Origin of the sequence: Umezawaea endophytica, from assembly GCF_025061645.1 — a bacterium.
GTDB classification, from domain to species: domain Bacteria; phylum Actinomycetota; class Actinomycetes; order Mycobacteriales; family Pseudonocardiaceae; genus Umezawaea; species Umezawaea endophytica.
In genome coordinates this window covers 1-43,333 of record NZ_JANYMP010000050.1, presented here as the reverse complement: position 1 = coordinate 43,333, position 43,333 = coordinate 1, and the positions used below count along the sequence as shown (strand labels likewise).

Annotated in this window: 37 protein-coding genes, 1 tRNA gene and 1 pseudogene; 22 read left to right on the top strand and 17 right to left on the bottom strand. The window is 69.3% G+C overall.

Features of this window, described 5'->3' with window-relative positions; all coding sequences use genetic code 11:
* Positions 1-113 precede the first annotated feature (113 nt).
* Positions 114-2,072, top strand: a complete 1,959-nt coding sequence (locus NZH93_RS48100) for an acyl-CoA dehydrogenase family protein (protein ID WP_259630087.1) — start codon at positions 114-116, stop codon at positions 2,070-2,072.
* A gap of 211 nt (positions 2,073-2,283) precedes the next feature.
* On the opposite strand, the gene NZH93_RS48095 is transcribed toward NZH93_RS48100, so the two are convergent.
* Positions 2,284-3,486, bottom strand: coding sequence for an ROK family transcriptional regulator (locus NZH93_RS48095; RefSeq protein ID WP_259630086.1), 1,203 nt, complete (start codon positions 3,484-3,486; stop codon positions 2,284-2,286).
* 190 nt (positions 3,487-3,676) lie between these two features.
* Here NZH93_RS48095 and NZH93_RS48090 point away from each other — a divergent pair, with 190 nt between their 5' ends.
* The gene (locus NZH93_RS48090) at positions 3,677-7,960 is read left to right on the top strand and encodes a GH92 family glycosyl hydrolase (protein WP_372507038.1); all 4,284 of its coding nucleotides are present in this window, start codon (positions 3,677-3,679) and stop codon (positions 7,958-7,960) included.
* Between the two features lie 56 nt (positions 7,961-8,016).
* Here the strand turns inward: NZH93_RS48090 and NZH93_RS48085 are convergent, their stop codons facing one another.
* Positions 8,017-8,940, bottom strand: coding sequence for a cation diffusion facilitator family transporter (locus NZH93_RS48085; protein ID WP_259630084.1), 924 nt, complete (start codon positions 8,938-8,940; stop codon positions 8,017-8,019).
* 44 nt (positions 8,941-8,984) lie between these two features.
* A complete protein-coding gene (locus NZH93_RS48080) occupies positions 8,985-10,595 on the bottom strand; it encodes an SDR family oxidoreductase (protein WP_259630083.1) in 1,611 nt (536 codons plus the stop codon).
* A 65-nt stretch (positions 10,596-10,660) separates the two neighbouring features.
* On the opposite strand from NZH93_RS48080, the gene NZH93_RS48075 reads away from it, so the two are divergent.
* The 4 genes from NZH93_RS48075 to NZH93_RS48060 all read left to right on the top strand — a co-directional run bounded on the left by NZH93_RS48075 (position 10,661) and on the right by NZH93_RS48060 (position 12,265).
* A tRNA-Arg gene (locus NZH93_RS48075) sits at positions 10,661-10,735 on the top strand.
* A 164-nt stretch (positions 10,736-10,899) separates the two neighbouring features.
* Positions 10,900-11,316: a hypothetical protein gene (locus tag NZH93_RS48070; protein ID WP_259630082.1), complete on the top strand. Its 417-nt coding sequence runs from the start codon at positions 10,900-10,902 to the stop codon at positions 11,314-11,316.
* A gap of 203 nt (positions 11,317-11,519) precedes the next feature.
* Entirely contained in the window at positions 11,520-11,669 is a 150-nt protein-coding gene (locus tag NZH93_RS48065; protein WP_259630081.1) for a hypothetical protein, read from the top strand.
* Positions 11,666-12,265 (top strand): hypothetical protein, encoded by a 600-nt coding sequence (locus tag NZH93_RS48060; protein ID WP_259630080.1) that lies wholly within the window; start codon positions 11,666-11,668, stop codon positions 12,263-12,265. Before NZH93_RS48065 ends, NZH93_RS48060 begins: the two co-directional genes overlap by 4 nt.
* Here NZH93_RS48060 and NZH93_RS48055 read toward each other — a convergent pair.
* Positions 12,258-13,310: a hypothetical protein gene (locus NZH93_RS48055; protein WP_259630079.1), complete on the bottom strand. Its 1,053-nt coding sequence runs from the start codon at positions 13,308-13,310 to the stop codon at positions 12,258-12,260. The two genes, NZH93_RS48060 and NZH93_RS48055, sit on opposite strands and share 8 nt — an antisense overlap.
* Complete coding sequence (locus tag NZH93_RS48050) at positions 13,307-14,392, bottom strand: helix-turn-helix domain-containing protein (protein ID WP_259630078.1); 1,086 nt, start codon at positions 14,390-14,392, stop codon at positions 13,307-13,309. The genes NZH93_RS48055 and NZH93_RS48050 overlap by 4 nt, the downstream gene beginning before the upstream one ends.
* 527 nt (positions 14,393-14,919) lie before the next feature.
* Here NZH93_RS48050 and NZH93_RS48045 point away from each other — a divergent pair.
* From NZH93_RS48045 to NZH93_RS48030, 4 genes are all read left to right on the top strand, one after another.
* Complete coding sequence (locus tag NZH93_RS48045; RefSeq protein ID WP_259630077.1) at positions 14,920-16,794, top strand: restriction endonuclease; 1,875 nt, start codon at positions 14,920-14,922, stop codon at positions 16,792-16,794.
* A complete protein-coding gene (locus NZH93_RS48040) occupies positions 16,791-17,012 on the top strand; it encodes a winged helix DNA-binding protein (RefSeq protein ID WP_259630076.1) in 222 nt (73 codons plus the stop codon). Before NZH93_RS48045 ends, NZH93_RS48040 begins: the two co-directional genes overlap by 4 nt.
* An 84-nt stretch (positions 17,013-17,096) precedes the next feature.
* Positions 17,097-17,336: an alpha/beta fold hydrolase gene (locus NZH93_RS48035; protein ID WP_259630075.1), complete on the top strand. Its 240-nt coding sequence runs from the start codon at positions 17,097-17,099 to the stop codon at positions 17,334-17,336.
* 243 nt (positions 17,337-17,579) lie between these two features.
* Positions 17,580-18,404, top strand: a complete 825-nt coding sequence (locus NZH93_RS48030; RefSeq protein ID WP_259630074.1) for an alpha/beta fold hydrolase — start codon at positions 17,580-17,582, stop codon at positions 18,402-18,404.
* Between the two features lie 51 nt (positions 18,405-18,455).
* Here the strand turns inward: NZH93_RS48030 and NZH93_RS48025 are convergent, their stop codons facing one another.
* A complete protein-coding gene (locus NZH93_RS48025; RefSeq protein ID WP_505011386.1) occupies positions 18,456-19,322 on the bottom strand; it encodes a DUF72 domain-containing protein in 867 nt (288 codons plus the stop codon).
* A 156-nt stretch (positions 19,323-19,478) separates the two neighbouring features.
* Between NZH93_RS48025 and NZH93_RS48020 the strand changes: the two genes are divergently transcribed.
* Positions 19,479-20,489 carry a S66 peptidase family protein gene (locus NZH93_RS48020; protein WP_259630072.1) on the top strand — a complete coding sequence of 337 codons (1,011 nt, stop codon included), beginning with the start codon at positions 19,479-19,481 and terminating at the stop codon, positions 20,487-20,489.
* 67 nt (positions 20,490-20,556) lie between these two features.
* Here NZH93_RS48020 and NZH93_RS48015 read toward each other — a convergent pair whose 3' ends face one another.
* Positions 20,557-21,432: a helix-turn-helix transcriptional regulator gene (locus NZH93_RS48015; protein WP_259630071.1), complete on the bottom strand. Its 876-nt coding sequence runs from the start codon at positions 21,430-21,432 to the stop codon at positions 20,557-20,559.
* 137 nt (positions 21,433-21,569) lie between these two features.
* Between NZH93_RS48015 and NZH93_RS48010 the strand changes: the two genes are divergently transcribed.
* The 3 genes from NZH93_RS48010 to NZH93_RS48000 all read left to right on the top strand — a co-directional run bounded on the left by NZH93_RS48010 (position 21,570) and on the right by NZH93_RS48000 (position 24,195).
* A complete protein-coding gene (locus NZH93_RS48010; protein WP_259630070.1) occupies positions 21,570-21,914 on the top strand; it encodes an EthD domain-containing protein in 345 nt (114 codons plus the stop codon).
* A gap of 149 nt (positions 21,915-22,063) precedes the next feature.
* Complete coding sequence (locus NZH93_RS48005; RefSeq protein WP_308214313.1) at positions 22,064-22,747, top strand: response regulator transcription factor; 684 nt, start codon at positions 22,064-22,066, stop codon at positions 22,745-22,747.
* Complete coding sequence (locus NZH93_RS48000) at positions 22,744-24,195, top strand: HAMP domain-containing sensor histidine kinase (protein ID WP_259630068.1); 1,452 nt, start codon at positions 22,744-22,746, stop codon at positions 24,193-24,195. Before NZH93_RS48005 ends, NZH93_RS48000 begins: the two co-directional genes overlap by 4 nt.
* Positions 24,196-24,274: 79 nt before the next feature.
* Here NZH93_RS48000 and NZH93_RS47995 read toward each other — a convergent pair whose 3' ends face one another.
* Positions 24,275-26,425 (bottom strand): MMPL family transporter, encoded by a 2,151-nt coding sequence (locus NZH93_RS47995; RefSeq protein WP_259630067.1) that lies wholly within the window; start codon positions 26,423-26,425, stop codon positions 24,275-24,277.
* A gap of 308 nt (positions 26,426-26,733) precedes the next feature.
* On the opposite strand from NZH93_RS47995, the gene NZH93_RS47990 reads away from it, so the two are divergent.
* Positions 26,734-27,954: a monooxygenase gene (locus NZH93_RS47990; RefSeq protein ID WP_259630066.1), complete on the top strand. Its 1,221-nt coding sequence runs from the start codon at positions 26,734-26,736 to the stop codon at positions 27,952-27,954.
* A 77-nt stretch (positions 27,955-28,031) separates the two neighbouring features.
* Positions 28,032-28,457 carry a Rieske (2Fe-2S) protein gene (locus NZH93_RS47985; protein WP_259630065.1) on the top strand — a complete coding sequence of 142 codons (426 nt, stop codon included), beginning with the start codon at positions 28,032-28,034 and terminating at the stop codon, positions 28,455-28,457.
* A 72-nt stretch (positions 28,458-28,529) separates the two neighbouring features.
* Here NZH93_RS47985 and NZH93_RS47980 read toward each other — a convergent pair whose 3' ends face one another.
* Positions 28,530-29,195, bottom strand: coding sequence for a response regulator (locus NZH93_RS47980; protein ID WP_259630064.1), 666 nt, complete (start codon positions 29,193-29,195; stop codon positions 28,530-28,532).
* Between the two features lie 345 nt (positions 29,196-29,540).
* On the opposite strand from NZH93_RS47980, the gene NZH93_RS47975 reads away from it, so the two are divergent.
* Positions 29,541-30,677, top strand: coding sequence for a serine hydrolase domain-containing protein (locus tag NZH93_RS47975; RefSeq protein WP_259630063.1), 1,137 nt, complete (start codon positions 29,541-29,543; stop codon positions 30,675-30,677).
* On the opposite strand, the gene NZH93_RS47970 is transcribed toward NZH93_RS47975, so the two are convergent.
* From NZH93_RS47970 to NZH93_RS47945, 6 genes and pseudogenes are all read right to left on the bottom strand, one after another.
* A complete protein-coding gene (locus NZH93_RS47970; RefSeq protein ID WP_259630062.1) occupies positions 30,625-32,724 on the bottom strand; it encodes an MMPL family transporter in 2,100 nt (699 codons plus the stop codon). The genes NZH93_RS47975 and NZH93_RS47970 overlap by 53 nt on opposite strands.
* Before the next feature lie 121 nt (positions 32,725-32,845).
* Positions 32,846-33,118, bottom strand: a complete 273-nt coding sequence (locus tag NZH93_RS47965) for a hypothetical protein (RefSeq protein WP_259630061.1) — start codon at positions 33,116-33,118, stop codon at positions 32,846-32,848.
* Entirely contained in the window at positions 33,118-33,453 is a 336-nt protein-coding gene (locus tag NZH93_RS47960) for an ArsR/SmtB family transcription factor (RefSeq protein WP_259630060.1), read from the bottom strand. The genes NZH93_RS47965 and NZH93_RS47960 overlap by 1 nt, the downstream gene beginning before the upstream one ends.
* 147 nt (positions 33,454-33,600) lie before the next feature.
* Positions 33,601-34,419, bottom strand: a complete 819-nt coding sequence (locus tag NZH93_RS47955) for an alpha/beta fold hydrolase (RefSeq protein ID WP_259630059.1) — start codon at positions 34,417-34,419, stop codon at positions 33,601-33,603.
* Positions 34,420-34,432: 13 nt separating this feature from the next.
* Positions 34,433-35,194 (bottom strand): ABC transporter permease subunit, encoded by a 762-nt coding sequence (locus NZH93_RS47950; protein ID WP_259630058.1) that lies wholly within the window; start codon positions 35,192-35,194, stop codon positions 34,433-34,435.
* 49 nt (positions 35,195-35,243) lie between these two features.
* Positions 35,244-35,900 (bottom strand): annotated as a pseudogene (locus NZH93_RS47945) (ABC transporter ATP-binding protein); the annotation flags it as partial.
* A 143-nt stretch (positions 35,901-36,043) separates the two neighbouring features.
* On the opposite strand from NZH93_RS47945, the gene NZH93_RS51155 reads away from it, so the two are divergent.
* A complete protein-coding gene (locus tag NZH93_RS51155) occupies positions 36,044-37,132 on the top strand; it encodes a sensor histidine kinase (RefSeq protein WP_259630057.1) in 1,089 nt (362 codons plus the stop codon).
* Positions 37,129-37,785 carry a response regulator gene (locus NZH93_RS47935; protein ID WP_259630056.1) on the top strand — a complete coding sequence of 219 codons (657 nt, stop codon included), beginning with the start codon at positions 37,129-37,131 and terminating at the stop codon, positions 37,783-37,785. The genes NZH93_RS51155 and NZH93_RS47935 overlap by 4 nt, the downstream gene beginning before the upstream one ends.
* Positions 37,786-37,789: 4 nt before the next feature.
* Here NZH93_RS47935 and NZH93_RS47930 read toward each other — a convergent pair whose 3' ends face one another.
* Positions 37,790-38,293: a GNAT family N-acetyltransferase gene (locus NZH93_RS47930; RefSeq protein WP_259630055.1), complete on the bottom strand. Its 504-nt coding sequence runs from the start codon at positions 38,291-38,293 to the stop codon at positions 37,790-37,792.
* A gap of 276 nt (positions 38,294-38,569) precedes the next feature.
* Between NZH93_RS47930 and NZH93_RS47925 the strand changes: the two genes are divergently transcribed.
* The 3 genes from NZH93_RS47925 to NZH93_RS47915 all read left to right on the top strand — a co-directional run bounded on the left by NZH93_RS47925 (position 38,570) and on the right by NZH93_RS47915 (position 43,003).
* Positions 38,570-39,577 carry a hypothetical protein gene (locus tag NZH93_RS47925; RefSeq protein ID WP_259630054.1) on the top strand — a complete coding sequence of 336 codons (1,008 nt, stop codon included), beginning with the start codon at positions 38,570-38,572 and terminating at the stop codon, positions 39,575-39,577.
* A gap of 66 nt (positions 39,578-39,643) precedes the next feature.
* Complete coding sequence (locus NZH93_RS47920; RefSeq protein ID WP_259630053.1) at positions 39,644-40,423, top strand: ArsR/SmtB family transcription factor; 780 nt, start codon at positions 39,644-39,646, stop codon at positions 40,421-40,423.
* Positions 40,424-41,014: 591 nt separating this feature from the next.
* Positions 41,015-43,003: a putative bifunctional diguanylate cyclase/phosphodiesterase gene (locus NZH93_RS47915; RefSeq protein WP_259630052.1), complete on the top strand. Its 1,989-nt coding sequence runs from the start codon at positions 41,015-41,017 to the stop codon at positions 43,001-43,003.
* Here NZH93_RS47915 and NZH93_RS47910 read toward each other — a convergent pair.
* Entirely contained in the window at positions 43,000-43,239 is a 240-nt protein-coding gene (locus tag NZH93_RS47910) for a hypothetical protein (RefSeq protein ID WP_259630051.1), read from the bottom strand. The two genes, NZH93_RS47915 and NZH93_RS47910, sit on opposite strands and share 4 nt — an antisense overlap.
* Positions 43,240-43,333 lie beyond the last annotated feature (94 nt).

Genomic DNA, 43,333 nt, shown 5'->3' with positions numbered 1-43,333 from the left:
CGCAACCGCCCTTCACCCACTCGCGCCCCCACCCCCCTCGATCGGCTGATCGGACGCACCTACCCACCGGTAGTACCGTCAGGAGTTCACCTTCGGCTCCTAGGAGGTCAGCAATGACCGCAGTGGACCCCGAACACCCCACCCCCGACCAGCCCCCCTCCAACCACCCCACCCCCAACGAACCCCCCAACCACCCCATCACCGAACAAGCAGCCCGCCACGTAGCCGAACAGGCCCGCGAATCCACCTGGCGCCGCCCCAGCTTCGGCAAGGAACTCTTCCTGGGCCACTTCCGCCTGGACCTGATCCACCCCCACCCCACCGGCACCCCCGATGGCAGACGATCAGGCGAAGACTTCCTCAAGCTCCTCAAGGACTTCTGCGAAACCCACCTCGACCCCACCCGGATCGAACGCGAAGCCCGCATCCCGGACGAGGTCTACTCAGGCCTCAAGCGCATAGGCGCGTTCGGCATGAAGATCAAACCCGAGTACGGCGGCCTGGGCCTTTCCCAGGTCTACTACAACAAAGCCCTCATGCTCGCCGGCTCCGCCTCCCCAGCCATAGGCGCCCTCCTCTCGGCACACCAATCCATCGGTGTCCCCCAACCCCTCGCTCTCTTCGGCACCGAAGCCCAAAAACAAACCTTCCTCCCCCGCTGCGCCGCGGGCGCCATCAGCGCCTTCCTCCTCACCGAACCCGACGTGGGCAGCGACCCAGCCCGCCTCGGAACCACAGCCACCCCAACGGAAACCGGCGACGCCTACCTCCTGAACGGCGTCAAGCTCTGGACCACCAACGGCGTGGTGGCAGAACTCCTGGTCGTCATGGCCGCCGTACCCGACAAGGGCATCACCGCGTTCGTCGTGGAAGCCGACTCCCCCGGCATCACCGTGGAGAACCGCAACGCCTTCATGGGCCTGCGCGGCCTGGAGAACGGCGTCACCCGGTTCCACCAGGTCCGAGTCCCGGCCGAGAACCGAATCGGCAAGGAGGGCGCGGGCCTCAAGATCGCCCTGACGACCCTGAACACCGGCCGCCTCTCCCTACCCGCCATCTGCGCGGGCGCGGCCAAGTGGTCCGTCAAGATCGCCCGCGAGTGGGCGACGGAACGGGTCCAGTGGGGCCTCCCGGTGGGCAAGCACGAGGCGGTGGGCGGCAAGGTCGCCTTCATCGCCGCCACCGCGTACGCGCTGGAAGCCGTGGTCGACCTCAGCAGCGAACTGGCCGACGCGGGCGCCAACGACATCCGCATCGAAGCCGCGCTGGCGAAGCTGTACGGCTCGGAGATGGCCTGGCTGGCGGCGGACGAACTGGTGCAGATCCGCGGCGGCCGGGGCTACGAGACCGCCGAATCCCTGGCCGCGCGCGGCGAGAAGGGCATCCCCGCCGAACAGGCCCTGCGGGACCTGCGGATCAACCGCATCTTCGAGGGTTCCACCGAGATCATGCACCTGATCATCGCGAGGGAGGCGGTCGACGCCCACCTCTCCGTGGCGGGCGACATCATCGACCCGGACGCGGACCGGGGCCGCAAGGCCAAGGCGGCGGCGAAAGCAGGCGGCTTCTACGCCAAGTGGTTGCCGACGCTGGTCGTCGGCAAGGGCCAGGTGCCCGGATCGTTCGCCGAGTTCGGTCCACTCGCGACACACCTGCGGTTCGTCGAGCGGTCGAGCCGCAAGCTGGCGCGGCACACGTTCTACGCGATGTCCCGCTGGCAGGGGAAGATGGAGCGCAAGCAGCGCTTCCTCGGCCGGGTCGTGGACATCGGGGCCGAGCTGTTCGCGATCAGCGCGACGTGCGTGCGGGCCAAGGCGGACGGCGGCAACGCGGCGGAACTGGCGGACGCGTTCGCCCGGCAGGCGCGGGTCCGCGTGGACGAGCTGTTCGACCGGTTGTGGACCAACACCGACGACTCCGACGTGGTGCTGACGAAGAAGGTCATGGCGGGCGAGTTCTCCTGGCTGGAGGACGGGGTGCTGGACCCGTCCACCCCAGGGGCGTGGATCGCGGACTCGGGGCACCACGAGTCGAGGTCGGCCGACGTGCACCGGACGACGCCGGGCGGGTGACCGTTACACGGGACAGGCGGTTGGTCAAGGCGCGGCGCCTGTCCCGTGCGGTCGTGAGGAGCTACGTCCCCCGCATCTCCTCACGACTCCCCGGTGCAACGGAATCAACTTCCACCCTCCAGGAGGAGGTGCCGGTAACGCTAAGCCACATTTGGGGTGATGTGCCTAGAACAATCGGGTGAATCCCAAGGTGGCGCCAACTTGTTTAACCTCAGAGAGTGATCGCTTCGCGCTGGTCGAAGACCAGATCGCGAGCCGCCGTGAGGCCGACGGCGAGCGCTCCGCTGAGCACGGCACCGTCCCCCAGCTCCCCCGCGACGATCCGCGGCACGAGCGGGGTCGTGCGGCGCAGCGCCAGTTCCATCGGCTCCTGGAGCAGTTCGATGTTGGTGCCGACACCCCCGCTGAGCACGACCAGCTCCGGGTCCAGCACCGCGCTCACCGACGCCACGAGGTACGCCAGCCGCTCAGCCTCGTCGTGCACGACCTCCAGCGCGCGCGAGTCACCGGACTTCGCCAGCACGAACACGTCCCGCGCGCTGCGCACCTGCGTCAGCCCGATGGCCTTCGCCCGGTCCACGACCGAGTGCGCCGCCGCCGCGCCCTCGAACTGGCCCCGCACGTGCGGGTCCTCCTTGGATTCCGGGTAGGGCAGGTAGCCGACCTCGCCCGCCGCCCCGTGGGCGCCGCGGAACAGCCTGCCGTCGATCACGATGCCCATGCCGATCCCGGTGCCGACGGTGACCGTGACGAAGACCCCGACGCCCTTGGCGACGCCGTACTCCCGCTCGCCGACCGCGGCGAGGTTCGCGTCGTTCTCGACCACCAGGCCGGGGCCGAGCACGGCCTCCAGCTCGTCCAGGAGGCCCTGGCGCTCCCAGCCCGGCAGGTTCGGCGCGTGGTGCATCCCGCGGCCCCTGGTGTCCGGCACACCGGGGCTGCCGACGACCTTCGTGATCACGTCGTCCAGCTCCAGGCCCGCGTCGTTCACCGTGCGGACGGCCAGCTCCCGCACCTTGCGCACGAGCGCGTCCGCCGACCGGCACCGGTTGCGCTCGTCGACCCGCGCGATGACCGACCCGGCGAGGTCCGACACGGCGGCCCGGATGCGCTGCCTGCCTATGTCCACGCCGAGCACGTGCGCGGCGGCCGGGTTCGGCTCGTAGACCACGGCCGACCGGCCCGGCCCGGCCGTCGTCCTGCCCACGGGTCTCACCAGGCCGTGGCGCTCCAGGTCCAGCAGCGCCTGGCCGACGGTGGGCTTGGAGAGCCCGGTCTCCTTGGCGATCCGGGGCCTCGTCGACGGCCCGTCGAGGCGGAGTCGATCGAGCACCGCGCGCTGGTTGAGCGCCCGCATCCCCGCGGGTGTGCCGACCTGGGGCGCTTTCCGCACGTTCAACTCTTCCTCCGTCATGGCATTGGGCGGGATTCTAGTTCCGGAACAGCTCGACGACGGCGACGCCACACCCACGCCCGTTCAGGCAGTTGGAGCAGCGGGCAGACAGGTCAGCGGACAATTTGGACCATCAATCTTGACAACGATGTCAGGGACCGGTTGTGCTGTCGCGCGGGTCGAGCATCGAGTCAACCGGAAGGCGTGCGCAATGGGGCACATGCGGGGGAAAAGAACCCGTTTGGCACTGGTCGGCGTCACTGTCACAGCAGTGGTCATGGGTAGCGTGGGAAGCTGGTCGCCCGTATCAGCCGCACCGGAAGATCCAACTGTGAGCGCAGACCTCTTCGCATCCTCCTTCGAGGAGGGACAACCGCAGCCCAAGTGGGCGAGCACGGTGGAGACCGATGCCCAGGGCAACCCCAAGGCGTCGGGCGTCAACGGCACGGACTCGGTGAGCATCCCCGGCAACGTGACGGACAAGGTCGTCGACGTGCGGGCCAACTCGGAGAACACCGAGGGCGCCGAGGTGAAGGAGAACCTCGTCGACGGGAACATCAACTCGAAGTGGTTGACGTTCACCAGCACCGGTTGGGCGCAGTTCCAGTTCTCGGAACCGACGACGGTCAAGCGGTACGCGCTGTCGTCCGCGAACGACGCGGCGGTGCGCGACCCGAAGAACTGGACGCTCCAGGGTTCGGCCGACGGCCAGACCTGGACGACGATCGACACCCGCACCGACGAGGTCTTCCCGGAGCGGCACCAGACCAAGCCGTACGACACGGCGAACACCACGGCGTACACGTACTACAAGCTCGACATCACCGCGAACGCGGGCGGCGTGAACCTGATCCAGCTCGCCGAGGTGCAGTTCTCGGACGGCTCGGCCACCCCCGCCCCGGAGAACATGCGCACGGTGCTCAGCAAGGGCGCCACCGGCGGCTACAACGCCAAGGCGTTCGTCGGCTACACCGGCCTGAAGGCGCTGCGCTACCAGGGCACGCACTTCGCCGAGGCCCGCGGCTACTCGTACAACAAGGTGTTCGACGTCGACGTGCCCGTCACGCGGACGACCGAGCTGTCCTACATGATCTTCCCGAGCTTCATGACGGACGACCTGAACTACCCGAGCACGTTCGCCGCGGTGGACCTCGCTTTCTCCGACGGCACGTACCTGAGCGACCTCGGGGCGCGCGACCAGCACGGGTTCGAGCTGTCGCCGAAGGGCCAGGGCGCGTCGAAGGCGTTGTACACCAACCAGTGGAACCGGCTGGCGTCGGTGATCGGCGCGGTCGCCGAGGGCAAGACCGTCAAGCGGATCCTGGTGGCGTACGACAACCCCAAGGGACCGGCCAACTTCGACGGCTGGTTCGACGACATCGTCATCAAGTCGGCACCGTCCACTCCGGACTACCAGCGGCCGACGGACTACGTCCGCACCACCCGCGGCACGAACTCCAGCGGTAGCTTCTCGCGCGGCAACAACTTCCCCGCCACCGCGGTGCCGCACGGCTTCAACTTCTGGACCCCGATGACCAACGCGGGCTCCACGAGCTGGTTCTACGACTACGCCAAGTTCAACAACGCCGACAACCTGCCGACGATCCAGGCGTTCACCGCGAGCCACGAGCCCAGCCCGTGGATGCGCGACCGCCAGACGTTCCAGGTGATGCCGTCGACCGGGACGCCCACCGCGGACCGGGCGGTCCGGGCCCTGCCGTTCAAGCACGAGAACGAGTCGGACCGCGCGCACACCTACAGCGTGAAGTTCGAGAACGGCATGCGCACCGAGATCGCGCCCACCGACCACGCGGCCGTGTTCAAGTTCGACTTCACCGAGAACAGCTCGAACCTGGTGTTCGACAACGTGAACAACAGCGGCGGCCTGACGCTGGACGCCGCGACCGGTGTGGTGTCGGGTTACTCGGACGTCGGCCTGTCCTTCGGCGCGACCCGGATGTTCGTCTACGGCACGGTCGACCAGCCGGTGAAGTCCAGCGGCAAGCTGACCGGCCAGGGCCGCGACAACGTGGCGGGCTACTTCCAGTTCGACACCAGCGCGCAGAAGACCGTGACGCTGAAGATCGCGACGTCGCTGCTGAGCGTCGACCAGGCGAAGAAGAACCTGGCGATGGAGATCTCCCCGCAGGACACGTTCGACTCCGTGAAGCAGCGCGCGCAGCAGGCGTGGGACAAGCAGCTCGGCATCATCGAGGTCGAGGGCGCGTCCGAGGACCAGTTGACCACGCTGTACTCCAGCCTGTACCGGCTGTACCTCTACCCGAACTCGGGCTTCGAGAACACCGGTTCGGCCGCCGCCCCGGTCTACAAGTACGCGAGCCCGGTGAGCCCGAGCACGGGTCCGAGCACGCCGACGCAGACCGGCGCCAAGGTCGTCGACGGCAAGATCTACGTCAACAACGGGTTCTGGGACACCTACCGCACGACGTGGCCCGCCTACACCCTCTTCACGCCCTCGCAGGCCGGTGAGATGGCGGACGGCTTCGTGCAGCAGTACCGCGACGGCGGCTGGGTGTCGCGGTGGTCCTCCCCCGGTTACGCGAACCTGATGACGGGCACCAGTTCCGACGTCGCGTTCACGGACGCCTACGTCAAGGGCGTCACCAACCTGGACGCGCTGTCGACCTACGACGCGGCGGTGAAGAACGCCAGCGTCACGCCGCCGAACGACGACGTCGGCCGCCACGGCCAGGACGTGGCCGTCTTCAAGGGCTACACCCCCACGACGACCAGGGAAGGCATGTCCTGGGCGATCGAGGGCTACCTCAACGACTTCGGCATCGCGAACATGTCGAAGGCGCTGTACGACAAGGCGGCCGCGAACGACCCGCGCAAGAAGGAGTTCCTGGAGAACTACGAGTACTTCACCAACCGCGCGCTGAACTACGTCAACATGTTCGACCCGGCCACGGGCTTCTTCCAGGGCCGCAACCCCGACGGCACGCGCCGGGTGCCCGCCGCGGACTTCAACCCGCAGGAGTGGGGCTACGACTACACCGAGACGAACGCGTGGAACCAGACGTTCTCGATCCCGCAGGACGGCCAGGGGCTGGCGAACCTGTACGGCGGGCGTGACGGCCTGGCCAAGAAGCTCGACGAGTTCTTCTCCACGCCGGAAACGGCCAAGTTCCCCGGTTCCTACGGCGGCATCATCCACGAGATGACCGAGGCGCGGGACGTCCGGATGGGGCAGCTCGGCCACAGCAACCAGATCTCGCACCACATCAGCTACATGTACGACTTCACCGGCCAGCCGTGGAAGACGCAGGAGAAGGTCCGCGAGATCACCAGGCGGCTCTACCTGGGCAGCGAGATCGGCCAGGGCTACGCGGGCGACGAGGACAACGGCGAGCAGTCGGCGTGGTTCCTGTTCAGCGCGCTCGGCTTCTACCCGGCGCAGATGGGCAGCGCGACGTACGCGGTCGGCTCGCCGCTGTTCACCAAGGCGACGCTGAAGCTGGAGAACGGCAAGAAGCTCGTGGTGAACGCGCCGAAGAACAGCGCGAAGAACATCTACGTGCAGAACCTCAAGATCAACGGCAAGGTGTCCGACAAGACGTACCTGAACCACGACGTGCTCGCGGCGGGGGCGACCCTGGACTTCGACATGGGCCCCAACCCGTCGAAGTGGGCGACCGGCGCGGACTCCGTGCCGCCGTCGCTCACCAAGGGCACCGAGGTCGCGAAGCCGTTGCGGGACATCACCCTCACGGGCAAGTTCACCGGTCCGGCCGCGCTGGTGGACGACACCTCGCAGACCCAGGCCGCGGTCGACGCGCTCCAGGTCGACCTGCCGAACACCAAGGAGAGGGCCGAGTTCTACACGCTGACGTCGTCGAAGACCACGGCGGACCCGAAGAACTGGGTCCTCAAGGGGTCGCTGGACGGCAAGACGTGGACCACGGCCGACGAGCGCAAGGACCAGAAGTTCACCTGGCGCCAGTACACCCGCGCGTTCAAGATCGCCAAGCCGGGCTTCTACCGGTACTACCGGCTGGAGATCCCCGGCGGCGCGACGCTGGCTGAGTTCGAACTGCTGGCCAAGCCCCCGGTGACGGCCACCAGGACGATCACCGAGCAGGTCAACGGGCCGTTGCAGGTGACCTCCGGCGTGACGCTGGTGGACGGCGCGACGATCAGCGGGCCGGTCACCGTCAACGCGGGCGCGTCGCTGTACGTGTTCGGCGGCAAAGTGAACGGGCCGATCTCGGCCAACGGCGCGGGCACCGTGGTGCTCGTGGACTCCGAGGTCGGCGGGCCGGTCAGCGTGACCGGCGCGACCGGCGCGGTGAACGTCGAGAACACCAAGGTCGGCGGGCCGGTGAGCGTCGTGAACAACAGGGCGCCGGTGGTGCTGGCGGCCAACAACATCGGCGGGCCCATGACCGGCAGCGGGAACATCCCGGACCCGGTGAACAACGGGCTGGCGAACACCGTTCAAGGGCCGAAGGCGGGGCAACTCGCGGGCCTGTAAGGGTTTCTAGCTAGCAGGGGAGCCTCCCACGTCGGGGAGCTCCCCTTCTGCTTTCTTCACCAGGACATCTCGCGACAGCGCTGAGCCGAGTCACCGGGTTCGACCTGGAGCGTGGCGTGCTCGATGTGGTACCGCTCGGCCAGCAGCGCCTGCGCGGCGCGCAGCACCTCGGCCGGGACGGCGTCGTGCGCGATGCTCAGGTGCGCCGACGCCACCTCCATGCCGGAGGTCAACGTCCACACGTGCAGGTCGTGCGCCTCGGTCACGCCGGGGAGCTGCGCGAGGTCGGCCTGCACGGCGGCGACGTCCAGGCCCTCGGGGGCGTGCTGGAACAGGATGTGCAGCGCGTGGCGGGCCAGCTTCCACGTCCGCGGCAGCACCCACACGCCGATCGCGACACCCATGACCGGGTCGGCGTAGCGCCAGCCGAACACGAGCGTGACCAGGCCGCTCAGCAGCACGCCGACCGAGCCGATCAGGTCGGCGAGCACCTCCAGGTACGCGCCCCGGACGTTGATGCTCTCCTTCGCGCCGCCGCGCAGCAGGAAGAACGAGACGACGTTGGCCAGCAGTCCGAGCAGCGCGGCGAGGATCACCGGCAGGCCTGGCACCGACGGCGGGTTCCCGAAGCGGCCGACGGCTTCGTAGACCACGTAGCCCGCGACGCCGAACAGCAGCACCGCGTTCGCCAGCGCCGCGAGGACCTCCGCGCGGTACATGCCGAACGTCTGGTTGCGGCCCGTCGTCGAGCGGCGGGCGATCATGATCGCGGCCAGCGCCATGCCCACCCCGAGCACGTCGGTCAGCATGTGCGCGGCGTCGGAGATCAGCGCCAGCGACGACGTCGCCCACCCGACGGCGAACTCCACCACCATGAAGACCGCACCGATGCCGAACGCGATCCACAGCTTCCCGATGTGCCTGCCCGAAGCGCTCGCCGCCTCGGCAGGAGACACACCGTGCCCATGCCCGTGACCCATGCGAGCAACATATAGCGACATGCGCATGTGTGCAATGTGACCGACTACTGACGCCAGGTAGGCCCCGCCAACCGTCCCAGGATCCGGACGGCCCTCGGCGACACCCGGCTGCCGAGCAGCGCCAGCCACGACTCCGGCGTCACCGGCACCAGGAGGCGATTCTGCCGAACAGCGCGGACGACAGCGGTCGCGACACGCTCCGGCCCGTAACCCCGCAACTGGTAAGTCCTGGTCACGGCGTCGCGTTTCACCTGTTCGGTGGCCGCGTCCGCGCCCGCGAACGTGGCGCTGCGGGTGATGTCGGTGTGCACCACGCCGGGGCAGATCGCGCTGACCCCGATCCCGTTCGGCTTCACCTCCTCGGCCAGGCACTCCGCCAGCATCAGCACGGCCGCCTTCGTCGCCGAGTACGCGGGCAGCGCCTTCGACGGGAAGTAGCTGGCCATCGACGCCGTCACGACGACGTGCCCGCCCTCACCCCGTTCGACGAGCTGCGGCAGGAACGCCCGCACCGTGTGCACGACGCCCCAAAGGTTCACGTCCACCACGCGCCGCCAGTCCGCCTCGGACGTGTCCAGGAACGCCCCGGCCACCACCACCCCGGCGTTGGCCATCACCACGTCCGGCACCCCGTGCTCGACCCGGACCCGCTCGGCCACCGCGCGCAGCGCCGCACCGTCGGCCACGTCCACCTCGTACGCGTGCCCCCGCACCTCCCGCGCCGTCCTCGCGGCCGCCGCGCCGTCCACGTCGAGCGCCACCACCTCCGCCCCGTCCACCGCGAACGCCAACGCCGTGGCCCGCCCGATCCCGCTGCCGGCTCCGGTGATCACCACCAGCTCCCGCCTGGCGGGCGTGCCGTCGACGAACTCGGCCACCATCCGCGCCACCGCCGCGGGGTGCGTCCGGGGTGCCCAGTGCGACGCGTGCAACGACCGCCGTGTCAGGTTTTCCACCCACGGCTCAGCCGCCTGGAGGTGCCCGACCTTCACGAACGGGTCCCGCCGCAACGCGATCTGCATCACCGGCACGTCCACCCGCCGCGGCGCGGGCGCACTGCCCACGTTCGCCCGGTACAGCCCCAACCCGTTGACCAGCTCCCGGTGCCGCGCGTTCAACGCCGCCCGCACCTTCTTCGACCGCCACACCAGCTCCGGCACCACCGGCACCCGGAACCCCGCGATGTACCAGGAGTGCTTCAGCAGGTTGAACACCTTCACCGGGTGCCGCCGATTCCGCCGCACCCAGTCGCTCACGTGCCCCAACGACGGCCCGGAGATCGACGTGAACGACGCGAACAACTCCGGATACCGCTCAACAGCCACCCAACTCTGCGTAGACCCCCAGTCATGCCCGACCAGGTGCACCTTCCGCCCAGGCGCCACGACCTTCACCACAGCCGCCAGGTCCTCAGCCAACCGCTCAACCCGATACCCACTCAGGCCCTCCGGCCGCCCCGATCCCCCCGCCCCACGCGTGTCGTACCGAACAACCCGAAACCGCCCCACCAACCCCGCCACAACCCCGTCCCAGACGGCCGAGGTATCCGGGAACCCGTGCACCAACACCACGACCGGCGCCCCAGGTTCCCCCTCCTCCACCACCCGAATCCGCAGGTCACCAGCCACAACCGCCCGCTCACACCCCACCACCATGCCACCCGAGGGTAGGGGGTGAAAACCTGCGCCGACAGTGCGCTAGGATCATTCCAACAGCTACGGCCCCCGTAGCTCAGGGGATAGAGCACCGCCCTCCGGAGGCGGGAGCGCAGGTTCGAATCCTGCCGGGGGCACCACTTCTGACCTGCGGCGATGCGCTGCAGGTCTTCTTTTTTGGAACTCAGCCTGTGGCATCATCGCGTCCACCAGCCGACGCACCCAGCCCAGGCCAGCACGCGGCAACGTCGAGCAACTTCCCAGCGGCTCCTGGCGCGTCCGCGTCTACGCGGGCATCAACCCGGTGACCAGGCGCCCGCGCTACATCACCGAGACTGTGCCGAACGGCCCTGACGCGATCCTCGAGGTCGAGGATGTCCGCCAACACTTACTCGCCACCTGCCGCAGCAATCATGGGCAGGGCGGCACAACCGTCGCGGAGCTGACCACCCGGCACATCCTGCTGTTGGCTTTGAGCGAGACGACCCGAGAGCGATACTTCGAACTCGACTCCACCCACATCGTGCCCATGATCGGCCACGTCCTCATCCGAGACCTGACACCCGAGACACTCGAAGACTGCTACGCACAACTCTTGTGCTGCCGTGATCACTGCGTCGTTCAATGCCTGTTTCAGATCTGCGATGAGGTCCTCGGCATCCTCGAGGCCCACTTCCAACTTACGCTCATCGTCCATTCTGGACAGTGGCCGACCCACTGATAGCCGGTAAGCACGTTAATGTCCATTTGAGACATACCTTGCGTCTTGCCAGCAGTTGCAGGTCGACCTCGAAACGTTCCACGACAGCCGAGTGGCTCAGGTTGTGGACCGGGTGATCCACCGTACTGTTGGATCATGAGAAGTCGGCGGAGCACCCAGCGAGACTGCGGATTGGCTGTGGCCTGTCCACACGCGTGCGGCGCGTGACGATGCTTGACCTCACACCTCAACACAGCGTCTACTTCGAGGCTGCTGCCAACGACGAACCGGAGGTGCGTATCGTGCCCGGTCGAATGGTCGAACAGCGCTACCGCGACGGCGGTATCGCCGCGCAAGGGGAATCAACATCGTGATCACCGCGGACCAGCAGCCGCTGCCTGTGCCCATGCCTGCCGAGAGCTGGCACGACGCTCATCTCGCAGCTGCCGCTCACACTCTCGGGTGGCGTGGAATCGTACTTCCGCGAGTGCAGGCGTTCGGTGACGTGATCACGGTCGTGGCAGAACTCGACGATGAAGTGCACGCCGATCGAGTGCGGTCCGGGTGGCCACCGGTGACCGACCGGACCACGATCGCAATGTGGTCCTGGCCGGAACACGCCGACACCAGGCCCGCCGCTGCGATGCGCGTCGTCGGAGTACTGGCTACCGGTACCCGTTGGCAACGGAGCGTCAAGCTCGCGGCCAAGTACGGCGGTTTTGGTTCGACGGCGCTGATCACGGAAAGCGCACGCAAGCCGCCCCAGAATTGCCTGCTCCACGCCCAGTACCGCGGCGTAGGAGTGGTCTGGGCTCAACGCGATGGCGCCATGACGATGGCGAGCCCAGGCAGGGTGGGACCGGTACCGACCGCGCGACCAACGGACATCTCACGGTGGTTCGAGGAAGTCGTGTACGAATGCGCACTGAAGACCGGGAAGATCCCAGCGCACGCCGACGCGTCTAGCTGATCGGCTGGGCGCCACGGAGCGATGCCCAGTTGCCGAGCACGCGTTGCGGGTTCCAGTCCGCTGCGGTGCCCTCGTGCTGGAAGATCGCCGAGTCGCACAGCCCGATCCAGGCAAGACGTCGCTCCGCCGAGGTGGCGAGGTTGTCGAAGAGCTCGGCACGGATCTGGTACAGGACTTCCACGGAGTGCAAGTAGGCCGCGTCCTCAGGCTTGGGCGCGGACTTGATCCAGCTGAGGCTCTGCCCGCCGCAGACCACACAGCCGCACTTCCACAGGTCGTTGTCGGGGTTTTGCTGAATCTCCGGCTCGATCTTGTCGAGGCTGATGTAGGACAGCATGCCGCGAACGAGGGCCGCGACCGATGGCATCGCGCCGCCACCACCGTTCTCCTTTCGCGGGAAGAGGTGACGCAACCCAGTCCTGGTGCCAACGGCCGCTGCCTCGGCGCCGAAGCACAGCGCCCCGACCGCAGCCACGTCGCACCGCAACAGGTAGACCTTGACTTCGAGTTGCAGCACCTCGACGAGGCCCTGCAGCAGGCTCCTGGTCGCGTACGGATCCTTGGGGTGCTCGATGGTCAAGGCGACGGGCACGCCCGCATCGATGACGTGACGGAGAAGCGTCGGAAGCCCGGCCTTGGCATCGAGCCAGCTCTTGTGCAGGGCCAGAGGTGCCACGAGATCAGGCTGACCGTCGGCCTTGACGCGCGCGAGGATGCTGTACAGGCCGCTCTCGTCGCCCTCAGCGACGTAACCGCCGTCCGGCAGGACCACGGAGAGTCCCAGTCGGCGTTGCTGGCTGATCCAGTTGGCGTCGAATGCGTCCGCAGCGAGCTTACGGTGCTTGCCGGTGTACGCGTCGGCTTCAACGATGAGGCCCCGCTGAAACTTCTTGGCGTACTTGAGGTGGCGTGCCGCCATGAGCGCCTTGCCCTTGCCGTGTAGGACAAGGCCTCCGCCGTCGCGGTCTGCGAGTTCCAGGGCCAGTTCGGCGCGGTTGGCATCGGTGTGCACAAGCAGGGCCTGGCGCAGGTCAGTCGCGGTCATGGTTCCTCGTTCGTGCTCGTGGCCGCGGGCAGCGGCGATGCTGTCGGTTCGAGGTAGTGGCGCCTGAACTGCTCCGGCAGCATCAGCGCGATCTCAGCGAGTTCCTCTTCTGTGCGGCCGGCTTGCAGGTGCCGGTCGATGGCGGTGCGCAACCTCATGGGCGCCTCGGGCACGAGGTCGCCGGGCTCTCTGCGGTTCCAGCCGTACTGGTTGAGCCTTATCCGAAACGACTTGAACTGCGTGGGACTGATGCACTCCAACTGCGCGGCGCGCTGGATCAGGGCCGCGATCGACACCTTCCACCGCGCCTTCAGCTCCGCGAGCCGGCCGAACTGCCGCACCGTGAGACCGTCGAGTTCGATCTGGATCAGGTCCGCCGGCAGCAAGAACTCCGCCGCGAACGCGTTTGCCTGGCTCTCCTGCTCGTCATCGGGCAGCTCGTGCATGAGGAGATGCCCGAGCTCGTGCGCCAAGGTGAACCGGAACCGGTCCGGCGGCAAGCCCATGTTCACCAGGACGATGGGGTTCCCTCCCGGCGGCCATCCGCTGACCGCGTCCTGCGCGTCCGAGCCCAACTGCCGGACGATGACCGTGACGCCGGCTCGTTCCAGCAATTCGGTCATGTTGCTCACCGGTCCAGGAGACATCCCCCAGTCGGCCCGCAACTTGGCCGCGATGTCCTGCGGCGCCACGTCCGGCCCGAGCGGCTGCCTGTGCAGCGGCAGCACCAGCCCGCTCTCCGGCTCCTCCATGAGCCGCTGCGCGGACATCCCGACAAGCTGAGTGAGGCCCTCGATCTTCTTCGCCGTCACCACGGCCATCCGACTGGCCCGCCGACGATGGTGAAGGCACGTCGCTTCCAGCGCGAGCGGAGCTTCACCCATGCACAACAAGGTTTGTGGGACCTCCAACGCGCTTGCCACGCGTTCCAGGCCCTCCTCGTCCAGCGACATGTGCCCGCGTTCGATCTTCGAGACCGACCCCTGAGCCATGCCCGACTTCTTCGCCAGGTCCTGCTGCGTCCACCCCTTGGCCTCGCGAGCCAGGGCGACCATCTGCCCAGACGCACCCGCGTCAGCCACCGCATCACCTCCACTGAGACGTACGTCTCCAGGAAGTGTACCAAACTAGCCATTTCTCATTCCTCATCGATTCGCAGGTGATTCCTCAGCCGTCGAGTGTGCCCTGACCTGAGAGTTCGTCCGGCAGCTTGACCTGCGTATTGGCTTCGACATCAGGCAGGCAGACGGGCGCTGTCGCATGGGCGACCACGCGAGCGCGCATCCGCGACGGCTCAGCTCTGCACCTCTGGCCGCCGCGTTCACGACGTCCGTTCGGGACGGGTGCGCGAGCTCTCCCTAGCCGGGCAGACGGCTTTCCTAAGCGCGAACGACCCTGACCAGCCGCCGAGCCAATTCCCAGCCTGACACGAAGCGTCTCGGCAGAGGTGACGTCTGACGAGCCCGGTGAACCGCGTCCTCGTGTCGCGCCCGAACAAGAAGATCTTCCTGCGGGAGCTGATCGCGAGCAGCAGGGCGATGAGCCGGGTGCGATCCGCGGTTGCCCCCCTGCGGTAACAGATGCAACCGTACGTAGCGATGAGATGTGCATGGGAGTGCTGCGGGACCCGGACAAATGGCGCGAAGTGATTGATGCGTACCTCGAGCTCCGCGACCGCCCACACCTGACACCCCAACGGCGGGGCCAGCAGTTCAACGGCCTGATCGCCGACCTGTTCACCTGCTTCGGGCTCACCGCCAAGCCGGACCAGCAGGGCGACGCCGGTGAGATCGACGTGACCTTCGGCGTCGGCAACCAGCGATTCATCCTGGAGGCCAAGTGGGTGGACAAGCGGACCCCGATCGACCCCATCGCCAAGCTCCAGCGCCGCTTGGACCAGCGCATGCGGAACGTGACAGGCGTGTTTCTCTCCATGCCCGGCTACACCCCCGGCGCACTCACCGGGATCGACAAAGGCCGCCAGCTGGACGTGCTGCTGCTCGACCAGGAGCACTGGGAGGCGATGCTGTTCGGCCTCGTGCCACCGACGGAGATGATCAACCTCCTCACCGACGTCGCGTCGTACCAGGGTCAGGCGTACACCCCGCTCGGTACCCTGCTGCGCAACGACGTCCCCGTGCCACAGCTGAGCTTCCCGCCTGCCGCTGTCTCGGTCTGCGCTCCCCTGGCCGACCACGTGCGCACCGAGGTCGTGCTCGGCGGCGTCCGGTCGCGGACTGCGGGCCTCACCCTGATCGGCGCGGACTCGATGCTGCTCACTACCGACGACGGCGTGCTGAAGGTCGATCTCACCAGCCGAGCGGTGTCCTGGGCAGTGCCTGTGCGCGGCTACCACGGGCGTGCCGTCGAGCAGGACGACGCGATCCTCGTGCAACGCGGGGTTGGCACCGGCCTCTACCGCAACGGGCAGCTCCGACCCGTCCATCCAACCGACCTCGCCGCGACCGCACCGGTCGCGCTGTCCCCCAACGAAGTCGTCCACGTCGACGACACCACGCTGCGCGTCGCGGACCTCGACACGGGGCGCAGCATGAACCTTGCGCACGTCGATGGTGTGATCGCCAGCGTGGCTGCAGGGAACAAGGCGAAGTCCCTGTACCTCGCGGTGCGGGACAGCGGCGACCGGATCACGGTCGTGCGCGTCACCGCCACCAAGGCGTGGCTGCAGGAGGTGAAACAGGTTCCTGCGCCACGCCCGACGGAAGCAGTCCCCGTGCCGGTGGCACAACTCGTGATGCCGCTGCCGGCGCCGGCCGCACCCCAGGACTCGCGCGCGATCGAGGAACAGCAGGGGTATCGCGACGGCCAGGTGTTCGCGGGCGATCTCCCGTTGTTCGCACTGGACACAGCCGCCACGGTGCACTTCGACATCTCGCGGTGGCTGGAACCTTTCCGAGAGACCTGGCGGCAGCTCGTCACCCGCGAGGCACCCGCGGGCACCGAACTCCTGCCGTGGCTGCCGCAGGTGGCGCGCAAACTCGGCTCACTCGCCGCGCCCGACCGCACCGCGGAAGCGCACTTCGCTCCGTCGCCTGCCTACGTCGCCGGATTCGGCAACGGTATGCGCGAGGCCTGGCACAGCGCGGTTCGACGGCAGGCCGTGCCGTACGACGCGCAGTTCCGCCAGCAGTGGTTGCGCGAGCCGGTCGGCAAGCGCGCCGTATTGCGCGGCGCGTTGACCCTGACCGAGCTGCGCACGTCAACGCTCAAAGGACAGGCGGCGACCACCTCGAAGTGGTTCGGCCGCGTCGTCCTGTGGCTGGTGACGTCCGCGCTGGGCCTGTTCGAGATCGCGGCGATCATCATCGCGGCGACCGGCAGGTGGCCCGGCGTCGGTCAGACGATTGCCGGACTGCTCGTCTTCACCGTGCCGTTCCTGGCTTTCCTCACCTGGACGGTGCTGGACCTGCGTCGTTTTCAGAGGTTGCGGCGCACCGCTTCCGCCTCGCTCGTGCGTCCTTGAACCTCGTACAACTCAAGCGCGCCGACCACGCCCTCACCACCGCGCTTGAGGGTGCGCTGGAACCGATGGGGGTCACGCTGGCCCAGGCCAACGTGTTGCTGTTCGTCGACAGGTACCCGCTCACGACGATGCCGCGCCTCGCCGCGGTCACTCCCCAGGCCATGCATCGCACGGTCGGCGGGTTGCAACAGCACAGCGGTGCAGGACCGCACCGCTGATCACCTCGACCACACCGAGGTCGATCAACTGCACCACCTGCTGCGCCGTTACGAGGCCGCGTTCCTCCAGCGTGAAGAGGGACCATGAGGCTGCGGCGCAAGGAGCCGGTGGTGGTCCGACGACCGTTCGGTGTCGACACCGTCACCTCGGCCGACGGCACCACGATCGGGTTTCGCCGCTACGGCACCGGTCCAGGGCTGGTGCTGATCCACGGCGGCATGAACGCCGCACAGGATGTCGCGGACCTCGCCTCGCTGCTGGCCGACGACTTCACGGTGTACGTCCCCGATCGTCGCGGCCGTGGGATGAGTGTCGTCGGATGACCCGTCCTGGGACTGGCTGACGCGCTACGACCGCGAGATCACCGGGAGACGGCACCAGGAGCCCTCGTGAACGGTGAGCGCCTGCGCGCCATTGCGTGCTGGTAATTCGATGGTTGAGCGCAACGCACTTGCCGCCTTTATCGCCCCTCTCTAGTTTCAAGGCCTCGCAGGAAACAGAGACCTCAACCCCTGCCCACGGCCTGGGCGAGCGAAATCGAAAGGCGTCGGGTGAAGCAGGCGAGCTTGAAGATCGATGGACAACTGATCACCTGCCTGGAGAGTTCGGCCGAGCGGAGTGGGCAGGCCGACCCAGTGGTCATCCTCGTCCACGGCAACTCGTCTTCGGCCAGGACCTGGCTCCCGGTGATGCGCGGTGATTTCGGCAGGAGGTTCCGCTGCGTCGCGCTGGACCTGCCCGGACACGGTCAGTCCGAACCGGCGAGGGACCAGGCCGGCTACTCGCTGCCGGGCTACGCCGCCGTGCTCACCGGCGTCGTGCGGGAACTCGGCGCGGCGGACGCGGTCATCGTCGGCTGGAGCCTGGGCGGGCAGATCGTGCTGGAGGCCGCGCCCGAACTGCCGGACGCGCGCGGCTTCGTCATCTTCGGCGCGCCACCGGTCGCATCACCCGCGCAGATGGGCGAGGCTTTCCTGCCGCACCCGGCGATGGCCGCCCTCTTCAGCGCGCAGGTCGGCGAGTCCGAGGCGAGGCTGGCCGCTGAGAGCTTCACCGCGCCCGGTTCGCCGCTCGACATCAGCGAGTTCGTCTCCGACATCCTGGCCACCGACGGCGCGGCTCGCACCGGGCTGGGGGCCAGCGCCGGTGCGGGCCGGTTCGCGGACGAGATCGCGATCGTCTCGGCGCTCCGTCAGCCGCTGGCCGTCCTGCACGGCGCCGACGAGCAACTGGTCAGCCACGACTACCTGCGGAAGCTGACCATCCCCACGTTGTGGCGCAAGGAAGTCCAGGTGATCCACGGGGCGGGCCACGCTCCGCACCAGGAGGCGCCGCAGGTGTTCGCCGACCTGCTGACGGAGTTCATCGGCGATCTTGACCGCACGCGCTGATCGGTCCGGATTCGTCGCCCGTGCCCGGACAACTCGCGATCGTGCCACCACTCAGAACAGTGTCGCGGGCTCAACCGGCTCAGGCTCGGGCAGTGCGTCCAGGTCGGGCACCAGCTCTCGCACGTCGTCGTGGAACCGGCGGGCGAGCGCAGGCGCGTCGTCGTTGTCGGGGGTGTGCAGGAAAACCGTCGGCGACCGGCCCTCGCGCAGCCAGTCGGCGACGACTGCGGTCCACGGCCGCCACCCTTCGACCGTCTCCTCGACCGAATCCCGGCCCAGGTAGCGGACGATCGGCTGGTCGGTCAGCGCCCGCATCCGCCGCGGCAGCCGCGGTTTCTTGACCCAGGCGTCCTGCTCGGCCTCGCTGGTCGGCGGGTTCCGGAAGAAGACCGTGGTGTCGAACGGCACCCACTCGGCATCCGCGTCGGCGAGTGCCCTCTCCAGCAGCGACGCCGAGCCCGCGTCGGTGAAGAAACCGGGGTGGCGCACCTCCACGGCGCGCCGGCGGTCGACGGGGAGCCTGCGCAGGAAACGGCCGAGTGCGTCGACGTCCGCAGGACCGAACGTGCCGGGCAACTGGGTCCACAGGACAGCCCGCTCGCCGAGGGGTTCGATCGCGTCCAGGAACGCCCGCATCTCGGCCTCGACCCCGGCGAACCGGCGCTCGTGCGTGACGACCTTGGGCAACTTGACCACGAACCGGAAGCCGGGGCCGGTCTGCTGCGCCCAGGTCGCGACGGTGTTCCGGGTGGGAGTCGCGTAGAAGGTGGTGTTGCCCTCGACCGCGTTGCACCAACCGGCATAAGCCCGCAGACCCTCCCTGGCAGGCAGCGGCCGCGGCAGGAACCGCCCAGGCCACGCCTTGTGGGTCCACATCGCGCAACCGACATGAAGACGTGCCACTCCGTCAGCTCCCATCGCTCGTGAGTGAAACGGTTTGTCGCCAGTTCGGCGGAACGAAGGTAGCCGACCGTCCCCCTTGCCGCCGACCGCGCGCATCGACATCCGCGGCTGCCGGTCGGTCGATCGGCAAATGCGTCGCGCACGGTCGCAGGTGCCGGGAACACTGCGCCGATGACCGGTTCCGCAGGACCAGAGCTGCTTCGACCTCGCGCACTCACGCCGGGGGACCTCGTCGTCATCGCATCACTGTCCGGGCCGCTACACGCCGCCTACGAACCCGACCTCGAACAAGCCGTACTCGTGCTGGAGCGGATGGGTTTCCGTGTGCGTCGGGCACCGCTGCTCGAGGCGGGGTGGCACCGCTGGTGGAGCGCTGCCACGCCTGCGGAGATCGCCCAGGAGTTCAACTCCCTGCTGCGCGACCCCGAGGTGCGCGCGATCATCGCGCACGACGGCGGCCAGACGGTGCTCGGCTACCTGGACCTGATCGACTTCGACGCCGTCGCCGCCGACCCCAAGCCGATCCTCGGCTACAGCGACATCTCGCTGCTGCACCTGGTGCTCCACGCGCGCACGGGCCTGGTCGGGTTCCACGCCGACCTGGCCACTCCCGGACTCGGCGGGCACTGGCAAACCGCGCCCGCAGCACGTCGAGCGGAACTCGAGGAGCTCTACTCCAGGCTGCTGACCGACACCGAGGCGATCGGCGCGCTGCCCGCCAGCCCGTCGTGGGAGTGCTGGCGCGCGGGCCGTGCCGAAGGCCCGCTGCTCGGCGGCGTGATCAACCGCATCGTGCTGGCACAGGCAACGCCCTACGCGCTCCCGCTCGAACGGTTCGACGGCGCGGTGCTGTTCTGGGAGGAGATGGGCGGCCTGGCGGCCTACGTGTGGAGCTACCTGCACGTGTTGCGGCACTGCGGCATCCTCGATCGGATCTCCGGGATGGTCGTGGGCGTTCCCCACGCGATCGACGGACTCGAGACGCCCGACGCGTCCCCGAGCCTCGCCGAGATCGTCCTCGACGTCCTCGGCGACCGCGACATCCCGGTCCTGGGCAACGTCGAGTTCGGCCACGCGGGCCCGAACCTGCCGATGCCGGTCGGCATCCGCGTCGCACTCGACGCGGGGCAGCGGACACTGGCGCTGCTCGAACCCGCGGTACGACAACGGGACCGGTCTTGAGCAACACGGAACACACCATCGCGAAGCAGGCACCTGGGTTCCTCGACCGTCCGCGAACCGCGCTTCCTCATCGGCGCAGGCGTCGCACCTTTGCCGGCCCGTCGATGTGACCGGCGGTGATCCGCCGGGTGAGTTCTTCCAGCCGCTCACGGGTGATGTGGTCGTCGGGCTGGTAGACGACCACCCGGATGTGCGGGTTCTCCTGGAGCAGCATCGTGATCGGGCGCAGAGCCAGCCTGCCGACGTGCCGGGACAGGACGCGCTTGGCCTTCTGGGAGTCGGTGACCACGTCCGCCTGACCCCAGAGGCGCGCGAACAGCGGTGAATCGGCCCGGAGCCGAGCCAGCAGAGGTTTCCAGGCGGGATCGGTCACCGACTCGCCTTGGCCCGCACGGAGTGCGGCCACGATCGCGGCGCACTCCTGCTCGTGGTCGGCATGCCCGGCGATCCAGTCGGGGTGGGTGAAGTTCAGGTACGCGCAGTTGCGGTCCGTCTCGGGTATCGACTCGAGGTCGTCGATCATGAACCGGAACGGCGCGTTGTAGGCCACTGACCCGAACCAGGGTGTCAACACGACCGCCGGACACGGAGCGAGCTGGTCCAGCAGCCCCTGCACCAGGCCGTCGACCCTCTCGTAGGCGGGTACCCGTTCGGTGCCGGGATGCCCGCCGAGCAGCAGCAGATGACGTCGCTCGTCCCTCGACAGCCGCAGGGCGTCGGCGATGCCGAGGAGGACCTCGAGGCTCGGCTGGACATCGCGCCCCTGCTCCAGCCACGTGTACCAGGTGCAACCGACGTTCGCCAGAACCGCCACCTCCTCCCGGCGCAGTCCTTTGACCCGTCGCCTGCCGCCACCGCCGGGCAGGCCCACGTCCTCCGGCGAGAGGCGGTCGCGCCGCGCGCGCAGGTAGGCGCCGAGTTCGCGCGATCGCACGTTCGCCATGCCGATCACCATCCCACGAACCGACCAGGTCCAGCCTGGTGGTCCGACCACAGCATCGAGGGACTCTGGGCACCTGCGGGAGAGCCCGGCAAAGTCGACCACGTGCGACAGCACCGATCCCGCGGAGGACCCAAACCATGATCAAGATGATTCTCGCGCTCAAGCGCGCCAAGCACATGACCCACGACGAGTTCGTCGACTACCAGAAGAACAAGCACCGGCCGCTGCTGATGTCGATCCCGGAGGTGGAGCGGCACCTCCGCCGGTTCGTCGTGTCCTACCCGGTGCCGACGCCCCGGTATCCCGGTTCGGAGTTCGACTCGATCGTCGAGGCGTGGTTCGACACCACGGCCGACCTCGAAGCCCTCTTCTCCAGCGACAACTTCCTGAAGCTCGTCGACCCGGACCACGAGAACTTCATCGACCTCACATCGGTCCAGCAGATGGTCTGCGAGGAGGACGTCGTGATCGATCGGGGCTGATGAGCCTCCGGCCCCGTCGAAGCCGCCGCCCGTGTGTCACTGATCGCATCCGACCTGCCCGGACGTTATTCGGACAAAATCCGCTTTAACCCTGCCCTCAGGTTGGTCGGGGACGATGAGCGGCAAAGTGCCGACCGGAGGGAGCGGGAGTGCGGATCATGATCGCGGATGACGAGGCGGCCATCCGTGAGTCGCTGGAGCGGGTGCTCCAGGTGGAGGGTTACGACACCAGCAGCGTCGCCAACGGTCTCGCCGTGCTCGACGGGGTCGGTGGTGACGCGCCGGATCTGCTGATCCTGGACGTCACGATGCCCCGCCTCGGCGGGTTGGAGACCTGCCGGCGGTTGCGGGCGGCTGGGCGGGATCTGCCGGTGTTGATGCTGACCGCCCGTGACCAGGTCTCCGACCGGGTCGCTGGGTTGGACGCGGGCGCCGACGACTACCTGCCCAAGCCGTTCGCCATCGAGGAGCTGCTGGCCAGGGTCCGGGCCCTGCTGCGCCGCCGGGTGCCGGAAGACGACGAGTCGCAGGTCCTGACGTTCGCCGACGTCCGGGTCGATCCCGACAGGTTCGAGGCGTGGCGGGGCGGGCGGCCGCTCCGCCTGACCCGGACCGAGTTCTCGCTGCTGGAGGTCCTCGTGAGCAACGCGACCCGCGTGTTGACCCGAGCCGCGCTGTTCGAGGCGATCTGGGGCTTCGACATGAGCGTCACCGCCAACAACCTCCAGGTGTACGTGAGCTACCTGCGCCGCAAGATGGAGGCCGAGGGTGAACCGAGATTGATCTACACGCTGCGCGGCTTGGGGTACACGTTGCGGGAGACTCCTCCGTGAGCAGGCACGCCGTCCGGGGCCCGCGCAGGCTGGCCCGGTGGTGGCGCCTGCGGTCCCTGCGGACCAGGCTGACGGTGATCGCGGCGACGGCCATCGCGGCGAGCGTGTTCCTGGCCTTCCAGGTGGCCAGCGAACTGCTGGAGGTGGAGCTGAGGAGCGCCACGGAGGACCAGTTGCGCTCCGACTCCCGCGTCCTGGCGGCGAACGCGGAGCGCGCCGGTCTGGCGCAGGTCCAGCTACCGCCGTACCCCGGATCCGGCAGGCTGATGCGGGTCGTCCTGTCCGACGGCTCGATGCGGACGCCGGACGGCCAACCCGCGCTGCCCCCGGTCAGCGAGCAAGCCGGGCTCGTGGTGCGGGGCGCGTCGGCCGACCTGATGGAGTCGCGCGACAGCGACGACGACGGCTACCTCGTCTACACGCTGCGGGCGGGCGACGGCGCGGTCCAGGTGGCTCGCGCCGCCGACGACAGCCCGATCAACGAGTTCGGGTTCGGCATGCTGCTGATCGGGCTGCTCTGCGTGGTCAGCGGCGGCTTCGTCGGGCGGGCCGTGGCGCGGACCGGGCTGGCACCGATCGACCGGCTGACCGCCGCCGCGGTCCGCGTCGCGGAGACCCGTGATCTCGACGCCGACATCCCGGATGAGGGCGGTGGGGAGATCCGGCGGCTGACCCGGTCGATCAACGACATGCTCGCCGCGCTCCGGGACTCCCGGTTGGCCCAGCGGCTGCTCGCCGAGGACGCCGCCCACGAGCTCAAGACCCCGCTCACCAGCCTGCGCCTCAACATCGAGTTGCTGATCCGGCTCGACCGGCGAGGTGCCATGGACAGCGCGCTGCCCGCGGAGAGCCGGACCCGGCTGCTCAACGACCTCGGCGCCCAGGTAGCCGAGTTGAGCACCCTCGCCGCCGAGCTGACCGACCTGGCGCGCGGTGACGTCAGCGACGAGAACACCGAACTGCTCGACTTCGCCGACGTGGTGGTGGCCGCCGCGACCCAGGCGCGTTCCCGCGCGCCCGAACTCCGGGTCGCGCTCGACGTGACCTCCGTGTGGGTGAGCGGGCGTCCCGCCGCTCTCCAACGGGCGGTGCTCAACCTCATCGACAACGCGGGCAAGTGGTCCCCCGCGGGCCAGCCGGTCCAGGTCCGGCTCCGCGTCCAGGGCACGTCGGCGGTGCTCGAGGTCGACGACGCCGGGCCGGGCATCGACGCCGCCGACGCACCGCGGGTGTTCGACCGGTTCTACCGCGCCGACAGCGCCAGGGCGATGCCGGGATCCGGTCTGGGGCTGTCGATCGTGCAGCGGGTCGTCGACGCCCACGGTGGCCGGGCCGCCGTCGGCCGCTCCTCACGCGGTGGCGCGCTGCTCCGGGTCGACCTTCCGGTAGCCCCGATCGCGCGGCTCACCGCCAAGGACGACACCGCGCCCCGGCCGCACGGCGCATGACCAGAGGACCGTCGGGCCAATGAAAAGATCCGGGACGGGGGTTGGGTCCCCGTCCCGGATCTCGTTCAAGCTGCCGCGCTCACCGTTGCAGCGCGGGCTCCTTATCGTCCACAAGCGACCGTTCGCCGTCCGGCAGCTCCACCGGTCGGGACGGCCTGCTCGGCCACCACATCCGCCTGCCGATCAGCAGGGTGAGGGCGGGCACCAGGATCGACCGCACCAGCAGGGCGTCGAGCAGCACGCCGAAGGCGACCAGGAACCCGACCTCGATCAGCATCACCAGCGGGAGCGTGGCGAGGACCGCGAAGGTGGCCGCCAGGACCAGACCTGCCGAGGTGATGACGCCACCGGTGGCGGAGAGGGCTTTGAGCATGCCGCGCCTGGTGCCCAGGCGCACGGTTTCCTCGCGGGCTCGGCTGACCAGGAAGATGTTGTAGTCGACGCCGAGTGCCACCAGGAACAGGAAAGCCAGCAGTGGCACCGAGTAGTCGATGCCCTTGAACCCGAGGATCGTGTCGAAGACGAACACGCTGCCGCCGAAGGCCGCCGCGAACGAGACGATCACGGTGGCCATCAGGATCAGCGGGGCGACGATCGCTCGGAGCAGCAGCCCGAGGACGAGCAGGACGACGGCGAGCACCAGCGGGATCACCAGCTTCTCGTCGCGGGTGGTGGTCTCCTCGGTGTCGAGGTTCTCCGCACTCGGCCCGCCGACGATCGCCTCCGCCCCGTTCACCGCGTGCACGGCGGTGCGCACCCGCTTGATCGTGTCGTACTCCGCGACGGTGTCCGGCGCGTCCGTTGGGAACACGGAGATGTCGACCCAGCCACCGCTGGTCTGGCCGGGCATGGCCTCGGCCACACCGCGCGTGCCCTTGACGACGGCGAGCACCTTCTCCTGGTACGCGGGCCGCGTGAAGACCGTCATCGGCTGGCCGCCGAGCTCCGGGAAGTGTTGGCGCAGAACGGTGAAGCCGGTGACCGACTCCGGCGCGGACACGAACTGGTCCTGCTCCCGCAGGGCACCGGTGTTGCCCGCCAGGCCGATGGCGAGAATGCCGAGGACGGCGAGCGAGCTGAGCGTCGCCACCCATCGGCGGCGGCTGATGGCGGCGCCGAGCCGGACCCACAGCCCCGGCTTCTCCTCGACGACGACCGTGCTGAACCGCGGGATGGCAGGCCAGAAGATCCGCCTGCCGAGCACCACCAGCAGCGCCGGGAACAGCGTCAGCATGGCCACCAGCGCGCACAGGATGCCCGCCGCGCCGATCGGGCCCAAACCGCTGGTGCTGTTCAGGTCCGCGACGAGGAGGCAGAACAGGCCTGCGATCACGGTGGCCGCGGACGCGATGATGGCGGGCGCCGCGCCGCGCAGCGCGTGGACCATCGCGACCCGGACGTTCTCGTGGTGGTGCAACGCTTCCCGGTATCGAGCGATGAGCAGCAGCGCGTAGTCCGTGCCGACGCCGAAGACCAGGATCGTCAGCAGCGCCGAGTTCTGGTCGTTGACCACGATGCCGAAGCCCTTGACGAGCAGGTAGACGGTCGCCATCGAGGTCAGTGCGGCCGCGCCCACGGCCACGAGCGGGATGAGCCACAACACCGGGCTGCGGTAGGTGAAGATCAGCAGGAGCGTGACGACGATGACGGTGGTGAGGAAGACCTGTAGGTCGATGCCGTCGAAGACGGCGTCCATGTCACCGTCGATCGCGGCCGGACCGGTCACGTCGAGGTCCAGGCCCGCGGGGCGGTCCTTCGCGGCGTCGCGCAACGGGCCGACGATGGCCTCAGGTGCGCCGTAGGTCGCGCTCACGTCGAGCGTGAACATCATCGCCTTGCCGTCGGTGGAGGGTCTCGTCTGCGGGCCCTCGTCGTCCTCCTCCGCCGGGGCCGCCACCTTCGGCGGGTACCGCTTGGCAAGGGTGTCGTAGTGGCGTTCGACCGACGCGCGGTCGGCTGCGGTGATGCCGCCCGCGCGGTGGTAGACGAAGACGAACGTGTTGTCCTCGCCGCCGGGGAGACTGTCCTCCAGCACCGCTACCTTGGTGGACTCGGCGTTGGCAGGCAGGGTGTCCGCGGCGCTGTCGGTGGTGACCGAGCTCAACAGTCCGCTCAGCGGCACCATGAACACCGACAGCGCGACCCACAGGCCGATCACCAACCACGGCACCCACCGGCCTGCCAACCGACCGCCCGGCGCTTTCCCGGACGGCGCTGAGTTGACTGCCATCGCTAGCCTCCTACATAGGTGTTGCGTCGCTTGACTGACGCCGATTTCCTACCGAGCGAATCTGAGACGACCATTAATGCGGTGCTCAGGCCGGTCGGCCGACCAGGGTGGCCGGCGTGGTGGCGTCGAATTGCTGCCCGGTGGGCAAGGCCTGGGCGACACAGCCGTCGGGCAGGATTAGCAGGACGTCGGGTCCTTGCGGGTGCCGAACGGCGCTCCGGGGAGAAGTACCGTGGTACTACGCCCCTCCCGAGGATCGGGACCGCGGCACGACGAAACTGAACGGAAACGGGCCTAGCGTTCAGGTCATGACGAAACCTGATAGTCCACTTCGGAGGTTCGGGGCGGCCACCACGGCGCTGGCGACGGCGTTCGCCGTCGTCGCCTGCGGATCGGACGCCGGAAACACCGCGGCGCCCGCCGCGTCCGGCTCGCACAGCGCGCACGCCGGCCAGTCATCGGCTCCACCGCAGCCGCTGCGCGCAGGCGAGCGGTTCGTCGACCTGAAGATGGCTGAGGCCTACACGCCCGCGCCGCCGGAGGGCGGCGGCACGGACGAGTACCGGTGCCAGGTGATCGATCCGGGACTGACCAAGACGGCGTTCGTGACCGGGACCCAGGTCATGCCGGAGAACGTCACCCTCGCGCACCACGCCATCGTGTACGCGGTGCCGCCGAGCGGCGCCGACCTCGTGCGCGCGCAGGACGCGAAGATCCCCGGCCTCGGCTGGCAGTGCTTCGGCGGGACCGGCGTGGTCGGCGCCGACGTGGAGAGCGAGGACGAGAACGCCGCCCCTGGCGCGACGTGGGTGGACACCTGGGCGCCGGGCGCCACGGAGACCCTGTTCACCCAGGACGCGGGCTTCAAGCTGGAGCCGGGCAGCCTGATCGTCCTCCAGATGCACTACAACCTGTTGACGACCGACGGCAAGCCGGGGGCGGACCGCTCCGCGGTGCGGCTGCGGCTGACCGACGGCACGCCGCAGACCCGTGTGCTCGACACGTTCCCGCTCGACGCGCCGACCGAACTGCCCTGCACCGCTGACGAGTCGGGTCCGCTCTGCGACCGGGCGACCTCGATCGCGGACGTGACGAAGCGGTTCGGGGAGGAGGTCGGCGAAACCGCGGACCGCCAGTTGGAGGAGTGCGGCCAGAGCGCGCCGAAGCCCGGTAACACCCAGACCTGCGACCACGAAGTGCCCGCGCCGATGACGCTGTTCGCCGGCTTCGGCCACATGCACCTGCTCGGGCGGGCCATCAAGGTCGAGCTCAACCCCGGCAAGCCGAACGCCCAGGTCGTGCTGGACGTGCCGCAGTTCGACTTCGACAACCAGCGGCTGGTGAAGCTGCCGTCGCCGGTGGACATCAATCCGGGGGACACGCTGCGGGTGACGTGCACGCACGACGCCGGGCTGCGCAAACTGCTGCCGCAGTTGAGCAAGCTGCCGCCGCGCTACGTGGTGTGGGGCGACGGCACCAGCGACGAGATGTGCACGGGCATCATGACGGTCTCCGCCCGAACGTCCTGACGAAGCACCGAACGCACGTGGCCTCACTGAGGTCAACAGCCGGAAAACACCACTGTTCGCGCTCAGGAGGCATCGTCTTGCCAGATCCAACACGCCGCACGGTCGTCTGCGGCCTGCTGGCCGGTCTGGTCGTCCCGGTTTCGCTGGCCGCCTGCTCGTCCGGGACACCCGCCGCCACCCCGTCCACCGGAGGATCCTCCGGCTCCGCAGGCACGCCGTTGGCCAAGCTGGCCGACGTCCCGGTCGGCAGCGGGGTGATCGTGGACGGGCCGTCGGGCAAAGTCCTGATCGTGCGGCCATCGGAGAACGAGGTCAAAGGGCTCAACCCGGTCTGCCCGCACTCGGGTGTCATCGTTTCCAAACCGGCGGGCGGCACCATCACGTGCCCCGGCCACGGCAGCGTCTTCGACGCCGCGACCGGCGACAGGAAGAAGGGGCCCGCGACCACCGGCCTGATCCCGATCCCGGTGAAGATCAGCGGCGACTCGGTCGTGACCGCCTAGAGAGGTGTCGAACGGCCCGCCGGGACTCGGCGGGCCGTTCGGTGGCCGCACTCCCACCGACCACCGATGTCGTCAATTCGGCCGGGTGAGCCTCAGGTCGTAGGCCAGGATGACGGCCTGGATCCGGTCCCGTGCACCGATCTTGGCGAGGACCCGCCCGACGTGGGTCTTCACCGTCGACTCCGACAGCGTGAACCGCTGCGCGATCTCGCCGTTGGTGAGTCCGTGGCCGATGGCGACGAGGATCTCGCGCTCGCGGCTGGTCAGGGAGTTCAGCCGGGGGTCCTTCCGCACGGGCGCGCCGAGGTCATCGCCGAGCCGGTCGGCGAACGCGTCGAGCATCCGCCGGGTCAGCGCGGGCGTGATCACCGCGGCCCCGGCCGCGACGGCCCGGATGCCGGCGAGCAACTCCTCCGGGCGGATGTCCTTCAACAGGAAACCGCTTGCCCCGGCCCGCAGCGCGGCGAGCGCGTACCGGTCCACGTCGAACGTCGTCAGCACCAGGATCCGCGAACGCCCACCGGCGGCGGCGATGCGCCGGGTGACCTCGATCCCGTCGATGCCCGGCATGCGGATGTCCATCAGCACCACGTCGGGACGCAGCTCGGTCGTCCACCGAACGGCCTCGGCACCGTTCTCGGCCTCGCCGACGATCTCGGTGTCGGGGGAGCGCTCCAGCAGCATGCGAACCCCGAAGCGCTGTAGCGGCTGGGCGTCCACCACGAGCACAGAGATCATGAACGGCTGCCTTTCAGGGGCGCGCAGGCGGTCCAGCCGCCGACCGTGCCGCCGTGGAGCGCGACGCGTTCGGCCATGCCATCGAGGCCGAGCCCCGCGTCGCCCGGCGATGCCTACTTCATATCGACCGAACCTGAGACGACCGTTAAAGCAAGCGGTCGGCGCTGCCGGATCCCAGCCACGAAAGGGCCCTTGACCAGTGTGAACGCGGTCAAGGGCCCTTGTTCGTACGTCCGGCTGTGCCGAATTCAGCCACGCCGGCCAACGCACTCAGCAGCACTCCGGCGATGAGTTCTCGTCGCTGGAAGAGTCTGCATGTGGAAGGACTAGTGAGAGGTGGCGGGGATGTCGGAGTTGTGTGAGGTGCTGGAAGCCCATGTGACCGGTGGGCTGGTGCCGGGGGCGGTTGGGGTGGTTGCTCGGGGTGGTGCGGTTGAGGTGGGGGTGGTTGGGGATGTTGATGTTGAAGGGTCGGCGAGGGTTGGGCGGGGGGCGGTTTTTCGGGTTGCTTCTGTGAGCAAGCCTGTTGTGGCGGCTGCGGTGATGTTGTTGGTTGAAGACGGGTTGTTGGGGTTGGACGAGCCTGTGGGGCGGTGGTTGCCGGAGTTGGAGGCCGCGCAGGTGGTGCGGGAGCCGGGGGCTGAGGTTGGGGATGTGGTGGCTGTTGAGCGGGCTGTCACGGTGTTCGATCTGTTGACCTTTCGGTGTGGGTATGGGTTTCCGGATGATTTTTCGTTGCCCGCGGTGCAGATGTTGTTCAGCGAGGGGGTGCAGGGGCCGCCGCAGCCGCAGGAGGTGGCGGCTGCGGATGAGTGGTTGCGGCGGTTGGTCGGGGTGCCGATGTTGCGGCAGCCGGGGGAAGCGTGGTTGTACAACACGGGGTCTGACATCGCTGGGGTGTTGGTGGCGCGGGTAAGTGGGAAGTCGCTCGGAGAGTTCCTGGCGGAGCGGATATTTGCGCCGTTGGGGATGGTGGACACCGGGTTCTTCGTGCCCGCGGACAAGGTTGGGCGGTTGGTGAGCTACTACCAGCCCGGTGAGGACGGCGGGCTGAAGCTGCTGGATCGGCCCGAGGGGCAGTGGGCTTCGCCTCCCGCGTTCGAGTCCGGGTCGGGTGGGCTGGTGTCCACTGTGGACGACATGCTGGCGTTCGGCAGGATGTTGTTGGGGGAAGGGCCGCGGGTGTTGTCGCAGGAGTCGATCGGGTTGATGACGACCGATCACCTGACGGCTGAGCAGCGGGAAGCCTCGACCTTGTTCCTGGAGGGGCAGGGGTGGGGGTTCGGTGGGTCCGTCGACGTCGCCGAAGTGGACGTGTGGAACGTGCCGGGGCGGTACGGGTGGGTTGGCGGTACCGGGACCGCGTTCCACGTGGTGCCCGCCACCGGCACGGTGTCCGTGTTGATGAGCCAGGTGGCGATGACCGGTCCTACGCCGCCCGCGCTGATGCGGGACTTCTGGCGGTACGCGGCTTCGGTGTGAGCCAGGCGTGCTCGCCCAGCAGGGACAGCGCTGCCGGGAGCAGGACGCCGCGGACGACGGTGGCGTCGACGATGACGGCGAACGCCATGCCGACGCCCAGCATCTTGTACTCGATCGCGGTGAGGGTGGTGAAGACGGCGAAGACGGCCGTCATGATGACGGCCGCGCTGGTGACGACGCCCGCCGACGCGGAGACGCCGTTGATCACCGCCTGCTTCGGGGTGGCGGTGGTCAGGTGTTCGCGGATCCGGCTGAGGATGAAGACGTGGTAGTCCATGCTCAGGCCGAAGAGCATGACGAACATGAAGAGCGGCAGCCAGGCGACCACGCCGCCGTACGGCGTGAAGCCCAGCAACGCCGTCAGGTGGCCGTGCTGGAAGACCCAGGTGATCACGCCGTACGCCGCCGCCGTGGCCAGCAGGTTGAGGGCTATCGAGATCAACGGGATGGTGAGGGACCGGAACGTCCTGGCCAGCAGCAGGAACGCGAGGAGCAGGACGAAGGCGAACACCAGCGGGGTCCTGGCGGTGAGCTGGACCGTGAAGTCGTGAGGGGTGGCGGTGCGGCCCCCGACCGCGTGCTCGACGTTGTCCAGGTGGTCGAACGCGGCGGGCAGGACGTTGATGCGCAACGCTTCCAACGCCTGGTTCGACGTCGGGTCGGTGCCGCCGCCCGGTAGCGGAACCCTGACCACGAGGGCGCGGGCGACCCCGGCGGTGGTGACGAGGCTGCCGCCGGGGAGGGTGGCGATGGCGGCGCGGACGTCCGGGCGGTCGACCGGGGCGCCCGTGGGGTCCCAGAGCACCACCCGCGCCGGGGTCGGGGCGCCGGGGAAGGCCTCCTGCATGCGGACGGCGGCGTCGACCGCGGGCACGCTGCGGGGCAGGCTCTCGGTGGCGGCCGGGTCCTGGAGGTGCATGGTGGCGGCGGGCAGGGCGAGCACCGCGAGCGCCAGGGTCGCGGTGGTGCCCCACAGCACCGGGCGGCGGACCACCGCCTCCGCGATCCTCGTCCACGTGGCCCGTCGGGCTCGGCTGGGCTTGATCCTGGTGCCCAGCAACGAGAGTGCGGCAGGCAGGGCCGTGACCGAGGCGATCATCGCCAGGGTCACCACGAGGACGATGCCGAGGGTGAGGCCGCGGAAGACCCCGAGACCCGTGAAGAGCAGGCCGCACAGGCAGACGACGACGGTGAGGCCGGAGACCACCACGACGTGCCCGGAGGTGCGGGCGGTGATGGCCAGCGCCTGCCGCACGTCGTGGCCCGCGGCCAGTTCCTCGCGGTACCTGCGCAGGGAGAACAGGGAGTAGTCGACGCCGACGGCGATGCCGACCAGCAGGATCATCGCGGACGCCGCGCTGTTGACCGGGACGACCTTGCCGATCACCTGGAGCAGCGCGAACGTCGCCGCCACGGTGGTCGCGGTCAGCAGCAGCGGGACGGCCGAGGCGAGCAGGGAACCGAACACCACCAGCAGGATCAGCAGCGTGATCGGCAGGGACAGCAGGTGCGAGCGTTCGAGGTCGCGGGTGATGTGCTCGTCGACCGCCGTGCTCAGGCTGCGGTCGCCGGCCTGCGCCAGTCGGACGGTCGGGTGGCGCTCCGAGACCTCGTCCACGGCGGCGACCACGGCCGCGTAGGCGGGTCTCACGGTGTCGGCCGGGCCGCTCAGGGAGAACGTGACCAGGCCCGACCGGCCGTCGGGTGACACCAGGCCCGCGTCGTCCAGCGGTGAGCGGAGGTCGGTGACGGCGGTGCGGCGGAGGGTGGTGACGAGGTCGGTCAGCGCGGCCTGCGAAACGGGCTGCACCAGGACGTTCTCCTGAACGGGCGCGGAGGCGCCCTGCGCGCGCAGGACCTCCTGCGCCCGGCCCGCTTCGCCCGCGTCGGTGTTCGCCGCGTCCCGGCCGGGGACCAGCACCGCGGCGAGGACGGACACCGCGACCAGGCCGAGCCAGGCGGTGAGCGCGAGGCCGCGGCGTCGGGCGGACCAGGCGGCCACCCGTTCCACCACGGCGTTCTTCGATGACTTGATTTCGGGCAGCATGAACTAAAGTCCCCTCGTGGAGGAGTGGTCCGATGAGAGCTCGCCGTGAGGCGAGTGGGCACTTCTTCTTCGCCCGGACCGTCGAGTTGCAGCTCGGCGGTCCGGATTCTTCTCGTTGTGGTTACTCGACTTCCTTGAGGATCCGTTCGACGGACACCATCCGACCGTCCACCGTGGACAGCCGGTCGGCCAGTTCCGCCAAGCGCCGGTCGACGTCCTGCTGGGCGCGCACGGCCGACTCGGCGAGGTCGCGGTACGCGCGTTCGCGCTCCACCACCAGCTTCGCCCGCCACGTGCTGCCGATCTGCCAGATCGTCACGGTGATCACGGCCGTCAGCAGCACGAAGATCCCGATGGCGCCCGCGACCTCCAGTGCGTTCCCGTCCCCCACCATCACTCTGTTCCCTTCTCGGAGTCCTGCTTACTCAGCGACCGGGCCGCGATCTCGACGGAGTCCGGGGTGAGGTGAAGTTCGAACGGGGTGACCTCGTAGAACTTCATCGCCTTCCCGTCGCGGGAGACCTCCAGGTGCGCGGACACGAGACCGGCGAGCTCCAGCTTCCTCAGGTGGACCTGGAGCAGCGCGCGGCTGATGCCGAGCTCCCGCGCGAGCGCGCTCACGTAGTTGCGCTCCCTCGACAGGGCGGCGACGACCCGCATCCGGTGCGGGTTGGCCAACGTGGCCAGCACCAGGACCAGGTCGTCCCCCGCCGGACGAGGGGTGGTCACAACAGAACCTGGCACATGCCAACAAACGTTAGCAGGTACCGGCGGATGGGGTCGACGGTTGGCCCGCGATCGGAGAGCGATCGACCGCGAGCGGCGCCGTGTCCAGGGGATGGCCGGCCGCGGGAAACGCCTGCCACCAAGTAACCGCTAGCCGCGCGGAGCGCTCGCCAGCCAGACGAGGGCTTCCACGGCGCGGTCGAGGACGGACACGTGGCCGTCACTGGGGCTGAGCCACAGCTCGGCCGACGGGCGGCAGCGGGTCGCCAGCCACTCGCCGTGCTCGGAGGGCACCATCCGGTCCCGCACGCCGTGCACGACCAGTGCGGGCACGGTGACCTCGGCCGGGTCGAAGCCCCACGGCGCCACGAGGGCCAGGTCGTCGTCGACCAGGCCGCCGAAGCCCGCGGGCAGCGCGGCCCCGGCGTTCTCGCCCAACGGGGCCCACGAGCCCGCCAACGCGGCGTGGTCGGCCTCGGTGAACACGGCGGGGTCGAAGTCGGCCGACGCCAGGTGCTCCTCCAGCACGGCCCGGCCCGCGGCGGCGGCGCGCAGTTCCGCTTCGCTCGCGGGCGCCATGCCCGCGAACCAGTCCAGGCCGTCCGCGGTGAGCGGGGCCGGGCTGGAGAGGGCCGCCACGGCGATCACGCGGTCGGGCAGGGAAGCACCGCACGCCAGCGCGTGCGGGCCGCCGCCCGAGTGACCGGCCACCGCGAACCGGTCGAGGCCGAGCGCGTCGGCGATGGCGGCCACGTCGGCGGCGGCCGAGGCGACGGTCCGGCCGGGCAGGCGGGTCGAGCCGCCGTAGCCCGGCCGGTCGTAGCCCAGCAGGCGGATCCCCCGCACGGTCAGCAGCGGGGCGAGCAGGTCGCCGGTCTGCGGCGAGCCGTGGAGCCAGAACACCGGCAGGCCCGCGGAACCGCTGTCGTGCACGCGCAGCGTGCGCCCATCGGGCAGGTGGAGGTCCACCGGGCGAGCGTACTCAAGCGTCGCGCCTGCTCAAGGTCCAGCAACCGGCCAGCAGCGCGCACGCGGTCCACGCGGCCAGCACGAGCAGCCCGGTCCACGGGCCGACCACCGGGTCCGCCTGCTGCCCCACCTTCATGATCGACGTGCCCGCCTGGTCGGGGAAGTAGTGGGCCACCTCCTTGAGGCCTGGTACGAGGTTCGCCACCGGGGAGACGACGAAGACGAACGAGAGCATCACCGTGAGCGCCAACGCGGTGTGGCGCAGGACCGTGGCGACGCCCAGGGCGAAGAGGCACAGGCCGGTCAGGTAGAGCGGTGTGCCCAGCAGGACTCGTAGGGCGCCCTCGCTGGAGAAGGAGGGGCCGTAGGCGCCCAACGCCCAGTGCGCGGTGAGGAACGTGGCGAACACGGTGGCGTACGAGAGGGTCAGCGCCACCGCCGCGCAGGCGATGATCTTGCCCACGTAGAAGGTTCGGCGGTTCGGGGTCGCGGACAGGGAGAGGCGGAGCAGGCCGCTGCCGTGCTCGCCGCAGATGGTCAGGACGCCGAACGCCACCAGGGCGAGCTGTCCGTAGAGGACGGTGACCAGTCCGTCGGTGACCGGTTCGAAGTCGGGCCGTACCACCGGAAGGCCGCGTTCCAGTGCGATGCGGACGGAGGTGAAGCTGACCACGCCCAGACCGACGCTGATGAGGGGCACCAAGGCGAGGGTCACGACGGTGGAACGCAGGGTGCGGATCTTGGTCAGTTCCGCTCGGAACGTGCTGCTAGGCATCGGATCCTCCCCCGGACGTGAGGCGGAAGAACGCGTCCTCCAGGGATTCCTCGCCGTCCCGGACGAACTCGGACAGGTCGGCGTCGGCCAGCAGCCTGCCCCGACCGATGACGACGAGGTGGTCGGCGGTGACGGCCATCTCGCTCATCAGGTGGCTGGAGACGAAGACCGTGCGGCCCTCGGCGGCGAACGTCCTCAGCAGGGTCCTGATCCAGCGGACGCCTTCCGGGTCGAGGCCGTTGACGGGTTCGTCCAGCAGCAGCACTTCCGGGTCGCCCAGCAGCGCGGCGGCGATGCCCAGGCGCTGCGCCATGCCCAACGAGAACGTGCGGGTGCGCTGGTCCGCGGCGGAGTGCAGGCCGACGACGTCCAGCACCTCCTCCACGCGGCGCCGGGGGATCCGGTTGGTCCGCGCCAGCCACGTCAGGTGGTTGCGGGCCGTGCGGCCCGCCTGGGTGGCGGTCGCGTCGAGGAGGGCGCCCACGTGGCGGAGCGGCTCCGGCAGGTCGCAGTAGGGCTTGCCGTCGAAGAGGGCTTCGCCGTGGGTCGGGCGGTCCAGGCCGAGCAGCATGCGCATGGTCGTCGACTTGCCCGCCCCGTTGGGGCCGAGGAAGCCGGTCACGCGGCCCTGTCGGACGGTGAAGGTCAGGGCGTCCACGGCGGTGGTCCGCCCGTAGCGCTTGGTCAGTCGTCGCACGTCGATCACGTGGCGAGCGTCCTGTGCCGGGTGGGTGTGGCGCATCGGCCTCCAGGGCGACCGGGAAGTCGTTGGCGGGGGCGGAAATCAGCCCGCGGGACGTCATTCCCCAGGATGAGGTGGCCGTCGCGCCCGCCCAGTACCGTGAGCCGGTGGCTGACTTCCGGCACCTGCGGCCCGGCGAACTGGTGGCCCTGGACTGCTTGGCCGCGTGCGCGCTCGCGGGCCTCTACCTGTCGCTGTCCGGACAACCGTGGGCCGCCGCCGCGCTGGCGCTGCCGGTCGGCGTGCGCAGGCTGTGGCCGGTGCCGGTGTTCGTGGTCGTCGCGGCGGTGTCGGTGGCGGTCTCCGTCACCGGACTGGTGCGGGAACCGTTCGTGGCGGCGGCTTTCGCGCTGTACTGGGTCGCGGCGGTCCGACCCGGCACGTGGCGGGTGCCCACCGCGAAGATCGGCGCCGCCAGCGTCGTCGTGCTGCTCGGAAGCCTGTCCGCGGGATCGCCCGCCGGGGGCGGGGTGTACGCGTTCCTGGGGATCGCGCTGCTCGGGATGGCCTGGACGGTCGGACGGGCGGTGCACGAGCGGCGCGCGTACGCGACTCGATCGGCGTTGCAGCGGACGGCTCACGCGGTGGCGGAGGAACGGCTGCGCATCGCCCGCGAGTTGCACGACGTCGTCGCCCACAGCATCGGCGTGATCGCGGTCAAGGCCGGTGTGGCCAACCACGTGCTGGCGGTCCGGCCACAGGAAGCCGGTGAGGCGCTGCTGGTGATCGAGACCGCGAGCCGGTCCGCGCTGGCCGAGATGCGGCACCTGCTCGGCGCGCTGCGGTCCGGGACCGTCGAGGAGTCGGACCTGCGACCCGCTCCGGGGTTGGCGGGGCTCGGTGACCTGGTGGACCGGGTGCGGGCGGCCGGGGTCGAGGTCGACGCGCGGATCGGTGCCGTCGGAGGGCTTCCCGAGGGGCTGGACCGGTCTGCCTACCGGATCGCGCAGGAAGCGCTGACGAACGTGGTCAAGCACGCCCCGTCCGCCCATTGCGTGCTGGTGGTCGCGGTGGAGGGTGGTCACCTCCGGATCGACGTGACCGACGACGGTCGGTTCGTCGAGCCGTCCTCGAACGGGCACGGGCTGATCGGCATGCGCGAACGGGTGGCGCTCTACGGCGGCACGTTCGACGCCGGTCCACAGCCGGAGGGCGGCTTCGCCGTTCGGGTCCGCATCCCTTGCGGGGAACCGTGATCAGCGTGCTGATCGCGGACGACCAGGCGTTGCTGCGCGGCAGCTTCCGCGTGCTCGTGGACGCCGAGCCGGGGCTGACCGTGGTCGGCGAGGCGGAGAACGGCGTGGAGGCGGTGGCCCTCGCCCGCGCCCACCGGCCGGACGTGGTGCTGATGGACGTGCGGATGCCGGTCATGGACGGCATCGAGGCGACCCGGCTCATCCGCGGCGCGACGGACGCGCGGGTCGTGATGCTGACGATGTTCGACGTGGACTCGTCGGTCTACGCCGCGCTGCGGGCCGGTGCGAGCGGCTTCCTGCTCAAGGACATGCCGCCCGCCGACCTGCTGCGCGCGATCCGCGTGGTCGCCGACGGCGAGAGCCTGCTGGCACCGACGGTGACCCGGCGGCTGATCACCGAGTTCTGCCGCGGCCCCGAGAACCCACGGCCCGCGCCGGAGCTGGACGGCGTGACCGCGCGCGAACGGGAGGTGCTGGTGGAGGTCGCCCGCGGCCTGCCGAACGCCGAGATCGCCAGGAAGCTGCACATCAGCCAGGCCACGGTGAAGACCCACCTGAGCCACCTGTTCGACAAGCTCGACGTCCGCGACCGGGTGCAGCTCGTGATCATCGGGTACGAGACCGGGCTCGTCACGCCGGGACGGCGGCCGTGACGCGCTAGGCCAACTCCTTGCGGTACCAGACCTCGGCGTACGGGCCGTCGGAGAAGGCGGGTACCTCCGCGTAACCGCTCCTGAGGTACAGCGCCCGCGCCTCGACCAGGTCGAGCCTGGTGTCCAGCACGATCCGCTCGGCCCCCAGGTCGCGCGCGGCGGCGTCCACGGCCTCCATCAGGAGCGTGGCCACGCCCGTGCCGCGCCGGTCCGGGCGGACGAACACCCTGGTCAGCTCCACCGTCGTCGCGTCTCGCACCTTCAGCCCCGCGCAGGCCGCGGCGACGCCGTCGTGCCGACCGACCAGGAAGATCCCGGTCGGCGGCGCGAGGAAGTCGCTCGGTGCCCCGGCCAGCCCAGACTCGATCTCCTCCGGCGTCGAGTCGCGGTCCTCGTGGAGCCGGTAGTAGCGGTCGGCGACCTCGACGAAGTAGGTCCGGAGCAGTTCCAGCGACTCGGCGGAGTCGACGGGTTCCGGGGTGATCGTCCAGGTGGGGGCTGTGGTCATGCCGCACAGTGTCGTCGGGCGACCGGTCACGACGCGCGCCATTTTCGCTCGTGATTACCCGGATTCCGCGCCGGATGGAAATCCGGTGAATCGTGGTAAACGAACTCGTTCGGGTTAACCGGAAAAACTTCAAATGCACTCGGTAACACCGGCGAAGGCATCCACGACATAGCGCTCAGAGCACCGGCGGGATTTCAAGGACGAAAGCCTGCCAGCCACACCGAAACGGCGCGGTATCGGAACAGCGATCCGCCGCAGTCCCCGCACGGAGGGCCGATGGCCACCTCATCTCACCTGCTCATGACCGAACTCAAAGCACTGCGCCGTGGCCGCGGAGTGCAGACGCCGGGTATCGACAAACAGGTCGGACCGGCATTGCGCGCGGCCTGCGGAATCACCGAATTCGACGGCGCCGAGGTGGTCCGGGAAAAACTCCGCACCTGGGTCTCCGCTCTGATCAGCACCTTTCCCCAGGACCTCCGGCTCGCCGTCACGACACCGCTCGCACTGCACGTCGAGGCCCAACACCCGTTCCTCGCGCACCGCATCCAGTGGCTCGCCGACCTGGCCGAGCGCGACTCGCGCACCATCCGTCGGCGCATCGACGACGGACTGACCAGACTGGTGGAAGCGGCGTCCCGGAACACCGCCCGCGAGGCCCCCACCAGCCCTGATGGCTGGCACATCCGCCAGGTCCACGTGCTGCTGAGGCTCGACGGGCCCGTGCCCGCGTGCACCGAGCGGTGGACGATCGCGGCCGAGCGGGACGGCGTCGAGGAGATCACCTGGCCCGTCACCGCGCACCGGCACGGGGCCGAACTCTCCGGCGATCACGACATCCGCGTCGTGCACGGCGTGCTGCTCACCGACGGCGGCCTCCGCCTCCCCCGGCCCCTTCGAGCGGGGGAAACGCAGGAATTCTCCCTCGATGTGCGCATTCCTCGAATTCACCGGATGCCGCCGTTCTACCAGTTCCGCACTACCCGCCGCTGCGACCGGTTCGACCTGGTGGTGCGCTTCCACCCGGACCGCTTGCCCGCGGAGGTGAACGGGATCGGCGACGCGGTGGAACACCCCGTCGTGAACTCGGTCGGCGAAGTCGAGATGTCGTTCCGCGACGTGATTCCGGGCCGGGACAACGGAATCCGCTGGACGCCGCAGGCGGCCAAGTCCGGTATCCGCAGGCACGCGTCGACAATCGGCCCGCCAAGCGCGCAGGAGCCTTTCGACAGCGCCAACGGGCCCGCGTCGTGGACGGCACACCTGGGGCAGACGGGCACCTGACCACGAGCCCTTGACATGCACCCTTCCGGCTGCCTAAGTTTCAGGCAGCCGGAAGGGTGCATTTCTGTGGACGAGGTGTTCAAGGCGTTGGCCGACCCCAGTCGGCGCAGGCTGCTCGACAGCCTGAACGCGCGCAACGGGCAGACGCTGCGCGACCTGTGCGCCGGGCTGGAGATGGCGCGGCAGTCCGTCAGCAAGCACCTCGCGGTGCTGGAGGCCGCGAACGTCGTGACGACGGTTCGACGCGGGCGGGAGAAGCTGCACTACCTCAACGCCGCGCCCATCATCGCCATCGCGGACCGGTGGATCACCCAGTACGACCGGGGGCGGGTGGAAGCGCTCGCCGACCTCACCAGAGCATTGGAGTCCGAGCCGATGGACAAGCCGGAGTTCGTCTACACGACCTACATCAACACCACCGCCGAGAAGCTGTGGCAGGCGCTGACCGACCCGGCCTTCACCAGCCGGTACTGGGGGGCGACGTTCGAGTCCGAGTGGACGCCCGGCGCGGCGATGAGCTGGACCGAGGGCGGCTTGAAGACCGTGGACCCGGCCCAGGTGGTGCTGGAGGCCGAGCCGCCGCACCGGCTGTCGTACACGTGGCACACGTTCACGCCGGAGTTCGGCGACGTGCACGGGATGAACCCCGAGGTGGTCGCGGCGATGGCGGAGGAACCGCGGTCGAAGGTGACGTTCGACATCGCGCCGCACGGAAAGCTGATCAAGCTGACCGTGACGCACGACGGGTTCGAGCCGGAGAGCACGGTGCACGCGGGCATCACCGAGGGGTGGCCGGTGATCCTGTCCAGCCTGAAGTCCCTGCTGGAGACCGGCGAAGCGCTCTGACGATCGGGCGCGAACCCCACCTGGCAACCGTGAAAAGGAGATGCGGTACCCGCCTGTATTGGTGACCGAACCGGTTGTACCATGCGTGCTTCTCTGTCACCAGGAATAACGGGAGAAGCCCGCAGTGCAGTGCCAGACGACAGTTTTCCCATTTTTCGAAAAGCCCCTGGTCACCACTCGTCCCGAAACGACGTGGCCGGTGGTCCGGCGTTGATCCCGAGAATTCTGCACTCGACGTCGCGCCGTCCCGTTGGAAGCACACGGGAGGGCGCGACCTGCGGCTTTGCCGCGAGAGCGGTTTCACGCTGACCGTAGAAAATGGGTTAACCAAAAAGGGCCACGCTATTGGCCAGGCGCCATGCGCACGGGTACCTTTTGCTCGGCACGGGCATGAACACCGAGGTGCACTGTGGGATCAGTTTTCCTTTCGCCGTCTATGTACTGTCCAGACGACCGGTCCGGCACGTCCGCATGACGGCGCCGAAGCCTTCCTCCGCGCCGACCAAACCCCGCGCCGTCAGCCGGTCGGGGCAACGCGCGGAATTGGCCCGAACGTGGGCGAATTCACTCTGCGGGACCGCCTACGTCCCGTTGGAGTTCACCCGGTTCACGGTCCTGCTGGAGAACCTCGTGGACCGACTGGTCGACGCGGTGCGCGCCGACCGGTTCGTCCGGGAGCACGTGCAGGACGACGGCGCCGCCCTGGTCGGGTGGGGCTGCACGGGCTCGACCAGCCTCCAGGTGACCATGGACGTGCTCGGCCGCGGCCTGCTGGCGCTGCCGGACCTGCCCTCGCCGGGCCGGTGCGCCGAGCGCGTCGTGCTGGTGCTCGGCTCGTTCGCCTCCGGGTACACCGAGGCGCTGCGGATCTCCACCATGGAGCAGCAGGAGAGCATGAGCCAGGCGCTGCTCAAGTCACTCGTCGAGTCGCGGCAGCGGGCGCGGGTGTTCGAGGCCGAGTTCGACGACGTGGTCACGAGCACGACGAACGGCGTCGTGCTGACCGACCGGAACGGCGCGTTCCTGCGCACCAACGACGTCCTCGGCGAGATCCTCGGCTACACGCAGGCCGAGATGGCGGGGCTCACGGTGTTCGACCTGGTCCGCCAGGACGACGTCGAACTGCTCCGCGACGGCTACGCCGAACTGCTCGGCGGCGCGGTGGTCCGGGTCCAGAGCGAGCAGCGGCTGCTGCGCAAGGACGGCGACAGCGCGTGGGCGACGCTCACGGTGACCGCGCCGCTGCTCCACGGCCCCGAAAGCCGGTTCGTCGTGGTGGTCGAGGACCGCACCGAGCTGAACCTGCTGCACGGCCAGCTCAACCACCAGGCGCTGCACGACATGCTGACCAGGCTGCCGAACAGGCAGTACTTCACCACCAGCCTGGAGCGGGTGCTGCGGCACGCGTCCCCGGCGACCGGGATCACCCTCTACCACCTGGACCTGGACGCGTTCTCGCTGATCACGCACGGCCTCGGCAGGCGGGTGGGCGACCTGCTGCTGGACAGCGTCGCGCACCGGCTGGAGGCGCTGTTCGAGGGCGAGGCCGCGATGGTCGCCCGGTTCGGCGCCGACGAGTTCGCCGTGCTGGTGGAGAACTCCCCCACCACGCCGGACGCGGTGACCACGGTGCGGCGGATCAACGAGGAGCTGTCCGAACCCCTCTACGTCGACGGTCACGGCATCGCCTCGCCCGCGAGCATCGGCGTGGTGGACCGGCCGCCCTCCGGGATGGACGCGGCGTCGCTGCTCGAAGCCGCGGAGATGACGCTGGCCAGGGCGAAGCGCAACGGGCGCACGCAGTGGGCGCTGTTCGACCCGTACCAGGACGACCGCGACCGGGAGATGTTCAGCCTCGCCGTGTCGCTGCCCGGCGCGTGGGAGAACGGTGAGCTGGACGTGGTGCACCGGCCGCTGGTGCGGCTGGACGGCGGCGGTGTCGTCGGGTTGGACGCGCAGTTGTCGTGGGAGCACCCGGTTCGCGGCAGGCTGCCGCACGAGCGGTGCGCGGAACTGGCCGAGGAGACCGGGCTGATCCTGCCGCTGGGCAGTTGGCTGCTCGGCTCCGCCTGCGGCGAGGCCCAGCGGCGGCGCACCGGGCTCACCACCGACCAGCCGCTGCACGTCGGGCTCACGCCGAACCAGTCGTCCGACCCCGACCTGCTCAGCAGGGTGCTGACCGTCCTGGCCGACACCGGTCTGCCCGCCGACCGGCTGTGGCTCGGGATCCCCGCCTCCGCGCTGTCGCAGGGCGACGGCGAGGCGGCGGAGAACCTGCGGCTGCTGGCGAGCGCGGGCGTGGCGACGGAGATCCTCGACTTCAGCACCTCGCCGGGCGACCTGGCGCACCTGGAGGACCTGCCCGTGCGGGCGGTCCGGATCGCCCGCTGGATGGTGCGGCGGCAGTCCCGGTGCGACCGCGAGGACTCGCTGGTCACGTTGGCGCTGCGGGAGATCCTGTCCGTCGTGCACCGCACGGGCTCGACGGTGATCGTGGACGGCGTCGACACCGAGCGGCAGGCCGACTGGTGGCGCCGCGTCGGCGCGGACATCGCCCAGGGCGCGTTCGCGCCGGTCTAGGCCGCGTCGGCGCTCCTCAGCCCGGTGGAGGCGAGCAGCACCAGCCCGCCCAGCACGGCCACCGCGAGGTTCGCGACGACCTCGTGGCCCGTCAGGAAGTCCAGCCGCGGGATGACGACCCGGTTCACGAAGTTCAGCACGAAGCCGAAGATCGGCTGGTACCACAGGTGGTCGATCACGCCGCTGATCCCTTCCGCCACCAGGAACAGGCCCACCACCTCGACGGTTTTGCGCATGGCTCGACGGTAAGGGGACGGCCGGGGGCCGGGCATCGTCCGGCGGAACGGGGCCGCTCGTCCCCAAGTAGCCGAAAACCCCGACTTAGAGGCT

Bases quoted from the DNA above. Each gene is read 5' to 3' on its own strand.
- NZH93_RS48090 (WP_372507038.1), top strand. From the start codon at position 3,677: ATGGGGCACATGCGGGGGAAAAGAACCCGTTTGGCACTGGTCGGCGTC.
- NZH93_RS48010 (WP_259630070.1), top strand. From the start codon at position 21,570: ATGATCAAGATGATTCTCGCGCTCAAGCGCGCCAAGCACATGACCCAC.
- NZH93_RS47925 (WP_259630054.1), top strand. From the start codon at position 38,570: ATGGCCACCTCATCTCACCTGCTCATGACCGAACTCAAAGCACTGCGC.
- NZH93_RS47950 (WP_259630058.1), bottom strand. From the start codon at position 35,194: ATGCCTAGCAGCACGTTCCGAGCGGAACTGACCAAGATCCGCACCCTG.
- NZH93_RS47990 (WP_259630066.1), top strand. From the start codon at position 26,734: ATGACGAAACCTGATAGTCCACTTCGGAGGTTCGGGGCGGCCACCACG.
- NZH93_RS48095 (WP_259630086.1), bottom strand. From the start codon at position 3,486: ATGACGGAGGAAGAGTTGAACGTGCGGAAAGCGCCCCAGGTCGGCACA.
- NZH93_RS48025 (WP_505011386.1), bottom strand. From the start codon at position 19,322: ATGGGAGCTGACGGAGTGGCACGTCTTCATGTCGGTTGCGCGATGTGG.
- NZH93_RS48035 (WP_259630075.1), top strand. From the start codon at position 17,097: ATGAGGCTGCGGCGCAAGGAGCCGGTGGTGGTCCGACGACCGTTCGGT.
- NZH93_RS48085 (WP_259630084.1), bottom strand. From the start codon at position 8,940: ATGGGTCACGGGCATGGGCACGGTGTGTCTCCTGCCGAGGCGGCGAGC.
- NZH93_RS47970 (WP_259630062.1), bottom strand. From the start codon at position 32,724: ATGCTGCCCGAAATCAAGTCATCGAAGAACGCCGTGGTGGAACGGGTG.
- NZH93_RS47975 (WP_259630063.1), top strand. From the start codon at position 29,541: ATGTCGGAGTTGTGTGAGGTGCTGGAAGCCCATGTGACCGGTGGGCTG.
- NZH93_RS47930 (WP_259630055.1), bottom strand. From the start codon at position 38,293: ATGACCACAGCCCCCACCTGGACGATCACCCCGGAACCCGTCGACTCC.
- NZH93_RS48100 (WP_259630087.1), top strand. From the start codon at position 114: ATGACCGCAGTGGACCCCGAACACCCCACCCCCGACCAGCCCCCCTCC.
- NZH93_RS48055 (WP_259630079.1), bottom strand. From the start codon at position 13,310: ATGACCGCGACTGACCTGCGCCAGGCCCTGCTTGTGCACACCGATGCC.
- NZH93_RS48020 (WP_259630072.1), top strand. From the start codon at position 19,479: ATGACCGGTTCCGCAGGACCAGAGCTGCTTCGACCTCGCGCACTCACG.
- NZH93_RS47965 (WP_259630061.1), bottom strand. From the start codon at position 33,118: ATGGTGGGGGACGGGAACGCACTGGAGGTCGCGGGCGCCATCGGGATC.
- NZH93_RS47910 (WP_259630051.1), bottom strand. From the start codon at position 43,239: ATGCGCAAAACCGTCGAGGTGGTGGGCCTGTTCCTGGTGGCGGAAGGG.
- NZH93_RS47995 (WP_259630067.1), bottom strand. From the start codon at position 26,425: ATGGCAGTCAACTCAGCGCCGTCCGGGAAAGCGCCGGGCGGTCGGTTG.
- NZH93_RS48045 (WP_259630077.1), top strand. From the start codon at position 14,920: ATGGGAGTGCTGCGGGACCCGGACAAATGGCGCGAAGTGATTGATGCG.
- NZH93_RS48015 (WP_259630071.1), bottom strand. From the start codon at position 21,432: ATGGCGAACGTGCGATCGCGCGAACTCGGCGCCTACCTGCGCGCGCGG.
- NZH93_RS48080 (WP_259630083.1), bottom strand. From the start codon at position 10,595: ATGGTGGTGGGGTGTGAGCGGGCGGTTGTGGCTGGTGACCTGCGGATT.
- NZH93_RS47980 (WP_259630064.1), bottom strand. From the start codon at position 29,195: ATGATCTCTGTGCTCGTGGTGGACGCCCAGCCGCTACAGCGCTTCGGG.